Origin of the sequence: Agathobaculum desmolans ATCC 43058, from assembly GCF_000701665.1 — a bacterium.
GTDB lineage: Bacteria > Bacillota > Clostridia > Oscillospirales > Butyricicoccaceae > Agathobaculum > Agathobaculum desmolans.
In genome coordinates this window covers 1-46573 of sequence record NZ_JNJN01000021.1, presented here as the reverse complement: position 1 = coordinate 46573, position 46573 = coordinate 1, and the positions used below count along the sequence as shown (strand labels likewise).

Below are 46573 nucleotides of genomic sequence, written 5' to 3'. Positions count from 1 at the left end.
CAGGAGCGCTTTGAAACCCGCACTCCGATGGAAGTCCGCACGGAGGCATTAAACTCCGATACTCCTGCACTGTATCCCATTCCTGAAAATAAGCGTATTCAAAAATACAAAGAAAAGTTCGCTGCATAAACAAGCTCACCGTTCCCGAAAAAGGAAACGGCGAGCATAACCGCACTATATTTTATTTATTTCTCCGGTCTACCTTGACAGGGGCGGATCAAGGTGCCTGACTTTTTATTTTTTGTTCGGATTTTGCTGGAACGGAACAGGCATACAGCCCTGAAACAGGATATTTCAGCGTTGTGTATAGGAGAAGAAAAAGGAATTGGGTGTTTTTGATGGTAATGATGGGACAGTTCGTCTGGCATATGGAATGAGGGACATGGTAGATATGGTAAAGACACTGTTGCCCTTTGAATGCTGCATATATCATAGCAGCTTTCCGACGAATTATCTTTTTTCTTTATGCGTTTTTTAAAGATGACAAGGAGTTGTAATTGACAGTCCGGAAACCGGTGAATATCCGGTAAAACAGCGCAAGAAAACGAAAAAAAGGGTGCCGGTGGAGAAAACCGATTCCTGTAAAAGTGGAGTTAGAATTTTTGCTGATATAGAGCAATTATACCAGCTTTGTGATGGAAAAAGATGCATATGGGAGCGATGATGGGGACGCTGCAGCGCGAAAAAACGAGATATTCAAAAAAGACTGCCGGCAGCACGGCTTTTGCGGAAGGACGCGCACAGCACAAACAGATGAAGTCCTCAATGAAAAGTTCAGAGAAAAGAAAAAAAGACCGGATTTTTCGGTGCATGACCTTGAAAACAACGATAATATGAACAGACCAAGATGTTAGAAGAAATAGCGGATGGTGGATGTTAAACTAAAACCATCAAAAACAAGAGCCGCGGGCAGCGGCCGGAAGACAAGTTTTGAGGAGGAAGAAACATGGGTAAAACCAAAATGACAGTAGGCCAAGCGATCGTCAAGTTCCTGAACCAGCAGTATATTGAGATGGACGGCAAGGTAGAGCCGTTTGTGGATGGCGTGTTTACCATCTTCGGCCATGGCATGGTGGTAGGCCTTGGTCAGGCGCTTGAGGAAGATCCCGGCCATTTGCGCGTTTATCAGGGCCGCAACGAGCAGGGCATGGCACATGCCGCGATCAGCTATGCCAAGCAGCATAACCGCCGTAAGATCATCGCGTGCTCGTCCTCGATCGGTGTGGGTGCGGCAAATATGGTCACCGCAGCGCTGACCGCAACGATCAATAACGTCCCGCTGCTGCTGTTCCCGTCGGACTCGTTTGCAACCCGCCAGCCCGACCCGGTGCTCCAGCAGCTTGAGGTGCCGAACGATCTGTCCATGACGGCATCGGACTGCTTTAAGCCGGTGGCGAAGTACTGGGATCGCATTTCGCGTCCCGAGCAGGTGATGAGCGCGATGGTCAACGCGATGCGCGTGCTGACCGATACCGCAAACTGCGGCACTGCGGTTATTTCTCTGCCGCAGGATGTGCAGGGCGAGAGCTTCGAATATCCGGATTATTTCTTTCAGAAGCGCATCCATCATATCGCCCGCCGCGTAGCGGATGATTATGAGCTGGAGCAGGCTGTGGAGATGATCAAGGCATCCAAGAAGCCGATGTTCATTTCGGGCGGCGGCGTGCGCTACTCCGAGGCGGGCGAAACCGTGATGGAGTTCTGCAAGGCATTCAATATCCCGGTATCCCAGACGCAGGCAGGCCACTCCGCGCTGCCGGATTCGTTCGAGCTGTCGGTTGGCGGCATCGGCGTTACCGGCGGTTTGGCGGCCAATGCACTGTGCAAGGACTGTGATCTCGTGATCGGCGTCGGCACCCGGTTTAACGACTTTGTTACCGGCTCCAAGTGGGTTCTGTTCCGCAATCCGGATATCAAGGTGCTGACCATCAATACCTCTGAATTCCATGCAGAGAAGCTGGATGCGACCCGCTGTGTCGGTGATGCAAAGGTCACACTTGAAGCGATCATGGCAAAGCTCAAGGAGGACGGCTATAAGACGGCTTATACCGATGAGATCGAGAACATCCGCAAGGTATGGGAAGAGGAGCGCTTGCATGTGCTGGGCGTGCAGTATCATGGCGAAGGCTTTGGTGAAGGAAAGTTTGTGCCCTGCGTACCCAGCTGGACCGAAAAGATCATGAATGATTACATTAAGGATATCGGCGGCACGATTACTGAGTCCAATGCGGTCGGCATTCTGCGTGAGGAGATCGATGACGATGCGATCGTCGTAGCGGCGGCAGGTTCGCTGCCGGCCGACCTCGAGCGCTTGTGGGTAACGGATGCAAAGGATTCTTACAATATGGAATACGGCGCTTCCTGCATGGGTTATGAAATTGCAGGCGCGCTCGGCTCCAAGCTGGCAGCGCCGGATAAGGAGGTTTATGCGCTGGTCGGCGACGGTTCCTTTATGATGCTTAACTCTGAGATCCCGACGGCAATTCAGGAGAACGCAAAGATCACGGTTGTGGTGTTTGACAATGCGGCCTTCGGCTGCATCAACAACCTGCAGATGGGCAATGGCGTTGGCTCGCTGGCAACGGAGATGCGCCACCGCAATGAGCAGACCGGCAAGCTGGACGGCACCTACTGCTATACTGATTTCGGCAAGGTAGGCGAAGGCTACGGCATGAAGGCGTTCTATGCCAAAACGCCGGAAGAATTCCGCAAGGCCGTGCAGGATGCCAAGAAGGAAACCTGCTCCTGCATCATCGATGCGAAGGTATTGCCCAAGACCATGGCAGAAGGCTATGAGAGCTGGTGGCATATCGGCGTAGCGTCCACTTCCCGGTCTGAGGAGGTCAAGGAAGCCCGCAAACGCATCGACGATCATCTGGCAGAAGCGAGAATGTACTGAGAAAATTTGTTATTCCCTTTTCTTCTTCTTCCGCATCTCTTATTACGCTCATTGCATTCTCTGATATTTTCTCTCACACCGTACCGGACGCAGCGCGGCACAGGGGGCTGCGCTGCCGATGGGCGGGCAGCGGAGGAATGGGAAAGACGAAATCGTATCCGTACTGAACAAATAGATGGATCAGGCACAGCCGCCCGTACAGAGCGGGCGGCTTTTTGCTGCAAAAAACGGAAAAAAGGAGCGAAAAACGATGAAATATACAAGCAATGGCCCGTTTGCACCGGGCTATAATAAAATGGTCTCTGCTGTTGAGCATCCGGAAATGATGGGCATGGAGTTCGGTGTTGTTAAAATGGCGGCAGGCGATGTGATGCACTTTGATTATGCACAGGAGGTCGTTTATGACCTGCTGTCCGGCAAGGTGACTTTTGCATGGAATGGCAGCAGTGAAACAGTAGAGCGCCGTGACTGCTTTCATGAGGGCGCGATCCTGCTGCACGTGCCGCAGAACACCAAGGTGACCATTACAGCAGAAACCGAGACTGAGGTTGCAGTGGCGCGCACGGAGAACAAGAGACCCTTTGCAGCAAAGCTCATGCGCCCCGAGGACTGCCTGTGCGCGAATGAGGAACGCGGCGCAGGTCAGATGAACGAGTGTTCCACCCGCATGGTACGCACCTTCTTTGACCGCTCCAACTGCCCCGAGACCAACTTTTTCATTGGCGAAGTGGTGCATTTCCCGGGCAAGTGGTCCTCCTATCCGCCGCATCAGCATGTGGAGCCGGAGCTGTATTATTATAAGTTCCTGCCGGAAAATGGTTATGGTCTGGCCGAGTATGGTGATGATGCCTATAAGGTCAGGCACAACGATTTGACCGGCATGCCCTGCAATGTGACACACTCGCAGGCGGCGGCGCCGGGCTATGCGGAGTATTATCTGTGGTGCATCCGGCTGCAGGACGACAAGAATATCGTTACCACGGTCGTACCGGAGTACGAGTGGGTGACTCATGCGGATGCAAAATTTTTTCCGGAAATTTAAGGAGGCAAAACCATGAAAGCTTTTCAGCTGATTCCGTCCATTGCAGAATATGCGGATTTCGGAACGCTGGCGAAGGCGCTGAAGTTCGGCCCGGCCGATCTGATCCTGACCAATGAATATATTTACAATCCCACGATCGCGTCGCTGAAGCTGGGCTGCCATACTTGCTTTCAGGAGAAGTACGGCGCGGGAGAGCCTACCGATGTGATGGTGGACGCGATTCTGAACGATCTGCGGGATAAGGATTATGACCGTATTGTTGCGGTGGGCGGCGGTACGGTGATCGATATCGCCAAGGTTTTGTCGGTGGCGCAGCCGTCCGATAAGGTGGATGACCTGTATGACCGAATGGCATCGCTGGAAAAGGAGCATCCGCTGATTATTGTGCCCACAACCTGTGGCACGGGCAGCGAGGTAACGAACATCTCGATTATCAACCGTACAACCAAGGGCATCAAGGTCGGTTTGGTGTCCCCTGCGATGTTTGCGGATGAAGCGGCGCTTGTGCCTGCTATGCTGGACAGCCTGCCGTATCCGGTATTTGCGACCAGCTCGATCGATGCAATGGTGCATGCGGTGGAAAGCTATCTCAGCCCGAACGCCTGTGCGCTGAGCGAGATGTTTTCGGAAAAGGCGCTGCAGCTCATCCTGCGCGGCTGGAAGGATGCGGTTGCGTCCGGCAGCAAGGACGGCTGGAAGCAGCATGCGCCGGAATTCCTGCGCGCATCCAATTTTGCGGGCATCGCGTTTGGCCATGCAGGGTGCGCGGCGGTGCACGCGATGGCGTATCCGCTCGGCGGCGTGCATCATATCCCGCACGGGCAGGCCAATCAGCTCATGTTTGCGGATGTGATGCGTAAGTATCAGGAAAAAAAGCCGATCGGCAAAATCAACCGTCTGGAAGAACTGCTGGCGAAGGAACTGGATGTAGAGCCGGTATTCGCACTGGAACAGCTGTATACTCTGATGGATGCGGTACTGGAAAGGGGGCCGCTGCACGCGCATGGCGTGACCGCGGAGGAACTGCCGGACTTTGCGCACAGCGTGATGCAGACCCAACAGCGTCTGCTGGGCAATAATTACGCGGTGCTGACCGAAGAGGATCTGCTTGCGATCTACCGCGCAGCCTATTGAGCGGGGGGAGAGCAAATGGATTGGAGAAGCTACTATAAAGAGCATACGATGACGCCGGAGCAGGCCGTCAGCCTGATCCACGACGGCGACCGCGTGGTGTTTGGCCACGCGGTGGGTGAGCCGATCATCGCGTTGCATTCTACTACAAAAGATGAATCCATATCTAAAATTGTTCCTCTACTAACTACAGGCGCACCGGTTACAACCAGCCGTTGTGATGTGAATTATATCGTGACCGAGTACGGTGTAGCGCAGCTGCGTGGACAGACCCTGCGTGAGCGTGCCAAGCGCCTGATCGCAATCGCGCATCCGAAGTTCCGTGTTGAGCTTACGGAGGAATATGAACGCCGCTTTGGGGAAAAGCCCAGCGTTTGACGGCTGCGATCAGCAGAAGGAACTGCTATGGCTCCGGAGAAAAAACATTTACACGCGCGCAGATCGCTTTGATCTATGCAGCGCTGTTGGCACTGATCCTTTTTTTCAGCTGCTGTGTGTATATCACGCACAGCCTGATGGGGTGACTGTGCATTTTATGTAAGGTTTTTCCGTGCATCCGGATTGTGGGAAAGGATTTGCTGAAGTGTGGGACATTCCGCCATGTTTTCGCAGATACCGCAAGAGGAAACGCCTTTTTGCAGTGCACACTGCCGGATATGGCAAAGATGTTCGCAAAATACGGTTTTCACTCCGTTTGTACGGCATCCCTCACAGTTAATATGTTCCGGCAGAATGGGCGCCTGATTGAGTGCAGCCCATGCTTTTGCTGTTCTTTCACGCAGCGCCTGATCATTATGGATTGTTGCCAGATAGGCATCGCACGTTTCGCAGTTTAATCCGCAGTATCCGATCATCTTGTTCATGGGTCGGTCTCTCCCTTTGTATGGTGTGATATGCAGAGAATGGTTATCAATATTATAACATAGAAGCATGCCTGCGGTGAAACATTTCGCGGGGTTTGAAGGGCTATTGCTTCCGGAGGGGGCTGTGGCTGCGGTGGAGGAGAGGGGGCGGTGCAGGGGTGAATAAAGGGATCTGAAAAATATTTTGTAAAAAATCGGACTTTTTTCGGAAAAGGACTTGGAGAAAGATAAAAAGCGTGCTATGATGAAGGAACAATTTGACTTGCGGAGAGGAAGGGATGCCCTATGGAGATCAAGCCGTTCCAAAAAATCATGGTAGCCAATCGCGGAGAAATCGCGCTGCGTATTTTCCGCGCATGTTATGATTTGAACCTGCGGACGGTCGCTGTGTATTCGGCGGAGGATACATACAGCCTGTACCGCACCCGCGCGGATGAGGCATATCTGATCGGAGAGAACAAAAGCCCGCTGGCAGCATATTTGGATATACCGGGGATTATTGATCTGGCCAAGCGGCGCAACGTGGATGCGATCCATCCCGGCTACGGCTTTTTATCGGAAAACGCGGAGTTTGCCCGCGCCTGCCGGGATGCCGGGATCACCTTTATCGGTCCGTCTCCCGAGATACTGGATCAGATGGGGGATAAGCTGGCGGCAAAGACCATTGCACAGGCCTGCGGTGTGCCGACGATCCCCGGATCGACGCGGCCGCTGCGGGATGCAGAGGACGCGGTCGCGCTGGCGGAACAGTACGGTTATCCGGTGCTGCTTAAGGCTGCGGGCGGCGGCGGCGGACGCGGTATGCGCCGCTGCGATACAGCGGAAGAGCTGCGTGTTCATTTCCCGCAGGTGCAGAGCGAAGCGCGCAAGGCCTTCGGCAATGAGGATATTTTCATCGAAAAGTTTCTTGTGGAGCCGAAGCATATTGAGGTGCAGATTCTGGGCGACCGCTACGGCAATATTGTGCATCTGTATGAGCGCGATTGCTCACTGCAGCGGCGCTACCAGAAGGTGGTCGAATTTGCACCGGCGTGGAGCGTACCGGAAGAACTGCGCAACCGCCTGTATGCCGACGCGGTCAAGATCGCGCGGCACGTCGGATATGTGTCTGCGGGTACGATCGAGTTTCTGGTGGACCAGTCGGGCAGCTATTATTTTATCGAGATGAATCCGCGTATTCAGGTGGAGCATACCGTTACCGAAGAGCTGACCGGCATTGATCTTGTGCGTTCGCAGATTTTGATTGCAGAAGGGTATCCGCTGTTTGACGATGCGATCGGCATCCGCCGGCAGGTGGATGTACAGGCGAGGGGCTATGCGCTTCAGTGCCGCATCACGACTGAGGATCCCAAGAACAACTTCCTGCCGGATATCGGCAAAATCACCTCGTACCGGTCTTCAGGCGGCAACGGCGTGCGTCTGGACGGCAGCAACAGCTATGTCGGCGCGGAGGTGTCGCCGTATTACGATTCCCTGCTTGTTAAGATCACCTGCCATGACCAGACCTTTGACGGGCTGTGCCGCAAGGCGCTGCGTGCCATCAGTGAGGAGCAGATTCGCGGCGTAAAGACCAATATCCCGTTTATTACAAACATTTTGCAGCATCCGGATTTTCAGGCAGGCCGGTGCCACACTAAGTTTATTGATGAAACGCCCGAGCTGTTCGATTTTGAAGAGGGGAAGGATCGCGCGACCAAGGTGCTGCGCTATATTGCGGAGATTCAGGTTGCCAACCCCTCGGCGGAGCGGGCACAGTATGATGTACCGCGTTTCCCGCGTCCGGAGCACACGGCGCAGCCGGAAGGGCTCAAGCAGTTACTCGACCGGGAAGGCCCGGAAGCAGTGAAAAACTACGTGCTGCATGAAAAACGGCTGCTGATCACCGATACCACCATGCGGGATGCACATCAGTCCCTGCTTGCGACCCGGATGCGCACCCGTGATATGCTGGGCGCGGCAGAGGGCACCGCGGAGATCCTGAACAACTGCTTTTCACTGGAGTGCTGGGGTGGCGCGACCTTTGACACGGCTTACCGCTTCCTGCATGAATCCCCGTGGGAGCGGCTTGAACTGCTGCGTGAGAAGATACCGAACATCCCGCTGCAGATGCTGCTGCGCGGCTCAAGTCTGGTCGGCTACGCGAATTACCCGGATAATCTGGTGCGTGCGTTCGTAAAGGAGGCAGCCAAAACCGGTATCGACGTGTTCCGCGTGTTCGACTCGCTCAACTGGCTGCCCGGTATGGAGGTCGCGATGGACGAGGTGCTGTGTCAGGGCAAGCTGTGCGAGGCAGCGATCTGCTACACGGGCGACATCCTTGATCCCAAGCGGGATAAGTACACGCTGAACTATTATGTAAATCTCGCCAAGGAAATCGAAAAACGCGGGGCGCACCTGCTGTGCATCAAGGATATGTCCGGCCTGCTCAAGCCCTATGCGGCGAAAAAGTTGGTAACAGCGCTGAAAAACGAGGTCGGTCTGCCGATCCATCTGCACACACACGATACCTCGGGCAATCAGGTGGCGGCGCTGCTGCTCGCGGCCGAGGCGGGTGTGGATATCGTGGACACCGCGATCGATTCGCTGTCTTCGATGACCAGCCAGCCGTCCATGAACGCGGTGGTGGCGGCGCTGCACGGGCAGGAGCGCGATACCGGACTCGATCCGGACGGTTTGCAGAAGCTGAGCAATTATTGGGCGGATGTCCGGCTGCGCTACCGTTCGTTTGACGGCGGCCTGAAAGCGCCTTCAACCGACATTTACCGCTATGAGATGCCCGGCGGGCAGTACACCAATTTACAGTCGCAGGTGGAAGCGCTCGGCCTCGGCAGTCAGTTTGAGGATGTGCGCGAGATGTACCAGCGGGTCAATCTGATGCTGGGCGATATCGTTAAGGTGACGCCGTCCTCGAAAATGGTGGGCGATTTGGCGATTTTTATGGTACAGAACCGTTTGACACCGGAAAATATTTTGGAAAAGGGCGAAGCGCTGACCTTCCCGGATTCGGTGGTATCCTATTTCAAGGGCATGATGGGGCAGCCGGAGGGCGGCTTCCCGCCTGCGCTGCAAAAGCTGGTGCTCAAGGGGGAGGAACCGATCACCTGCCGCCCGGGGTCGCTGCTGGAGCCGGTGGACTTTACCGCTGCACGGCAGGCGGTGGAGCAGTTCTGGCCCGGCGCGAAGGAACGCACCGTGCTTTCATGGTGCCTGTACCCCAAGGTGGTGGAGGAATACTGCCGCCACCGCAAGGAATATGGCTATATCACCCGAATGGGCAGCCATGTGTTTTTTAACGGTATGGCGCTCGGTGAGACCAACCAGATCAACATTGAGGACGGAAAAACGCTGGTGGTCAAATACCTCGGTTTGGGCGACCGGCATGAGGACGGCACGCGCACAGTGCTGTTTGAGCTGAACGGCATGCGCCGCGAAATCACGGTTCGTGATCCGCAGGCCGGTTCGGTTGTGGAGCAGGTGCAGTTGGCAGATCCGCAGGATAAGGGACAGGTTGGTGCGGCGATGCCGGGGCTGGTGTCTCGTGTTCTGGTGCGCGAAGGCGATACGGTCGAGCGCAATCAGGTGCTGCTTGTTCTGGAGGCCATGAAGATGGAGACCTCGGTCGTGGCGCGCATATCCGGCAAGGTGGATCGCCTGCTGGTCAAGGAGGGAGCGGTCGTCAAGGCCGGCGAGCTGCTTGCGGTGATCAAATAATCGAAAATAAAACAGTGCTGCATCGCTCCGTGATGGAACGGTGCAGCATTGTTTTACGGCTCAGTGCTCAATTTCATCGAGCAGTGCACGCATTTTCTGGGCGGAGTCCTGCAGTTTTGTCAGCTCGGCGGGGGAGAGCGGAATATCCAGCACATGCTGCACGCCGCCGCGCCCGACAATGGAGGGCATACCCAAACAGACGTTATCCACGCCATATTGTCCGGTGATCAGGGAGGAGACCGGAAGAACTGAGCGCTCATCGCGTACAATGGCTTCGGCGATCCGGCGCACCGCCATACCGATGCCGTAATAGGTTGCGCCCTTGCTTTGGATGATCGCATAAGCCGCGTCACGCACATGTTCGTAGATCTGCTGCAGTTCGCGTGCGGGATCGGGCATACCGGAAAGGCGGCAGTAATCATCCAGATCAACACCGGAGATATTGGCGCTGGACCAAACCGCCAGCTCGCTGTCGCCGTGTTCGCCGATGATAAAGGCGTGCACGTTGCGGCTGTCCACCCCGAGCCGCTGTCCCAGCAGGTATTTGAGCCGTGCGGTGTCCAGCACCGTGCCCGAGCCGATCACCTGTCCGGCGGGCAGACCGGATAGCTGCTGCGCCATACAGGTCAGCACATCCACTGGGTTGGAAACGATAAGCAGGACGCCTGCAAAGCCTGCTTCCCGCAGCTGCCCGATAATGGAGGACAGGATCGCGCGGTTGCGCCCTAAAAGCTGAATACGGGTTTCGCCGGGCTTCTGGTTGGCGCCTGCCGCGATGATGACCAGACCGCAGCGGGCAAGATCGGCATATGTCCCGGCACGCACGCGGCAGGGCTTGGCAAAGGCCACGCCGTGGTTGATGTCTGCGGCTTCCCCTTCGGCTTTGGCATGGTTCATATCGACCAGCACAACCTCGGAAAATAGGCCGGAAACCGCAAGTGTATAGGCGCAGGTGGAACCGACAAAGCCGACACCGATGACACCGCAATGCTGGATATTTTCCATATATCCACTTCCTTTCTCGGATAGTATGTCCGCAGAGGACGTTTTTCCATGCACGAAAAAACGGTATCTTATGGTTTGCCGAGTTGCAGCGGCTGTGTTATAATAACATGTAACAGAAAAAACAAGCCGGTTATGTCATTTGCTGCGGCGGTAGTCCGCCGGAGAGCAAGCTGCAATGCAGATGATTACACAGGATGAAGGATGGGAGCGTACCTATGAAAAAGTGGATGCGTATTGCCGGGATCGGCGTGCTGTTGACGGGAACGATGACGGTTTCTTGCTGGGCGGCGGAGTATACGGCCTGCGCGGATCAGATGCAGCGAATGGGGCTGTTTCGCGGTACGGAGCAGGGCGGAGAGTTGGATCGCGTGCCGACCCGTGCGGAAGCGGCGGTCATGCTGGTGCGTCTGCTGGGCGCGGAGGATGAGGCATCTGCATTGGACTATAAGGCGCCGTTTGTTGATTTGAAAGGCTGGGAGCAGCCTTATGTGCAGTATTTGTATGAAAACGGGCTGACAAGCGGAGCTGCTCCAGACCGATACGAACCGGAGCAGCCCTGTACCGCGCAGATGTATGCGGCGCTTATGCTGCGTGCACTTGGTTATACCGAGGAGGATGGGGATTTTTCCTATGCCGATGCGCTGACCCGTGCGGAGGAGATTGGCCTGTATGATCCGGCAGTGATCGATACGAAGAATTTTCTGCGTGATGATGCGGTGGCGGCGAGTTATACGGCGCTTTCCCTTATGCCGAAGGGAGAAACGGGTACGCTGCTGGATCGGCTGACTGCGGCAGGAGCGGTCGGACAAACGGAGGCGCAGCCCAGCCAACAGCTTTTTGCGGATTATGCCGCATACCGCGCAGATACCGCAGCATGGGCTGATCTTACAGATTTTGGTGTGCGCGGCGGCCTGCAGGCGGCGCTGCGCGGTACGGACGGTTATCAGATGACGGTACGCACAGAAGAATACACCACAGTTAGTTGTGCGGATGGCATGGCTGTATCCGAAGGGGTGCTGACGCTGCAGGCTCCTGCAGTCAAACCGTATCAGCAGGCTTACCGGCGGGAGACGGCTGACCGGCCGGATGCGGCACAGCGCGCCATGCTGTATGGATATGGGCCGGTGCCGCTCGCACTGATTCAGCAGATTGACCGAACCCGGAACGAATGGACTGTTACGCTCGAAGGTGTGCCGCAGCTTTATCGGGAACAGATGTGGGCGCTGCATCAGGCGGCCGGCGCGGTGTGGGAAATGCCGGCGCAAAGCACATTGGTGCAAACGGTGCGCAGCGGGCGCATTGTGACCCAGCAGATGACTGCTGCGCTGACGAACGGAGAAGTACGGGCACAGATTGTTGTGATTGGTGAAATTGAGCCGGCTTAAGTTGATTGGAGCCGCTTGTTCAGATAGCAGCGTAAGGCTTTTCGACAGACTGAAGCGCCCGCCTGACCGTATGCGGTCGGGCGGGCGCTTGTTGTATTCATCGGAAGCAATTTTATTTTTGATCCTTCCAGTACCACCATTTGCACTTTTCGGGATCTGGCTGCGGGGTTTCGGCATAATAGACCGCACAGCGGTATACATAAAGCTGGCAGCGGTCAATGCAAATACCGCGCCGCTGACAGTCGCGGCGGTACATTTCCTCCGGATCTGCGCCGCGCAGGGAAGCGATTGTGGGATAGCCCAGCGCGATCAGGTCTTTTTCGGTCTCCGGTCCCACACCGGGAATGCGCCGCAGCTCGCTCATGGTTCGTTCTCCCAATCTACTTTGTGCTGCAAAGGGCCGGAACCATGTCCAAGCGCCAGCCCACAGCGGATGCAGGCAGTGAGATATCGTTTGGCACGGGTGACACTCTCGGTCAACGGCAGACCTTGTGCCAGCCCGCAGGCGATGGCAGAGGATAAAGTGCATCCGGTGCCGTGGGTGTTGGGATTGTCGATCCGCGGAGCGGACAGCCAATGAAGCGTACCGTGGTCGAACAGCAGATCGTCTGCACAGTCAGCCAGGTGCCCGCCCTTGACCAGTGCCGCATGGCTGGAACAGGCAGCGATATCCTTGGCTGCCCGTTCCATTTGTGCGCGGTCGGTGACCGGATAGCCGCAGATCGCTGCCGCTTCTGCCAGATTGGGAGTGACCAGTGTGCACAAGGGGAAAAGCTCTTCCAACAGTGCGTGTTCAGCGGCGGGTTGCAGCAGCGCATGCCCACTCGAGGATCGTATAACGGGATCGAGCACAATGGGCGGCGCGCCGTATCGGCGCAGCCGTTCGGCAACCGTGCGAACGATGCCCTCGTCGTACAGCATACCAATTTTAACTGCATCCGGACGGATATCGCGGAACACACAGTCAAGCTGCTGACCGACGAGTGCAGCCGAAACCGGCTGCATGGCGGTAACGCCGGTTGTGTTTTGCGCAATCACCACGGTGATGGCAGCCATGCCATATACACCGTGCGCTTCAAAGGTTTTCAGGTCGGTTTGGATACCGGCGCCGCCTGTGGGGTCGGTTCCGGCAATGCTGAGAACGGTTTTCATGTTGGGATATCCTCCAATCCGGTGCCATCAAAGGCGGGGATAAAGCTTTCGCTGACCGCTTCTGACTGTTGAAAAAAACCGCCCAAACCCAGATCACGGAAGAGGGCGCAGGCCTCGTGATATTCCTCGGGGGTGATCGTGCGGTCGAGCTCAGGCCAGTCTTGCATGGCAAAGGGGGTATACTGCCGCATCAGGCTGACGAGTACCCGGTCACCGAAGCGGGCGGCAATGTCGCGCAGCACCTGCGCGGTATCGCCGGCCAGCCCGGGCAGCATCAGGTGGCGGATGACCGTGCCGCGCAGCAGCAGCCCGTGTTCATCATAGACCGGTGCACCGGTCTGGCGCACCATTTCTGTGATGGCAGCAACAGCAGTTTCACGGTAATCCGGCGCGTGGGAGTAGCGTTCTGCGTAGTAGCTGCTGTAATATTTGTAGTCCGGCAGATAAATGTCGATCCAGCCGTCGAGCAGCGCCAGTGTGTCCGGGGATTCGTAACCGCTGGAATTATAAACGGCAGGAATATGCAATCCCTGCGCACGGGCCAAACGCAGTGCTGCAATAATATGCGGCGCATAATGTGCGCCGGTAACCAGATTGATGTTGTGCGCACCCTGCTGCTCCAGTGAGAGGAAGGTGCGGGCAAGGCTTTCGACGGAAAGAGGCCGTCCTGCGGCTTCTCTGCGGCTGATTTGACGATTTTGACAAAATACACAGCCGAGGGAACAGTGCGAAAAAAATACGGTTCCGGAGCCGTTTTTTCCCGAAATCGGGGGTTCTTCCCAAAAATGCAGCGAAGCACGCGCGGCTTCCAATGTGGCATCCGCACCGCACAGACCGCGGGTACGGGTGCGGTCTGCTCCGCAGGCACGTGGGCACAGGCGGCAGTGTTTGAGCAATTCCGTCACATCTATCCCTCCAACAGCTCCTATTATAGCGTATTTTTACATAGAAATAAAGTCGGGATTTTGCTATACTAATAAAGCAAAAAATCTTCGGAACAGGAGCAAACCCATATGAAAATTTCCGACCTTCTCCGGCAGGATCAGGTGACCCTTTCTTTTGAGGTATTCCCGCCAAAAACCAGCAGCAGCTATGAATCGGTGGCACAGGCAACACGGGAAATTGCAGCGCTGCGGCCGGATTTTATGAGCGTGACCTATGGAGCCGGCGGCGGTACGAGCGAGCATACCATGCATATCGCATCTGATCTGCATGCCCAATATGGTGTAAACGTGTTGGCTCACCTAACCTGTGTGTCCTCTTCCCGGGCGCATGTGGCCAAAATGCTGGCTTCGTTTCAGCAGCAGGGGATTGAAAATATACTGGCGCTGCGCGGGGATATCCCGGCAGATGGTACAACAGCCAGTGACTATCATTACGCGGCGGAGCTGGTGCGGGATATCAAGGCGCAGGGGGATTTCTGCGTAGGCGGCGCCTGCTATCCGGAGGGGCACGTGGAAGCGGTCAGCAAATCTGAGGATATTCAGCACCTCAAGGAAAAAGTAGAGGCGGGCTGCGAATTTTTGACCACGCAAATGTTTTTTGATAACAATATTCTGTACAATTTTCTGTATCGCATCCGCGAAAAGGGCATTACGGTGCCTGTGGTAGCCGGGATCATGCCGGTGACCAACGTCAAGCAGATCAAGCGCATTACATCGATGTCCGGTACATACCTGCCCGAGCGCTTTAAGGCGATCGTAGACCGGTTTGGAGACAATCCGGCGGCAATGAAGCAGGCCGGTGTGATCTATGCAGCCGAGCAGATTATTGACCTGATTGCAAACGGCGTAAACCACATCCATATTTATACGATGAACAAGCCGGAAATCGCAGCGGGCATTCAGGCCAGCCTGTCGGAGATTTTAGGATGATCGCGTTTGACCGTGGGGAAGCGCTGCGCTATCTGGGATACAAGGCCGGACAGCAGCCGGATGAAGCGGTGGAAGAACGGCTGTTGCGCTGTGTGTCAGAGATGCAGAACGCAGTACAGCCGAAGTCGGTTTTTCGCGCATTTCCGCTGGCGCAGCCGGCGGAGGGAACTTTGGAGTTGGCTGGTGTAACGGTATGCAGCAAGAACCTGTCGCGCAATCTGAAAGGCTGCGGCAGCATCTACTTGATGGCAGCAACTCTGGGCATTGGTGTTGACCGGCTGATCGCACGGGCCTCTGCTGTGCGTATGAGCGATGCGGTATTGTATCAGGCGATTGCTGCGGCGATGATTGAAACATATTGCGATACGGTCAATGATGCGCTGCGGCAGGAAGCGGCGCGTGCGGGCTTGTACTGTCGGCCGCGGTTCAGTCCGGGCTATGGCGATTTCCGGCTGGAACACCAGCGGGATCTGTGCCGTCTGCTGGATACACCGCGGAAGATCGGCTTGACCGTGACTGAAAGCTGTCTGCTTGCACCGGTCAAGTCAGTCACGGCGGTAATCGGCCTGTCGTCTGAGCCGCAGCCCTGTCACCGCAAGGGATGTGAGGAATGCGGAAAAACAGATTGTGCATACAGAAGGTAGGGATATCAGCATGAAATTGATCGAGCGATTGGGCAAAGAGTGGTTGTTTTTCGATGGCGGCACGGGTACGATCCTGCAGGAACGGGGATTGGCTGCGGGAGAATTGCCCGAAACGTGGAATCTGACGCATCCGGAAGAAATCGTTGCCCTGCACGGCGGCTATTTGCAGGCGGGCTGCGATATCATTAACACCAATACCTTTGGTGCAAATGCACTCAAATATCCGGATCAGTTGCAGGCGGTTGTCGAAGCGGCTGTGGCGCATGCGAAGGCGGCACGGCGGCAGTCCGGACGGGAGGATGCGTATATCGCCCTCGATATTGGGCCAACCGGACGGCTGCTGCAGCCACTCGGCGATCTGCCGTTTGAACAGGCGGTGGAGCTGTTTGGCGAGGTGGTGCGGATCGGTGCGGCAGCAGGCGCGGATCTGGTGTTGATCGAAACCATGAGCGACAGCTATGAGCTGAAGGCAGCGGTGCTGGCTGCAAAGGAAAATTGCGATCTGCCGGTGCTTGCGACCGTGATTTTTGATGAAAAGGGAAAACTGCTGACAGGCGGTACCGTGGATTCCACCGTTGCCCTGTTGGAAGGCTTGCGGGTGGATGCACTGGGCGTCAACTGCGGTCTGGGGCCGGAGCAGATGCTGCCGATCATTCAGCGGCTGACCGAGGTCAGCTCACTGCCGGTGATCGTCAATCCGAATGCGGGGTTGCCGCGCAGCGAAAACGGCCGTACGGTATTCGATATTGATGCAGATAGCTTTGCGGACTGGATGGCACGCATTGCAGAGATGGGTGTGCAGGTGTTGGGCGGCTGCTGCGGCACGACCCCGGCGCACATCCGCCAGATGATTGCGCGGTGCCGGCAGAAACCGTTTTTGCCGCCTGTGCCGAAAGAGCGTTCGGTCGTTTCCTCGTTTTCACAGACGGTGGAGATCGGCGGCCGGCCAATCATCATCGGAGAGCGTATCAATCCGACGGGGAAAAGCAAGTTTAAGGCGGCGCTGCGCGAAAACAACATCGAATATATTCTGTCCGAGGGGATGATGCAGGAGGACAGCGGCGCAGATGTGCTGGATGTCAATGTCGGCCTGCCGGAAATCGATGAGCCGCAGATGATGGCGCAGGTCGTTACACGTTTGCAGAGTGTGATCGCACTGCCGCTGCAGATCGACACATCGAATACAGCCGCGATGGAGCGGGGGATGCGCTTATATAACGGCAAGCCGATGATCAATTCGGTCAGCGGCAAGCGGGAAAGCATGGAAGCGGTGTTTCCGCTGGTGCGCAAATACGGCGGCGTAGTCGTTGGTTTGACATTGGACGAAAACGGAATCCCGGATACGGCGGAAGAACGGGTGCGGATCGCAGAAAAGATCTATCGCACAGCGGCGGCATATGGCATCGACAAAAAGGATGTGGTCATCGATGCGCTGGCGATGACCATTTCCTCGGACAGCAGATCGGCGCAGGTCACGTTGGAAACGCTGCGCCGCATCCGTGATGAGCTGGGCGGACATACGATTTTGGGTGTATCCAACATTTCGTTTGGATTGCCGCAGCGTGAGATCATCAACGCGCATTTTTTCACGATGGCGATGCAAAATGGCTTGTCCTGCGCGATCATCAATCCGAACGCGGAGGGAATGATGCGTGCGTATCGGGCATTTCTGGCTCTGACAGGGCAGGATGCGCAGTGCAGCGGTTATATTGCAGCGTACGGTAGTCAGAACACACCGGCGGCACCGCTGCCGGCGGATGCGGTTATGCCGCTGGGCGAAAGTATTGAACGGGGACTGCGCGAGCGGGCGGAGCAGGCGGCGCGTGAACGACTGCACAGTACGCCGCCGTTGGAACTGGTCAATACCGAGCTGATTCCGGCGTTGGATCGTGTGGGTAAGGGCTTTGAGCAGGGTACGGTATTTCTGCCGCAACTGCTGATGAGCGCGGAGGCGGCCAAGGCTGCGTTCGAAGTGGTGAAGGACGCTATGCGCGGTGTGCCGCAGCAGCAGAAGGGGAAAATGATCTTAGCGACGGTGAAGGGCGATATCCATGATATCGGTAAGAACATTGTCAAGGTGCTGCTGGAAAACTACGGGTATCAGGTGCTCGATCTTGGCAAGGATGTACCGCCCGAGGTGATCGTTGAGACCGCTCTGCGCGAGGATGTGCCGTTGGTCGGTCTGAGTGCCTTAATGACAACAACGGTCGTCAGTATGGAGCAGACGATTCGGCTGCTGCGTGAAAAAAAGCCGGATACCAAGGTTGTGGTCGGCGGCGCGGTACTGACACAGGAATATGCGGATTCGATCGGCGCGGACTGCTATGCCCGCGATGCGATGGCGACCGTGCACTATGCGGACGAAATATTCGCATAAGGATATTGCGCATGATATGCCGGAGGGGTATGCAAATGTTAGTTTGTGTGCCCCTCCGGTTTGTATTAGGCCGGTATGGGGTAGCAACCACTGCCGGAACAGTAAATTATGAACAAAAGATAAAATTTAGATAAGGGGCTTGATTTTTCCGAGGGGAGGGCTTATCATAACAATGTTGGCACTCTAATGTTAAGAGTGCTAATACCAACAAAATCGACACAGAGGTGTATGAACCATGGCAAAAAAGCAGTTCAAGGCGGAGTCCAAGCGGCTGCTCGACCTGATGATCAATTCGATCTACACGCATAAGGAAATCTTCCTGCGTGAGCTGATTTCCAACGCATCGGATGCAACGGATAAGCTGTATTATAATGCGATGAAGGAAGGCAAAACCGGCATTACGCGCGATAGCCTGCCGATTGAGCTGACATTGGATAAGGAAAACCGAAAATTTGTGATTGAGGATCACGGCTGCGGTATGACGGCAGAGGAGCTGGAAAGCAACCTCGGTACGATCGCGCGTTCGGGTTCGCTGGCTTTCAAAAAGGAAAACGAGAGCATGGACGATGTGGATATCATCGGCCAGTTCGGCGTAGGCTTTTATGCGGCCTTTATGGTGGCAAGCCATGTTGAAGTAGTATCCCGCGCACTGGGCAGTGATGAGGCCAACCGGTGGGAGTCGGACGGTGCTGCCGGCTATACTGTGACCCCCTGCGAAAAGGCGGAAAACGGCACCCGGATCACGCTTACCATTAAGGAGAATACAGAAAACGAAAATTACGATGAGTTTCTGGAAAGCTATCGGGTACAGTCGTTGGTAAAGAAGTATTCGGACTATATCCGGTATCCAATCAAAATGGACATGGTCAGATCCCGTATGAAGGAAAAACCGGCAGACGCGGGGGATGATTACCAGCCGGAATGGGAAGAATATACGGAGAATGAGACGCTCAATTCGATGGTGCCGATTTGGAAGAAATCCAAAAAGGAACTGAAGGATGAGGATTATCAATCCTTCTATACTTCCAAATTTTATGATTATCAGCCGCCGCTCATGCATATTCATACCAGTGTAGAGGGTGCTGTAACTTATACTGCCATGCTGTTTATTCCTTCGCACGCACCGATGGATTATTATACTAAGGATTATGAAAAGGGATTGCAGCTGTATTCCAATGGTGTGCTGATCATGGATAAGTGCGCGGATCTGCTGCCGGATCATTTCAGCTTTGTGCGCGGCATGGTGGATACAGCGGATCTTTCGCTCAATATCTCGCGCGAGATGCTGCAGCATGACCGTCACCTGAAGGCCATCGCGCAGAGCTTGGAAAAGAAGATCAAGAACGAGCTGCTCAAGCTGCAGAAGGATAAGCGCGAAGAATACGATAAGTTCTGGGAAGCCTTTGGCCGGCAGATCAAATACGGCGCATATGTGCAGTACGGCGCGCATAAAGAGCTGCTGCAGGATTTGCTGATGTATCATTCTTCAACAGAGGATAAGCTGGTCACGCTGGAAGAGTATGTTTCCCGTATGAAGGAAGAACAGAAATATATCTACTATGCGTGCGGCGAAACCGTGGATAAAATCAAGCTGCTGCCGGCGATGGAGACCTTGAGGGACAAGGGCTACGAAGTGTTGTGCTTGGATGACAATATCGATGAATTCTGCATGAAAATGCTGGCTAGCTATCAGGAAAAAGAATTCAAGTCCATTGCAGATGCAGATCTCGGTCTGGATTCCGAGGATGATAAGGAAGAGATCAAAAAGCTGTCTGAGGAAAAGGCGGCTGTGCTGACGGCATTGGGCGAAGCCCTGACCGGTAAAGTGAAAAAGGTTGAGCTGACACGCCGCCTGAAAACCCATCCGTGCTGCCTGCGTGCAGAGGGGCCGGTAACGCTGGAGATGGAAAAGGTGCTCAATCAGCAGGCCTTGGATGACAGCCAGCGGGTACATGCTGACCGTGTGCTTGAGCTGAACGCAGCGCATCCGATTTTCCAAAAGCTGTGTGATTTGCAGGAGAAGAACGATGACCAGCTGAAAACCTACGCGGATATTCTGTACACACAGGCACTGCTGATCGAGGGTATGCCGGTGGAGGATCCGGTAGCCTATGCCAATGCGGTTTGCAGCCTGATCAGCTGACAGCCGGCGAAAGGGGGCGTGCTGATGAAAAAACTGTTGCTGATCATCAATCCGCATGCCGGACGCGGCGCAATGAGCGGAAAGATCATTCCCTGTGTCAGTACGATGCAGCAGGCGGGTTATGATGTGACTATATACATCACGCAGGGTGCACAGGATGCGACCCATGTGGTGCGCGAGCGCGCTGCGGAATTTGACCGCATTGTCTGTGCCGGTGGGGATGGCACGCTGAATGAGACGGTGACCGGCATGATGCAGTCGCCGGTGCGGCCGCCGCTGGGTTACCTGCCCGCAGGAACGACCAACGATTTTGCCTTCAGCTTGGGCATTCCGAGGACACCGGTCGATGCGGCAGCGGTTTCGGTGGGGGAAACGCTGCAGGCCTTGGATATCGGTCAGTTCAATGAACGGTATTTTAATTATATTGCGGCTTTCGGGGTGTTTACCGAGGTATCCTATGCCACACCGCAGCAGTCGAAAAACGTATTCGGTCGGGCGGCCTATATTATGGAAGGTGTGAAAGCGCTGACCAATATCAAGGAGCACCACATCCGAATATCCAGTGCAGAAATGACGCTGGAAGATGATTTTATTTTCGGTATGGTATCCAACTCGGTTTCTGTCGGCGGATTCAAAGCCCTGACACCGGATGGTGTTGCACTGGATGATGGTCTGTACGAAGTGTTGCTTGTTTATCCGGTGGAAAACCCGATGGAGCTGCAATGGCTGGTCAACGATCTGCTGACCCGCAATACGGAATCCAACCGGTTTGTATATTTTCGAACCGCACATATCTCGTTTTCAGCGCAAGAGGAGGTTCCGTGGACGTTGGATGGGGAGTTCGGCGGTGCAACGCGGCAGGCAGAGATCATTAACCACAGCCGTGCCGTGACCTTCGCAACAGGCACGGTGCAGTCACCGGAGGAAAACAGCCCAAACACAAGTGAATAGCAAATGACCCGCGGGAGGAACTTCAGAGAGTTCCTTTCCGCGGGTTTTGCAGTTGCGTCTGCTTAAGTTGCATTTTAAGATGGACTGGGAGCCAACAGAAGCGGCTGAAGCTGCTGGCCGGAAAGTGCCGCTTGGATCGTATCGGGCAGGAGCGCCATATCGGCAACGATCGAACGCGGCTTTAAGCGGGGGGCATCCTGACGCAAGGGGACAAAGTAGTAGTGCTTGCGGTTCAGCAGTGTGCCGAGGTTGGCGGCACTGCCGGACAGACCATCGTTGGTGGATACTGCAAGAATAACCGGCCGTTCGCCGCGCAGGTGGCTCTTTACCGCCATGGTAACCGGTGTGTCGGTGATGCCGTGTGCGAGTTTGGCCAGAGTGTTGCCGGTGCAGGGAGCAACCACCAGTACGTCGAATAATGCCTTGGGGCCGATCGGTTCCGCAGCAGGGATGGAGTCGATCAGCGTGCGGCCGGTGGCTTGCTGTAATGCGTGCCGCCAATGAGCGGCTGTGCCGAAGCGGGTATCCAGTGTGCCCGCGTGGAAGGACAGAATGGGGGTGATGGTATTGCCTCGTTCGGTCAATTCCTGTATTACCGGCAGAACGGAGGCAAATGTGCAGAATGAGCCGGTCATGGCAAAGCCGATGCGCACAGAGGAGTTCATTGCAGCACACCCTCTTCCCGTAAGATGGTGCAGATCGTGTTATAAATCGCCTGTGCAGCAGAGCGGGGGGCAACCTTGCCGGGCAGCGACAGCGCATGGATCACGTGACAACCCGGCGGAACAGGCGCGTCCGTTTCGATTCCGCCGGGCATGGATGCCAGATCAATGACCAGACAGGGTGCGGGAAGCTCGTTCAACGCGGCCGTATCCAGAACGGGCGCGGGAACCGTGTTGAATACAATAGAGAAGCGGGACAGGTGTCCGTGCAGATGCCGGGTATCGAGTGCGTGCAGACCGGCTGTTTCGATCCGGGCAAAATCACGGGAGGAGCGGGCGGATACTGTGACATATGCCCCTAATGCATCCAGTTTTTGTGCCAGCAGTGCACCGATGCGTCCATAACCAATGACCAGACAGTGGGTATCCTGCAGCGTGCGGTCGGTTTGTTCGATGGCAAGCTGCAGTGCTCCTTCGCAGGTGGGAACTGCGTTACGGATCGCCAGCTCTTCGCGGGATAAGTAGTCAATCAAGCGGATATCATTTTGTACGGCACGGGCATGCAGCCAGAAGGGGACGGCACCGGCCAGTGCGATGGTACCGGGCGGGACGGCATCTATCACATCGCGGAGCGGGTAGACTGCGTTGGCGAGCGGTGCGTTGAGCAGAGTGCTGCCGTGCTGTACGGGAAGCGGAAGAATAACGGCTTGCACACCGGAAAAACAGGTGCGCAGATCGTCTGCGGCGCAGCAGCCATCAATAGGGTGTCGGTCAAGTGCAAAGGTGCGCACGCAATATCCGCCCTCCTGCAGCAAAGCCGCCAGATAGGCCTGCCGCACATCGCCGCCGACGACAGCGAGGGTTGCCGATGGATTCATTGAAAAACCTCCTTTGCGCCAGTCTATGCCTGAGTGAGCAGATCGGTGCGTCAAAGGAACAGCAAAAGCGCGGGAGAACCCGCGCTTTTGCTGTTTGTGATAATTATTGTGGCTTGCGGTCGCCGCCGAAGAAAAAGGTGGTCAGCACGCCGGGGCCGGTGTGCGATCCGATGACGGTGCCGATATATCGGATGTCCGACCGGACGCCGCGCTGCAGCAGCAGATCGGCCAGTGTTTGGGCATCCTCCGGACAATCACCGTGACAGATGCGGACGGTTTGGTTTTTATCGCTGAGCTCCCGCAGGGTGCGGTCTGCCAGATATTGAATGGCTTTTTGACGGCCGCGTACCTTGCCGCCAACCCCCAGTTTACCCTGATCGTCTACCCAGATGATGGGCTTGATACCAAGCAGCCCACCGACTACGGCGGAGGTTTTGCTCAGCCGTCCGCCGCGGTGCAGATGCCCGAGATCGTCCACTGTAATCAGGTGGATGACATGCAGGCGCATCTGTTCGATTGCTGCTGCGGTTACTTCGGCCGAGCAGCCGCTGTCGCGCATTTCGCGCGCCTTATCGACCAGCAGGTATTCACCGCCGGTTGCGGAAAGGGAATCGATACAGAAAATGCGGCGATCCGGATATTGCGGCGCAAGTTCATCGCGAGCCATGCAGCCGGCTTGATAGGTGCCGGAAAGCCCGGAGGAAAAGCCGATATACAGGATATCTTGCCCGCCCTCCAGCGCAGTGCGGAAAATCTGCAAAAAGGTGTCCAGCTTGGCCTGTGAGGTGCTCGCCTGCTTGCCCTGCCGCAGCAAATCATAAAACTGGTGGAAGGATACAGTTTGCCCGCAGTCCTCTTCAATGGTGCGGTCATCAATGGTAAAGGCAAGCGGTGCACATTTGATATCGTTTTTTTCAAAATAGGCAGCAGTTTCGTCGATCGTGGAATCGGTTACAAGAACAAATGGAAGCATGTCGGTTCTCCTTTTCGGCGGCTCAGCCGTTGATTTCCAATGGGGTATTGCATGCGCCGCTGAGTGAACGGGCAGCGCCTTGCGGGACAATTTCATAGGTGTTTTCACAGCCGATCAGGCCGATTCCCTCAAGTGCGATTTTGGGTTCGACCGCAAGTGTCATGCCAGTTGCAAGGGGCGCATCGAATCCGCGGGCCAGCACCGGGGTTTCGTCCATCACAAGGCCGATTGAATGGCCGATAAACTTGCAGCCGTTCATAAAGCTGTCGCGGAAAATCGGATCGACATGGCTGAGAATGGTTTCGTAGATTTCGGCAGGCATCGCTCCGGGACGCAGCAGGGAGGCGGCCTCCTGTTCCAATGCGATGCACTGTTCATGTGCTGCGCGGATCAGGTCGCCTTGGGGATGCTGTGCCAGCGAGCCGTAATAGAACACAATACTTTTATCAGTGTGATAGCCACGAAAACCGCAGGGGATATCCAGCAGCACGGTATCACCGCGGTGCAGGCGGCGCTGCGAGGAGCCGATCGATTTCATGGCGATGCAGGTGCCGGCGGTACCCGAGGGACTGTCCATCGCGGGCAGCAGGCTGTTTTCGCTAAAGCTGGCAACACCGAGCACATCTTCTGCGACCGGCTGGTTGAAACGGGAAATACCCATGCCACCGGCGTCTATCATGGCGGTGCAGATCTCACTGCAATAGCGTGCCTCGCTGATCCCTTCGCGCAGCAGATTCGGGGCGAGCTGCTCGATCATGCGCTGGTGCAGCCGGCCTGCGGTACGCATGCAGTCCAGTTCGTAAGCACTTTTGACGGCGCGCAGTGCAGAGAGCACGCTGTCGGCCGGTTTGGGGGTAAACGGAAGGTGCTTTTGCAGTAAGGTCAGCTTTTGCAGGGTCATGGTGCGCGCGGCAACATAAACCGTTTCCGGAATGCAGGGAAATGCTTCTGCGATGGTGCGGAAGCTGCGCATGGCGCGGATATCCGGGAAACAGGACTCCTGTTGTGCCGGCTCGGCAGAGCGGCGCACAAACAGTACGGCATCGTCAGGCGTGATGACGAGCACGCCGTCCGGCATGGTGCCGGTAAAATAATAAAGGTCGATTTTGTGATCCAGGATCATCATCGCCCAAGAGGGGTCGAATTGATCCATCGACAGGCGCAGCCGTGCAAGACGGGAGGCCAGTTCAGCGGCGGGAACAGGGGTATGTGGCATTGCATTCTACCTCCGGTTAAAATCTTTCAGTTTTTTTATTTTAGCACAGAATACGGCCGGGGGCAATGTGTCAAGATTGACTTTTACGAATATTTACATTAAAATGATAAAAGTGAGAGTATTTGCAGGAGGTGTTTGCAGCGTGCGGCGTTTATTGGGGCGTTTGCTGGGGGATCGCCGTGTGGTTGGCGGATTGCTGCTGATTTTGCAGCTGGTTATTGTGCTGTACGGTTTGGAATGGCTTTCTACCCGCTGGGCATGGGTACCGTATCTGTTCACAGTGCTCAGTGTGATCATGGTGATTTGGCTGGTGCGGAAATATGACAATCCAACCTATAAAATATCATGGATCATCGTTATTCTGCTGCTCCCGCTGTTCGGCGGTGTTTTTTACCTGTTTTGGGGCAATACGCCGTTGAATCGTGCGCGCACTCAGCACCAATATGAGCCGAAGCCTCCGAAGTTTTCCGACTATATGCGCCTGCCGGCAACTGAGCAGCTGGCCAAAGAGCATCCGCATCACGCAGCCCGTGCGCACTATATTGCATCGCTGGATGGAATGCCGGCATGGACCAATACCGAAACCCGTTATTTCCGCGTGGGGGAGGAAATGTTCTCCTCTATGTGCGATGAGTTGCAGCGTGCGCATAAATTTATCTTTCTCGAATATTTTATCATCGAGGAAGGTGTAATGTGGAATACGATTCTGGATATTCTCAAATGTAAAGCGCAGCAGGGTGTAGATGTTCGGGTGATGTATGATGATGTTGGCTCGATTGCTACGCTGCCGCAGCATTATGATCGGTATCTGTCCTCGCTCGGTATCCGGGCTGTGCGCTTCAACAGGTTCATCCCTACCCTGAATACGTATTTGAATTACCGCAATCATCGGAAAATGATGATTATTGATGGGAATGTCAGTTACATGGGCGGTATCAACTTAGCGGATGAATATATCAATAAAAAAGTACGTTTCGGCCACTGGAAAGATACCGGCATTATGCTGTGCGGCGAGGGGACGGCTAACATGACGGCGCTTTTCCTGCAAATGTGGGAATATGTGACCGGTGAAACCGTGCCGGTGCTGGATGATTATCTGCCTACGGTCAAGCGTCCGGCGGACGGATATGTGCAGCCGTTTGCAGATTCACCGCTGGACGATATCAATATCGGAGAATCTACGTATTTGCAGATCATTCACAGTGCGCGGAAATATGTGTATATCACCACGCCGTATCTGGTGCTGGATAATGAGATGATCACCGCTCTGACAATCGCGGCGCAGTCCGGTGTGGATGTGCGTATTCTTACCCCGGGCATTCCGGATAAAAAGCTGGTGTATTTGATCACGCGTTCTTATTATCAGCAGCTGCACCGGGCAGGCGTGAAAATATATGAATACCGGCCGGGTTTTCTGCACGCGAAAAGCATTGTGGCTGATGATGATGCGGCGGTAGTCGGCACGATCAATATGGATTTCCGGTCATTTTTTCTGCATTTCGAGTGTGCGACCTGTTTTTACAATAGCTCGGTAGTTGCTGCGGTCAAACAGGATATTCTGGAAACCATCAATGTCAGCCGCCAGATTGATGACTTGTGGCTGCATAAGGTTCCGTGGCTGCGTTCTATTGCCGCCAGTGTGCTGCGGCTGTTTGCGCCGTTGTTGTAGGCAGAATGCATTCCGGCGGTGAAAAACGGATATGATAAAAGCGTTCTGTCCCGTCAGACAGAACGCTTTTTATACGAACAGGTGCAGCAGCAGATAAACCGAGCAGGCGGTGATCGCCGCCCAGATCAGCCCGGTCAGTGCAAGGCAGATCAGTGCCGGCAACGGAAAACGCGCACGGCGCAGTGATTTGCCCAATTCATCCGGGTCGCCAAGCATCTGAAGGGAGCGGATAACGGCCTGCTCCCATGAAAATCCTCGGCTGCTGTACAGGTATTCCGCGCGGCTGAAGATGTGATCAGTCAATTCACGGCGGACGCGTATTCGATAGGGAGGCCAAAATAAATGCCGGCACACCTGCCTGATATAACGGATGGTGCGTTCATCCGGTGACACAGGCTTCACCTCCGACGACCTTGCCGAATTTTTGGCAGAAGGTATTCCATTCGCGGCGGCAACGGTCGAGCGTTTTGATGCCTTGCCGGGTCAGACGGTAATACCGCCGACGGCGGCCGACATCGGACGTTTGTTCATAAGAGCATATTTCTCCATGTTCTTCCAGACTGTGCAGGATCGGATAAAGCGTACCTTCCTTCATGGTGAAGGTATGGTCGGAACGGCATTCCAGTTCACGAATCATTTGATAGCCGTATTTGTCCTCGTCTTCCAGCAGAGCCAGCACGAGCAGAGTAGAACTGCCGGGATAGAGGGTATCCTTTTTACAGCGCGGCATAATCGCCACCTCCGATATCCCTCGAAATTCAATGTATCCACAGTATACGCTCGGCGGAAGACGTTGTCAAATGTAAACTTTTTGATAGGACTTGCCTTTTATGCGCTTTTCCTGTATCATAAATGAGAAATTGAGTGATTTTAGGGAGGAAGAGGAGCTAATGTTTGAAAGTTTGTTCCAATGGCTGCTGGGGGCAGGTCGCGAGTTGGCAGTGGTGATCATTTCAATGGTGCCGCTGGTCGAACTGCGCGGTGCAGTGCCGCTCGGCGTGACGATTGGCATGCCGGAGGCTACACTGATTCCGCTGGCTGTTTTGGGCAACATGATCCCGATCCCTTTTTTACTGTTTTTCGGTGAAAAGATTCTGGATTGGGTCTGCACGCTTCGTCCGCTTACTAAGTTTGCCACGGCCTACAAAAACAAGCTGCTGGCTAAAACGGATCAGGTTACAAAATATGCACGGATCGGTCTGTTTTTGTTTGTGGCGATCCCGTTGCCGGGTACCGGGGCATGGTCGGGCGCGTTGATTGCAACCCTGTTGAAAATGCCGAAAACCAAGGCGCTTTTCTCTATCCTGTGCGGTGTTATAACAGCGGGCATCATTATGCTGATCGCCTCGCACAGTGTGCTTGGTGTTGTGCATTTATTTTGAAAACCGATATATTCGGTGTTGGGGACTCGCAGCCTGTCGGCAAAACGAAGCTTTTCAACAGAGTTCCCGTATGCTTATTTGCTGTTCAGGTGTTTGAAATATCGTGCATTGATCACGGCGGCGATGATTAGAAACACAGCAGCGATCAGCAAACTGGCAAAGCCCCAGCGGATCCCGATGCGGTCGGATACCAAGCCAACGACAGTGGGCGCAACGGCGGCACCGATGCCGGTAAGGGTGACGAACAGTCCCATCGCTGAGGGGTAGCGGATGAAAATATCGCCTGCGTTGGACACGGAAGTACCGTACATCCCCGACATACACAGCCCCAGTCCGATCGTACCGATCAGCAGCAGAGGAAGAACAGTGGTTCCTACCATCAGCGCGAGAAATACACCGATGCCGATACACATGACAAGGATCATCTGCCATGGCTTGTGGTGTGCGGCAATCACGGAACAGGCAAATCGGCCGATCAGTAGGGCGACCCAGAGCAGGGAAGTGACAACTTGTGCAGCATCTGCTTGCAGTGTGCCGGAATCCACGTAGAAGCTGGTCAGCCATCCCATCATAGAAGCCTCAACGGCCTGATAGAAAAAGCCGATTGCAGCGGTTTGCCAGAACAGCCGCTCACGGAAAAAACCGAAACTGCCGCCTGCCGGGGTTTGATATGCTTCGGTGGGCTTTTCGCTGTCCATATGCATGAAAAGACCGAAAATCAAGGCGGCAAGCAACAGGGCAACCGCAATTCCCATGGACAGCCTCCAGCCGTTATCTCCACAGCGCAGGCATAACAGTACAAGCAACGGGGAAAGGCAAGCGCCGATCGCAAAAAATGCGTGCAGCAGATTGAGCGGCGCGGCACGTCCGCCGGCATATTCACTCATCACACGGTTGTTGTAATCGGTCACGGCGCCTTTGGAAAAACCGGTCAGCAGCATAGCCGCCATCAGCCACAGCGGCGCGCCGTTGATAAGCAGCATGATAAATCCGAGCGGCATCAGCGCATATAACACAAGATAGGCGCGTTTGAGTCCGAGTTTGACCGAGCAGACACCGGTGAACAGGCCGACGGTCAGGTAGCCAACGGATTGGACGGACAGCAAGGCGCCGCCGGTTTGATAATCGAGTGCATAAGAGGCGCGAAGCTGCGGCAGTACAGAGCCAAGCATGATCAGGCCGATTCCCAATGCCAGATAAACAAAAAACAGTTCGGCTACAACATAGCTTTTGCGTTTGCCGAGCGAGGCAAAGAATGTTTTCAAAGTGATTTCCCCTTAGGTGTAGTATGAGCAAGGCGCAAAAGAACAGCGGACCGCAGAACGGTTCGCTGTTCTTTTGTATATAGTCGAATATTTATATACGGCAGGCTTCCAGTAAGCTGTTTTTGCAGTCCCACAGCTTTTTGGACAGATCTACGAAATAGGTCTGCGGGTTTTCAAATCGCTTGATTTCATCCCACAGCGTGTCCACTTCGGACAGGCAGTAATTGCGGATCTGGTCGATCGCGGGGCTTTGGTAAACACATTCCCCGCGCTTGAAAAGCTGCACACGAAGCGGGCGGACGTGATAATCCGTTACAGTGCGCTTTTTCCAGGTATGGATTGGATGGAACAATTCATACGGCTGGCTGGCATCGATTACTTCGTCATGCACGGTGAGCACATCACCGAGGGCTTTGCCGGTTTTGTTGTCAAACAGGCGGTATACCTGCTTGAAATGGGGTGTGGTAATCTTTTCGACATTTTCGGATACCTTGATCTTGGGTACGATCTCACCCTGTGCATTTTCAACAGCGGCTAATTTATAGACACCGCCGAAGACCGGTTCTGATTTAGAGGTGATCAGGCGTTCGCCAATACCGAAGGAGTCAATTCGGGCGCCCTGCACCAGAAGATCGCGCACCAGATACTCATCGAGTGAATTGGAGGCCATGATCTGCATATCCGGGAATCCTGCGTCATCCAGCATTTTACGTGCCTCGATGGATAAATAAGCGATATCGCCCGAATCCAGACGGATGCCGCGCGGACGGATCCCTTTTTCCTCCACCATTTCCCGGGCAACACGCAGTGCGTTCGGCACACCGGATTTGAGTACATTATAGGTGTCGACCAGAAATACGCAATTATCCGGATAGATATCCGCATAGGCTTTGAATGCCTCATATTCGCTGTCGAACATCTGCACCCACGAGTGCGCCATCGTGCCGCCGGCGGGGATTTGGTAATCACGGTCGGCCAATACACAAGCGGTGCCCTGACAACCGCCTACATAGGCTGCGCGTGCGCCGTAGATCGCGCCGTCATACCCCTGCGCACGGCGGGAACCAAATTCCAGAACAGTGCGGCCCTGTGCGGCGCGGGCGATCCGGTTGGCTTTGGTGGCAATCAGCGTTTGGTGGTTGATGGTCAGCAGAACCATGGTTTCCACGAACTGTGCCTGCACCATCGGCCCGGCAACGGTAATAAGCGGTTCACCGGGGAACACCGGAGTTCCTTCGGGAACAGCCCAGACATCACATTCAAATCGGAAGTCGCGCAGGTAATTCAGGAAGGCTTCAGAAAAGCAGCCGCGGCGGCGCAGATAGGCGATGTCCTCCTCGGTGAAATGCAGATTTTGAAAATAGTCGATCAGCTGTTCGACACCTGCCATGATGGCATAGCCGCCGCCGTCCGGTACGCGGCGGAAGAACATATCAAAATAGGCCCGACGGTCGGCGATGCCTTTTTCAAAATAGCCGTGTGCCATGGTGAACTCATAAAAGTCGGTCAGCATGGTCAGATTTTTTTCTGTCATTGCGGTAAACGCCCCTTCGCGCACAGAAAGGAGTGCGCTTTTATTCAGCAGTTGCATCTGTCTTGACACAGTGCATTTACCAATATAATAGTACGGTTTTGGGTAAAGTGCAAGCATTTCTTTGGGAAAAGTTGATGCACTAATTGAATAAATATGCAAGCAAAAAAATAATTATAAATTTTTCTTGCTAAATGAACAAACCGGTAGTATAATAAATCCATCGAAAAAACGATAGATACGGAGGCTGCTGATATGGAAAAGAAATATAACAAAGTGGTTTTGGCCTATTCGGGCGGATTGGATACTTCGGTGCTGATCCCGTGGCTTAAGGAGCATTACGGATGTGAAGTGATTGCGGTTTCCGGCAATGTCGGTCAGGGCACGGAACTGGACGGCTTGGAGGAAAAGGCGCTTAAAACCGGCGCATCCAAGCTGTATATTGAGGATTTAACCAAGGAATTTGTGGATGATTACATCATTCCGACGATGAAAGCCGGTGCAACATACGAACAGTATCTGCTTGGCACATCGTTTGCACGTCCGATCATCGCTAAGCGCATTGTGGAGATTGCGCTGAAGGAGGGCGCGGATGCGATTTGCCATGGCTGCACCGGTAAGGGCAACGATCAGGTGCGTTTTGAGCTGGCGATCCATGCCTTTGCACCGCAGATGGATATTATTGCGCCGTGGCGGTTTTGGGAGCTGAACAGCCGTGAAAAGGAGATCGCTTACGCGGAAGCACATAACATTCCGTTGAAGATCAACAAGGAAACCAACTATTCCAAGGATAAAAACCTGTGGCATTTGAGCCATGAAGGTCTTGATCTGGAGCTGCCGTCCAACGAGGCCCCGATCAATAAACCGGGCTTCCTTGAGTTGGGTGTTTCTCCGGAAATGGCGCCGGATAAGCCGGCTTATGTGACCATCCATTTTGAAAAGGGTGTGCCTACCGCGGTGAACGGCGAGGAAATGGATTCGGTTGCCCTGATCGAAACGCTCAATCAGCTCGGCGGCGAAAACGGTGTCGGCATTCTGGATATCGTGGAAAACCGGCTGGTCGGCATGAAGAGCCGCGGCGTATACGAAACGCCGGGCGGTGCAGTGCTGTATGCAGCGCACCAGAAGCTGGAGGAGATCACACTCGATAAGGAGACTGCGCATTACAAGGCGCAGGTTGCGATGAAATTCGGCGACTTGGTGTACAACGGCCAGTGGTATACGCCGCTGCGCAAAGCGCTTTCCGCTTTTGTTGATTCCACGCAGGAGACCGTGACCGGCGATGTCAAGCTTAAGCTTTATAAGGGCAATATCATTCCGGCTTCTGTCACGTCGCCGTACAGTCTGTATTCGGAAGACATGGCGACCTTTAATGAGGACGACTGCTATGATCAGGCGGATTCCGCGGGCTTTATCAATCTGTTCGGTCTGCCGCTTAAGGTGCGTGCGCTGAACGACCAGATGCTGTTTAACAAAACCGGCAAGCATTTCCCGTCGGTTGAAAAATAAGAATTGATTTCGTGGGGCGGCATGTCCGAACGTGCCGCCCTGCAGGTGTTTTGAGAGGTAATGCATTATGGCAAAATTATGGGCAGGCCGGTTCCAGAAAGAGACCGACCTTGTAGTAAATGATTTTAACTCGTCCATCCTGTTTGACTGCCGCTTGTATAGGGAGGATATCACCGGCTCGATCGCGCACGCGACGATGCTGGGCAAGCAGGGGATTATTGAACCGCATGAGGCGGAAAAAATCGTCGAAGGGCTGCAAGGCATCCTGCAGGATATTGAAGATGGCAAGGTGGAGTTTTCGCTGGACTATGAAGATATTCATATGAATATCGAGCAGCTGCTGACCGAGCGGATCGGAGATACCGGCAAGCGGCTGCATACCGGCCGCTCAAGAAACGATCAGGTCGCGCTGGATATGCGTATTTATGTGAAAAGCGAGATCTGCGAGATCATTTCCATGATCCTGACCTTTATGAAGACGCTTGCAAAGAAGAGCCGCGAAAATCTGGATGCGGTAATGCCGGGCTATACTCACCTGCAGCGGGCGCAGCCGACAACCTTTGCACACTATATGATGGCTTATGCCAATATGCTGCGGCGTGATGTGACCCGCTTGCAGGATTGCTATGAGCGTATGGACGAAATGCCGCTCGGTTCAGGTGCGTTGGCATCCACAACCTATCCGATCGACCGCGATTTCGTACGGGAGCAGCTGGGCTTTGCACGGCTGACGGACAACTCGCTCGATGGTGTGTCCGACCGCGATTACTGTGTCGAGCTGCTGTCCGCGCTGTCGATCCTGATGATGCATCTGTCACGGCTGAGTGAGGAGATCATTTCCTGGTGCTCGTGGGAGTTCAAGTTTGTAGAGTTGGATGATGCTTACTCCACTGGATCGTCCATTATGCCGCAGAAGAAAAATCCGGACGTATGCGAGCTGATCCGCGGCAAGACCGGCCGTGTGTACGGTAGTTTGACAACGATGCTGACCGTGCTCAAGGGATTGCCGCTGGCATATAATAAGGATATGCAGGAGGATAAGGAAGCTGTATTCGGCGCGATCGACACGGTAAAGCAGTGTCTGGAGGTGTTTACACCGATGTTCTCCACCATGACCCTGCGGAAGGATAACATGCGCAGGGCAGCATCGGGCGGCTTTATCAATGCGACCGACTGTGCGGATTATCTGACCAAGAAGGGCGTGCCGTTCCGGGATGCCTACAAGACAGTGGGGCGCTTGGTGAATCAGTGTATCAAATCGGATGAGACGCTTGAAACGATAACGATGCGTGATTTTGCCGCGATTTCGAATAAATTCGGGGACGATATTTATGACGCACTGGATCTGCGCACCTGTGTAGGTGAGAGAAAGGTCGTTGGCGGTCCGGCGCCGCAGGAGGTCACCCGCCAGATCGATAAGATTGAGAAGTTTATTGCGGCTGTGGAAGATGAAGTGTGACGGTTAAGAGGACAAAGCAGATGAAACCAAAGGTTTATATAGACGGGAAGGAAGGCACAACCGGGCTGCAGATCTATGAGCGGCTGGGCGGCCGCGATGATGTGGAGCTGCTGCTGATCGATGAAGACAAGCGTAAGGATACAGAGGAACGCCGCAAATTTCTGAATGCGGCGGATATCGTGTTCCTCTGCCTGCCGGATGCGGCGGCAAGGGAAGCCGTTTCGCTGATCGAAAACGACCATACCCGTGTGATCGACGCATCCACTGCGCATCGTACCGAACCGGATTGGGATTACGGCTTTGCAGAGCTTTCCGGGGCGCACCGCGCAGCGATTGCTGCTTCCGGACGGGTGGCAAACCCGGGGTGTCATGCGAGCGGTTTCATTTCCTCCGTGTATCCGCTGGTGGCACAGGATGTGATTCCGGCAGACAGTGCGCTGACCTGTTTCTCCCAGACAGGGTATTCGGGCGGCGGTAAAAAAATGATCGCGGAATATCAGGATGCGGATCGGGATGCGCGATATGCGTCCGGTCGAATCTACGGGCTGAATCTCAAACATAAGCATCTGCCGGAGATGGAATATGTCTGTGGCTTGGTGCAGCCGCCGGTTTTTGTGCCTGTGGTGGGGGATTTCTATAAGGGCATGGCCACAACGGTTATGCTGCCCGGAGTTGACGCGCATCTGGTGCACGAAACGCTTGCTGCGCATTACGAAGGGCAGAAGCTGGTATGCGTTGCGCCATTTGGCGGGGATGAGCCGGTTATTTACGCCAATACCATGGCCGGACACGACAGCCTGCAGCTGATCGTCTGCGGTCACGCGGAACAGACCATAGTTACCGCTTTATTTGATAATCTCGGCAAGGGAGCGTCGGGCGCGGCGGTGCAGAATATGAATATTATGCTTGGACTGGACGAAGACACCGGTTTGACGGTATAATACTGATAGCATAGTTGCAGAGCAGAGGAAACAGATCCAATGCAGGCGGCAAGGAGAAAAGTCATATGAAAATTATCGAAGGCGGCGTGTGCGCCGCAAAGGGTTTTACAGCGGGCAGTGTCCGGTGCGGAATTAAGGAGAGCCGAACAGCGGATGACACGGCAATCATCTTCAGTGCGTGCGAATGTACGGCTGCGGCTACTTACACAATGAACCGCGTTAAAGCGGCGCCGCTGTATGTGACGATGGAGCATTTGGAGAACGGGGTGGCGCGTGCAATCGTTGCCAATGCGGGCAATGCCAATGCCTGCGCACCCGACGGCATGGAGAATGCCCGCCGCATGGCAAAAGCTGCGGCCGCTGTGCTCGGTGTGGAGGAACAGGATATCATTGTTGCCTCAACCGGCGTGATCGGTCAGCGGCTGCCGGTGGAATGCATCGAAGCACATCTGCCGGAAATCGTGCTGTCGGACGATGCTTCCGAGCGGGCCAACCACGCGATCATGACAACCGATACCCGACCCAAAACGGCGGCGGTCGAATTTGTGGCAGGCGGTAAAACCTGTCACATTGGCGGCATCTGCAAAGGTAGCGGCATGATCCATCCCAACATGGGGACAATGCTGTCCTTTCTGACAACAGACTGCGCGATCACGCATGAAATGCTGACCGATGCGCTGCAGGAAAGCGTGAAGAAAACCTATAATCGCGTTACGGTGGATGGTGATACCTCGACCAACGATATGTGTGTAGTGCTTGCCAACGGTATGGCGGGAAACGAACTGATCGACTGGCAGGATGAGGATTATCAGGCGTTCTGCAAGGCGTTGGGCGAAGTCAATACCCGGTTGGCTCGTCAAATCGCGGCAGATGGCGAGGGCGCGACCAAGCTGGTTACCTGCACGGTAAAAAATTCACGTTCAGAGGAAGCGGCAGAGCGTCTGGCCAAGGCGGTGGTCGGCTCCAATCTGGTTAAGGCGGCTATGTTCGGCGCAGACGCAAACTGGGGACGGGTGCTGTGCGCAATGGGATATTCCAAGGCGCCGTTCCGGCCGGAATATGTGTCGGTGGCGTTTGCCTCTGCGGCAGGCAGTGTAACCGTATGTGAAAAGGGTGAAGCGGTGGATTTTGATGAGGCCGCAGCAAAACAGATCCTGTCGGAAAACGAAATCACGATTCAGATCGATGTGAACGAGGGTGAGAACAGCGCGACGGCATGGGGCTGTGATCTGACATATGACTATGTGAAGATCAATGGGGATTATCGAACCTGATGCCGATGCTGCCGGATGAATCAGATGCAGCGGTGCATGATTCAGAATCCGGTAGAGTGATCGAAATACCGAAATAAAGGAAAGGGCAAACATGGATACACAATATGATGCGGCTTTCAAAGCCAGAATTCTGGTGGAAGCCCTGCCGTATATTCAGCAATACTACGGGCAGACGGTGGTAGTAAAGTATGGCGGCAACGCAATGATCAATGATGAATTGAAGGATGCTGTCATTCATGATTTGGTGCTGCTTAATCTGGTTGGTGTCAAGGTCGTTGTGGTGCACGGCGGCGGTCCGGAGATCTCGGATATGCTGAAAAAGATCGGCAAGGAATCCAAATTCGTCAACGGTCTGCGCTATACCGACCGGGAAACGATGGATATTGTGCAGATGGTACTGTGCGGCAAGGTCAATAAGGATCTGGTCACCCTGCTGGAAAAGGCGGGCGGTCGAGGAATCGGTCTGGGCGGCATGGACGGCGGCATGTTTCAGGCGAAACGCCTGACCGACCGCACAGGTACGGATTACGGGTATGTCGGGGATATCGTTGATGTCGACCCGTCACCGGTGATCGATGTGTTGAACGAGGGTTATATCCCGGTAGTATCTACGGTGGCGCAGGGTATTGATGATGAAACAAATTATAACATCAATGCAGATACCGCAGCCTGTAAGCTTGCGGTAGCGCTCGGCGCCAAAAAGCTGATTTTGCTGACCGATGTGCGTGGGTTGATGCTGGATCCGGATGATGAGACAACGCTGATCCCCAACCTTAAGGTATCCGAGGTGCCGCGGCTGATTCGTGACGGCATCATCCGCGGCGGTATGATCCCCAAGGTGGACTGCTGCGTGGAGGCGGTGCGCAAGGGCGTGGAAGCCGCCAATATTCAGGATGGCCGCGTGAAGCATTCCATCCTGATCGAGCTGTTATCCAAGGTCGGTGTGGGAACGATGTTCCAGTAAATAGAACGGAAAAGAGCGAAAAGGCAATGAATTATCAAGAGCTGAAAAGCGAAGAACAAAAATATGTGATGAATACCTACGGCAGATTCCCGATCGCGCTGGATCATGGGGCGGGCGCAACTGTGTGGGATGTCGAAGGGAAAAAATATATTGATCTGGCTTCCGGCATTGGCGTGAACTGTCTGGGATATGATCATCCGCAGCTGATCGAAGCGATTGGGCAGCAGGCACACAAGCTGATGCATGTGTCCAACTTGTTTACGACTGAGCCGATGGTACAGGCAGCGAAAAAACTGGTGGAGAAGACGCACTTGAATGGTAAGGTGTTTTTTGCCAATTCCGGTGCGGAGGCCAATGAGGGCGCGATCAAGCTGGCGCGCAAATACTCCTTTGATAAATACGGAGAAGGCCGGTACAAAATTATCACGCTCGTTAATTCCTTTCACGGACGAACAGTGACCACACTGAAAGCAACCGGTCAGGATCGTTTCCACAATTATTTCTTCCCGTTTACGGAAGGCTTTGATTATGCACAGGCCAATGATATTGAGTCCGTTCGCCGCAAAGCGGACGATATGACCTGTGCGGTGATGATGGAACTGGTACAGGGGGAGGGCGGCGTGCTGCCGCTGGATCCTGCTTTTGTCAAACAGGTCGAAGCACTGTGCCGGGAAAAAGACTTACTGCTCATCATCGATGAGGTACAGACCGGCATTGGACGAACCGGCAGCCTGTTCTGTTTCCAGCAGTATGACATCCGGCCGGATGTGGTTACGATGGCTAAAGGATTGGGCGGCGGCGTACCGGTCGGCGCGGTGCTGGCAGCGGAATCCTGTGCAAAGGTTTTGACGCCGGGAACGCATGCGACTACATTTGGCGGTACGCCGATGATCTGTGCTGCGGTGAATGTGGTGCTCGATACCGTGGGGGACAGCCGCTTTTTGCAGGAGGTTCGCAGGAAAGGCGAATATCTGAAAAACGGCATTCTGGCGCTTGGCTCGCCGCATATTCATGGTGTACGCGGTATGGGGTTGATGCTCGGCATTATTGTGGACGAGGGGAAGCATACTGCGTTTGCCAATCGGCTGATCGAAAAAGGCGTTTTGGCGATCACGGCAGGAAAGAATGCCGTCCGCCTGCTTCCGCCGCTTGTTATCTCCGATCAAGAGATGGACGAAGCGATTACCATTATGAAAGAGGTTTTTTGAATGAAGCATTTACTGAAGCTGCTCGATTGTTCTACCGATGAGATTATCGGTCTGCTTGATTTGGCCGATCAGCTCAAATACGAAAAAAAGCATAATATTTCGCACCGCCATCTGGAGGGGAAAAGTCTGGGTATGATTTTTCAAAAATCCTCTACGCGGACACGTGTCTCGTTTGAGACCGGTATGTATCAGCTTGGCGGCCAGGCGCTGTTTCTGTCCAACCGCGATTTGCAGATTGGACGCGGTGAGCCGGTGCAGGATACGGCACGGGTGCTGTCCCGTTATCTGGACGGTATCATGATCCGTACCTATGAGCAGAAGGAGGTTGAAGATCTGGCGGGTTACGGCACGATCCCGATTATTAACGGACTGACCGACTTCTGTCATCCCTGTCAGGTGCTGGCGGATCTGATGACCATTCGTGAAAAATTTGCCGTATTGGAAGGGCTGAAGCTTTGCTACATCGGTGATGGCAACAACATGGCTAATTCGCTGATCGTAGGCGGCTTGAAAACCGGCATGAAGGTATCGGTTGCCACACCGGAGGGGTATCGCCCCCATGCAGAGGTGCTCGCATTTGCGGAATCCAATCCGGATTTCTTCCTGACCGACGACCCGATGAAGGCGGCAGAGAACGCGGACGTTGTGATTACGGATACATGGGCCTCCATGGGGCAGGAAGCGGAAAAGGAAGTCCGCATACAGGCATTCCGGGGGTATCAGGTCAATGATGACCTGCTGGCTGCTGCCAAACCCGGCTGCATGGTGCAGCATTGCCTGCCGGCTTATCGTGAGCAGGAAATTACGACAAAGGTGTTTGAAGCGCATGCGGATGAGATTTTTGAAGAGGCGGAGAACCGTCTGCACGCGCAAAAAGCTGTTATGGTAACGCTGATGGGAAAACAGGACGCTTGACCAAACAGAAAGAAACGCACGCCGCTGTGATGAAAGCATCACAGCGGCGTGCGTTTTTATGATCTGTTGTGCGGCATTTCCCAAGCAAAATGGTCGCAATGCAATAGGTGCTCAGCTTGTTCGGAGCAGGGTGTGCCGAGGGATTCGCGGTACAGCGCCTGCACAGCGGGATTTTCGTGTGAGAACCGAATATCAGCGCATGCGTCCAGCTGGTACAGCACATCGCCGCGGTCAACAGCTTTTTCGCGGTCGCTGCCGTCGATCGGCTGCCCGCCGCCGCCTGCGCAGCCGCCCGGACAAGCCATGACCTCGACAAACTCGTAATGCACATCACCGCGCAGCAGGGCTTCGATCAGATGGCGCGCGTTGGCAAGTCCGTTGGCAACAGCACAGCGTACCGGCGTTCCGTTCAGATCAAAGCATGCTTCACGCCAGCCGCGATATGCAAAGGTGCCGCGCACCTCATGGAAGGCGTCAGCAGCGGGATTGCGTCCGGCGGCGAGAAAATAGGCGGAGCGGAGAGCCGCTTCCATTACACCGCCGGTTGCGCCGAAAATGACGCCGGCACCGGAGCCGGGGCCGAGCGGAGAATCCGGCTCGGATTCCGGCAGTGTGCTGATATCGATATGCTCAGCGCGAACCAGACGGGCAAATTCGCGGGTGGTGAGCACAAGATCCACGTCCGGCCCGGCGTCGGTAGACTGCATACCCGGCAATTCGCATTCCGCTTTTTTGGCAACGCAGGGCATAATGGAGATGCTGAAAATCTGCTCAGGCGCAAGGCTGAGCCGTTCTGCCAGCCAGGTTTTGCACACGGCGCCGAACATCTGCTGCGGTGATTTGGAAGTGCTCAGCCGTCCTGTCAGCTCCGGGTACTGAGATTTGAGGAAGCGTACCCAGCCCGGACAGCAGGAAGTGAACATCGGCAGTTCGGTCAAATCGCCCGCCTGCAGCCGGTGCAGCAGCTCCGTGCCTTCTTCCATAATGGTCAGATCGGCAGAGAAGGTGGTGTCAAACACATATTCTGCGCCCATTTTGCGCAGAGCTGTGATCAACTGGCCGATAGTCGCGCTGCCGGTTTGCTGTCCGAAGGCTTCTCCCCATGCGGCGCGTACTGCCGGGGCGATTTGGACGACGGTAACCTTATGGGGATCTGCCAGTGCTGCAAAGGCGCGTGCGGTGTCATCCCGTTCGCGCAGTGCGCCGGTCGGGCAGTGGGTGATACACTGGCCGCAGAGCGAACAGTCGGCTTCCTTGATAAAGCGATGGCCGGAAACATCGATGGTGGTACGCGAACCGGAACCGCTGACATCCCATACAGAGAGCGATTGCACTTTGTCGCAAACCTGTACGCAGCGCATACACTTGATGCATTTGTTGACATCGCGGTACAGCGGGAATGTAGTCGTCCAGTTGGTTTTTTTGCCTTGTGCCAAATCCGCAGGATAAGGGATCGTGAGCACACCGAGATCGGTTGCGACCTTTTGCAGCTGACAGGTGCCGGAACGGACACAGGTAGCACATTTATTGTCATGCTGAGAAAGGATCAGCTCCACATTGGTGCGGCGCGCTTCGCGTACCCGCGGGGAATTGGTATGGATAACCATGCCTTCACGCACAACGTTATTGCAGGAGGGAACGAGCTTGCCTTCGCCTTCCACCTCGACGCAGCATACACGGCAGGCAGAGATCTCGTTGATATCCTTCAGGTAGCACAGGCTGGGGATCTCGATGCCGGCGGAGGCGGCGGCATCGAGAATGGTCGTGCCTTCTGGCACAGCGACCGGCGTATTGTTGATCGTCAGATTTACCATTTGGATGTCCGCCCTCCTTTGAAAATACCATAGCCGAAGTGGTCGCACCGCAGGCAGCGGGAAGTTTCCTGCTGGGCTTCTTCTTCGCTCATACCGCATTTGACCAGATCAAAATTGTCGATACACTCGGCAAGCGGACGGTTGCGCAGTTCTACGCGTCCGCAGGCAGGGGAGTTGGTCAGGTGCGCCGGTGGGATCTCCACATCAGCAGTAATCACATGATGAAAACCGAGGTGCTGATCGATGTTGGCGGCTGCGACCTTACCGGCTGCTACTGCACGGATGACCGTAGCCGGACCGGTTACAGCATCGCCGCCGGCAAAAACATGTGGTGTGTTGGGGACAAATGCATCGGACTCTGCTTGGATCTTACCGCGCACGACCGGCGTGACCTGCTCAAATGGTTTGGCATCGATCGCCTGCCCGATCGCTACAATGACGATATCACAGGGAATGCGGAACCGGGGCTGCTGCGCATCCTTGGGACGGGGACGGCCGTCCGCTCCGTATTCGCTGATGATCTGCGGACGGGTCCAAAGTGCGGTTACGCGGCCGTTTTCATCGGTTTCAATATGGTCGGGCGCCTGCAGGGGCAGGATTTGGCAGCCTTCGCTTTGGGCATCTTCGATTTCTTCGGCCAGTGCGGTCATATCGGTCACGCGGCGGCGGTAAACACAGGTGACATGCTGTGCGCCCAGACGGATGGCGGTACGGGTTGCATCCATTGATACATTGCCGCCGCCGATGACACAGACACGTTTGTTCTGAAAGTCCGGTATCCGTCCTTCACCGATATCGCGGAGCAGCTGCACGGCGGAATATACCCCGGGACTGCTCTCTCCGTCGATTCCCAGCTTTTTGTCGTTATGTGCACCGATGGCAATATAAACGGCATCGTACTGGTTTTCAATTTCTGTAAAGGGGATATCACGCCCGATTGCGGTATTTGTATGTACTGTAATGCCGGTGGACAGGATAAAATTGATATCGGCATCCAGCCGGTCAACGGGGAGACGATAATCCGGAATGCCGTAACGCAGCATACCGCCGAGCTGAGGGCGCTGGTCGTACACATCAACGCTGTGTCCCATCAGTGCCAGAAAATAGGCAGCGGAAAGACCACATGGGCCGCCGCCGATAATTGCAATACGTTTTCCGGTAGCAGGCGCACAGGGCGGAGGCGTGGTGTTGGTGGCATGGTCGCACGCAAAGCGTTTGATGCCGCAGATGTTGACGGCATCATCCACCATGCGGCGGCGGCACCGGGCTTCACATGGATGCTCGCATACATAGCCGCATACGGTGGGGAAGGGGTTATCCTTGCGGATCAAACGCACAGCGTCATCGTACCGGCCTGCGCGTACCAACGCAATATAGCCGGGGATATCCACGCCGGCGGGACAAAGCGCAACACAGGGCACGGGTTGGTTCAGACCGAACAGGCAGCGGCCGCTTTCTACATGAGAAAGATAATCATCCCGAAAACCCTGTACGCCTTGCAGCACCATACGGGCGGCTTCGTAGCCGATCGCACAGTCCGCCGTATCAAGGATCACCCGGGCAGTTTTTTCGATGAGGTCGATGGTTTCGGGTTCGGCAGTGGAATCGAGAACCTGCTCGAGCAGGCTGGTCAGCTGTCCCAGTCCGATGCGGCAGGGCACGCACTTGCCGCACGTTTGTGCGTGACAAAGACGCAAAAAGGATAGTGCCATATCCACAGGGCAAAGCCCGGGGGGACTGGCACTGATGCGGCGTTCCACATCACGGTACAGGCCTTCTACAACGGTTTGCGCATGTCCCGGTGTTTCAATGGATAAACGGCTCAAAGCAGCTCCTCCTCCTTGTCAAAAAGTCTTTGAACAGACTTCATCAGTATAGCGTTGTTTACGGAAAAAGTCAATTCGAGAGCTGGGTGGAATGGGCGGGGGACGGGACTTTAACAGGCCGGAATGTTGTTGCCTTGCTGCGGTGGGGCGTTTTGACTGGTGGTAAAGCACGGGTCTCTTGCGGTTTGATTCATCATCCGTTATAATACGTTTAACGCAAGGTAAACTCATATCATATTCAGTCTGATAACAGCGCGAAAGCATAGGAAGGAAGCGGTTTGATGCGGATACTAATGCTGGGAAACAGCCTGACTGCGGCCAATGACATGCCTGCAATGCTGGCAGATTGCATCGGCGCGAAGGTGTATCACCATACACGGGGCGGGGCGCGGTTATCCGAGCAGCTAAATCCTAATACTCGCCTGGGTGCGCGGACGCAGGAGGCATTGGTGCAGGAGAATTGGGATTATGTTGTGCTGCAGGAGATGAGTCACGGCCCGGTCACCGCACCCGAAAAATTCTTTTCCAGCGTTCGGGAGCTTTGCGGACAAATACGCACAAGAGGGGCAGTGCCGATCCTTTATGCGACTTGGGCATATCAAAGAGGGAGCGCAAAACTGGCAGCCAAGGGATGGGATTATGATGTGATGGCGGATGCATTGTCCGCTGCTTATCACAAAGCGGCGGTGGAGAACCATGCGTTAGTCGCGGATGTAGGGCAGCGGTTTTACCGCCTGTCAGGGATACAGGATTTGTATGCGGATGATGGTGTGCATCCAACTCCAAGCGGTTCCCGCCTTGCGGCAGAAACCATCGCAGAGGTGATACGGAGACAGGTGGAGGGACAAAATGATAAGGCCAATTTGTAAAGACGAAGCATTTTTGGCGCAAAAAGCAGAGATAGCAGTGCCGAATGATCTACCGGTGGCGCAGGATCTGCTGGATACCTTGCAGCACCACAGGGCGGGCTGTGTGGGCATGGCGGCTAATATGATCGGTGTGAACAAGCGTATTATCGCATTTGAGCAGGATGGCAGCTATATGGTGATGTTCAATCCGGAGATCGTCAGAAAAGCTGGGCCATATGATGCGGAAGAAGGATGCCTTTCTTTGGTGGGTACGCGTCCGGCCAAACGGTGGCATTCAATCAAGGTGCGTTGGCAAAATGAACAGTTTCAAGTGCGTGTAAAGAATTTTACCGGTTGGACAGCACAAATCATACAGCATGAGCTCGATCATTGCGAGGGAATCCTGATTTGATGAAAAACACTATGCGACGTGCGATGTGGCTGTCCGCGTGGATTACAGCGGCAGGGCTGCTTTTATGGAAGCTGCTTGCGCTGCGTATGATGCTGAGCCTTTTTATCACCGCCGGCACGGTCTGCTATCATATGAGCATCCGGCTGATAATTGGTTTTTGCTTTGACAGGTATATGAACAATCGGGCGAATCTGCAGTGCAGGTGGTATCAGACAGCTCCTTGGGAAATGTGGCTGTATCAAAAATTGCGGGTCAGACAATGGAAGGGCCGGATGCCTGTTTATGATAGTGCACTGTTTGATTTGCAGCAGCACACATGGACAGAAATTGCTGGCGCCATGTGCCAAGCAGAATTGGTGCATGAAGTCAATGCAGCCGTTAGTTTTGTTCCATTGTTGTTTTCGGTGTGGGTTGGTGCGTTTCCGATATTTCTAATCACTTCAATTATTGCAGCAGGGTTTGATTTGCTGTTTGCTGTGATACAGCGTTATAACCGTCCGCGTGTGATGCGCTTGGCGGTTCGGACGGCGGAGTACACCGGTATCTGAGAAAGGAAGAGTCGATGTTTCAGGGAAAAGTTGCTGTAGTAACTGGTGGCGCAAAAGGAATCGGCAAAGCAATCGTGCAGGCGTTTGAGCGGGCCGGTGCGAAGGTATGTGTGATCGATCTGTTGGATAACGGCTATTATGTGGGCGATATAGCGGAGCAAGAGGTAATGGAAGCCTTTGTACGCAAGGTCATCGCGGAGTACGGACACATTGATTATTTGATCCATAATGCAATGCCGCTGATGAAGGGGCTGGACGACTGCACTTACGAGGAATTCAATTATGCGCTTCGGGTCGGAGTAACCGCTCCGTTTTATCTGACGAAACTATTTGCCCCTTATTTTACAGCCGGTGCAGCGATTGTGAACATTTCCTCTTCACGGGATCGGATGAGTCAGCCCCAAACCGAAAGCTACACAGCGGCTAAGGGAGGTATTTCTGCCCTGACCCATGCGCTGGCGGTCAGCCTGGCGGGAAAAGCGCGGGTCAATGCGATATCGCCCGGATGGATCGATACCGAACAGCAAACCTACACTGGGGCAGATGCACTGCAGCAGCTCGTCGGCCGTGTGGGGAAGCCTTCGGACATTGCGCAGCTAGTGCTATATTTATGTTCGGATCAGGCCGGGTTCATTACAGGTGAAAACATTTGCGTCGATGGTGGAATGACCCGCCAGATGATCTATCACAATGATTTTGGCTGGACGCTGCAGTGCTGAAGCAGAGCAGAAGAAGGGGGAATGTGATGTTAGGACCGAATCCGGATGCGATCCATCCGAATCCTCAGGTTCCCAGTGTTTGCTATATTAAAAATGTGATCACCCGCCCGAATATTGAGGTGGGCGCGTATACATATTATGATGACGCGGACACAGGCGGGGAGGATTTTGAGACACACGTGACACATCATTATGAATTCATCGGAGACCGGTTGGTGATCGGAAAATTCTGTGCAATCGGGAAAGGCGTGGAATTTGTGATGAACGGCGCCAACCACCGGATGGCATCGGTGACTACGTATCCCTTTAACATTTTCGCACATGGCTGGGAGAGATGTACGCCGAGCCTGAGTGATTTACCATACAAGGGTGATACGGTAGTGGGAAATGATGTATGGATCGGGCAGCATGTAACAGTTTTGCCCGGCGTAACAATCGGTGATGGTGCGGTGATCGGGGCGGGTGCTGTTGTAGCCGGAGATATTCTGCCCTATACGATTGCCGCAGGCAATCCTTGCCGGGTGATCCGCCAGCGGTTTGATCCGGATCTGACGGCGTATTTGCTGCAGCTCCGTTGGTGGGATTGGGATGCAGAGAAGATATTCTCTCATCTGGAGATTTTATGCAGCGGAGATTTAGATCAAATCCGTGGTATTGCGCATGAAACAGTAGCTGCATCACAAATGCACAACAGCTGAGGACATGAACCTTGGCTGTCGTTTTTTTGAGAGAGAAAAATGTTTTGGTAGCAGGATCCCTTTGCGCCTATTTTTGGCAAAGTTCAAACGCCGGCTGCGGCAGTATGCCGAGCCGGCGTTTGCTATGTAGGGATCAGACGGCATTCAGTTCTTCCATGGCTTCCTGTTTGGTGTCAGCGGAGAACAGAAATGTACCCGACTGATCATATACTTCGATGTGCCCGTTGATATATTCGATCGAGTAGCTCATAGGTAGGACTCCTTTTCTTTGTTGTACATAGTGTACCAGAAAAAGAGTACGATAAACGGGACTTGTTACGGGGCGGAAAACGGGGTTAATTGAAAAACTAAACGCAAGTTTTTCTTGTACTCTTGCTCAAAATACTTGCATTTAGATTTACAGAGATGTTTTGTATAATAGTTCTGGACTGCCCGCCGGCGGAAAGGACGGCAATTATGGCAAAACATTTATCTCTGTCTGAGCGTGCCTTTATTGAGCGCGCTCTGGTTCATGAAAAGTCCTTCGCTGAAATCGCCAAACAACTCAACCGTTCCGCTACCACAATCTCACGTGAGGTCAAAAGTCACCGGGTTTTCGTGCAGCGCTTTCGGGATGACAAGAATGACTGTATCTTGTATCGCTCTTGCCTACGGCGGAATCTCTGTCCTACAGAGACCCGATATT

General features: G+C 54.5%; 41 protein-coding genes and 1 pseudogene. 27 read left to right on the top strand and 15 right to left on the bottom strand.

Translation table 11 applies throughout. The annotated features are described in order from the left end of the window. The first annotated feature begins 651 nt into the window (after positions 1-651). The 5 genes and pseudogenes from T363_RS0107025 to T363_RS0107005 all read left to right on the top strand — a co-directional run. Entirely contained in the window at positions 652-837 is a 186-nt protein-coding gene (locus tag T363_RS0107025) for a hypothetical protein (RefSeq protein WP_031474567.1), read from the top strand. 109 nt (positions 838-946) lie between these two features. Beyond that, complete coding sequence (gene iolD / locus T363_RS0107020; RefSeq protein WP_031474565.1) at positions 947-2899, top strand: 3D-(3,5/4)-trihydroxycyclohexane-1,2-dione acylhydrolase (decyclizing); 1953 nt, start codon at positions 947-949, stop codon at positions 2897-2899. Positions 2900-3149: 250 nt separating this feature from the next. Then, the gene (locus T363_RS0107015; protein ID WP_031474563.1) at positions 3150-3941 is read left to right on the top strand and encodes a 5-deoxy-glucuronate isomerase; all 792 of its coding nucleotides are present in this window, start codon (positions 3150-3152) and stop codon (positions 3939-3941) included. Positions 3942-3953: 12 nt separating this feature from the next. Beyond that, on the top strand, positions 3954-5075 hold the full coding sequence (locus T363_RS0107010; protein WP_031474561.1) for a 4-hydroxybutyrate dehydrogenase: 1122 nt from the start codon (positions 3954-3956) through the stop codon (positions 5073-5075). A gap of 114 nt (positions 5076-5189) precedes the next feature. Continuing rightward, positions 5190-5450: pseudogene (locus tag T363_RS0107005) on the top strand (acetyl-CoA hydrolase/transferase C-terminal domain-containing protein); the annotation flags it as partial. A gap of 155 nt (positions 5451-5605) precedes the next feature. On the opposite strand, the gene T363_RS0106995 reads toward T363_RS0107005, so the two are convergent. Next, positions 5606-5935 carry a DUF3795 domain-containing protein gene (locus T363_RS0106995; RefSeq protein ID WP_031474557.1) on the bottom strand — a complete coding sequence of 110 codons (330 nt, stop codon included), beginning with the start codon at positions 5933-5935 and terminating at the stop codon, positions 5606-5608. Positions 5936-6220: 285 nt separating this feature from the next. On the opposite strand from T363_RS0106995, the gene T363_RS0106990 reads away from it, so the two are divergent. Beyond that, positions 6221-9646, top strand: coding sequence for a pyruvate carboxylase (locus T363_RS0106990; RefSeq protein ID WP_031474555.1), 3426 nt, complete (start codon positions 6221-6223; stop codon positions 9644-9646). A 60-nt stretch (positions 9647-9706) separates the two neighbouring features. On the opposite strand, the gene T363_RS0106985 is transcribed toward T363_RS0106990, so the two are convergent. Continuing rightward, a complete protein-coding gene (locus T363_RS0106985) occupies positions 9707-10651 on the bottom strand; it encodes an L-lactate dehydrogenase (protein WP_031474553.1) in 945 nt (314 codons plus the stop codon). A 215-nt stretch (positions 10652-10866) separates the two neighbouring features. Here T363_RS0106985 and T363_RS15090 point away from each other — a divergent pair, with 215 nt between their 5' ends. Further along, positions 10867-12036 carry an S-layer homology domain-containing protein gene (locus tag T363_RS15090; protein ID WP_051643149.1) on the top strand — a complete coding sequence of 390 codons (1170 nt, stop codon included), beginning with the start codon at positions 10867-10869 and terminating at the stop codon, positions 12034-12036. Positions 12037-12148: 112 nt separating this feature from the next. Here the strand turns inward: T363_RS15090 and T363_RS0106975 are convergent, their stop codons facing one another. The 3 genes from T363_RS0106975 to T363_RS0106965 are packed head-to-tail and all read right to left on the bottom strand — an operon-like array spanning position 12149 to position 14093. Further along, complete coding sequence (locus tag T363_RS0106975; protein WP_031474549.1) at positions 12149-12400, bottom strand: helix-hairpin-helix domain-containing protein; 252 nt, start codon at positions 12398-12400, stop codon at positions 12149-12151. Beyond that, positions 12397-13188 carry a bifunctional hydroxymethylpyrimidine kinase/phosphomethylpyrimidine kinase gene (gene thiD / locus T363_RS0106970; protein WP_031474547.1) on the bottom strand — a complete coding sequence of 264 codons (792 nt, stop codon included), beginning with the start codon at positions 13186-13188 and terminating at the stop codon, positions 12397-12399. The genes T363_RS0106975 and thiD overlap by 4 nt, the downstream gene beginning before the upstream one ends. Then, positions 13185-14093 (bottom strand): radical SAM protein, encoded by a 909-nt coding sequence (locus T363_RS0106965; RefSeq protein ID WP_034971920.1) that lies wholly within the window; start codon positions 14091-14093, stop codon positions 13185-13187. The genes thiD and T363_RS0106965 overlap by 4 nt, the downstream gene beginning before the upstream one ends. Before the next feature lie 108 nt (positions 14094-14201). On the opposite strand from T363_RS0106965, the gene metF reads away from it, so the two are divergent. From metF to T363_RS0106940, 5 genes are all read left to right on the top strand, one after another. Continuing rightward, positions 14202-15062 (top strand): methylenetetrahydrofolate reductase [NAD(P)H], encoded by an 861-nt coding sequence (gene metF, locus T363_RS0106960; protein WP_031474543.1) that lies wholly within the window; start codon positions 14202-14204, stop codon positions 15060-15062. After that, entirely contained in the window at positions 15059-15706 is a 648-nt protein-coding gene (locus tag T363_RS0106955) for a vitamin B12 dependent-methionine synthase activation domain-containing protein (RefSeq protein ID WP_031474541.1), read from the top strand. Before metF ends, T363_RS0106955 begins: the two co-directional genes overlap by 4 nt. A 10-nt stretch (positions 15707-15716) precedes the next feature. Beyond that, the gene (locus T363_RS0106950; RefSeq protein WP_031474539.1) at positions 15717-18083 is read left to right on the top strand and encodes a homocysteine S-methyltransferase family protein; all 2367 of its coding nucleotides are present in this window, start codon (positions 15717-15719) and stop codon (positions 18081-18083) included. Positions 18084-18318: 235 nt separating this feature from the next. Then, complete coding sequence (gene htpG, locus T363_RS0106945; protein ID WP_031474537.1) at positions 18319-20226, top strand: molecular chaperone HtpG; 1908 nt, start codon at positions 18319-18321, stop codon at positions 20224-20226. Positions 20227-20250: 24 nt separating this feature from the next. Continuing rightward, positions 20251-21177: a diacylglycerol/lipid kinase family protein gene (locus T363_RS0106940; protein WP_031474534.1), complete on the top strand. Its 927-nt coding sequence runs from the start codon at positions 20251-20253 to the stop codon at positions 21175-21177. A 74-nt stretch (positions 21178-21251) separates the two neighbouring features. Here the strand turns inward: T363_RS0106940 and T363_RS0106935 are convergent, their stop codons facing one another. From T363_RS0106935 to T363_RS0106920, 4 genes are all read right to left on the bottom strand, one after another. Beyond that, on the bottom strand, positions 21252-21842 hold the full coding sequence (locus tag T363_RS0106935; RefSeq protein WP_031474532.1) for a dipicolinate synthase subunit B: 591 nt from the start codon (positions 21840-21842) through the stop codon (positions 21252-21254). Continuing rightward, positions 21839-22717: a dipicolinate synthase subunit DpsA gene (locus T363_RS0106930; protein WP_031474530.1), complete on the bottom strand. Its 879-nt coding sequence runs from the start codon at positions 22715-22717 to the stop codon at positions 21839-21841. Before T363_RS0106930 ends, T363_RS0106935 begins: the two co-directional genes overlap by 4 nt. 103 nt (positions 22718-22820) lie before the next feature. Continuing rightward, entirely contained in the window at positions 22821-23690 is an 870-nt protein-coding gene (locus T363_RS0106925) for a DegV family protein (RefSeq protein WP_034971917.1), read from the bottom strand. A 22-nt stretch (positions 23691-23712) separates the two neighbouring features. Continuing rightward, complete coding sequence (locus T363_RS0106920; RefSeq protein ID WP_034971915.1) at positions 23713-24906, bottom strand: M24 family metallopeptidase; 1194 nt, start codon at positions 24904-24906, stop codon at positions 23713-23715. Between the two features lie 142 nt (positions 24907-25048). On the opposite strand from T363_RS0106920, the gene cls reads away from it, so the two are divergent. Continuing rightward, positions 25049-26575, top strand: a complete 1527-nt coding sequence (gene cls / locus T363_RS0106915) for a cardiolipin synthase (protein WP_031474524.1) — start codon at positions 25049-25051, stop codon at positions 26573-26575. A 69-nt stretch (positions 26576-26644) separates the two neighbouring features. Here cls and T363_RS0106910 read toward each other — a convergent pair whose 3' ends face one another. Both T363_RS0106910 and T363_RS0106905 read right to left on the bottom strand, forming a co-directional pair. Then, positions 26645-26968, bottom strand: a complete 324-nt coding sequence (locus tag T363_RS0106910) for a permease prefix domain 1-containing protein (protein WP_031474523.1) — start codon at positions 26966-26968, stop codon at positions 26645-26647. Next, entirely contained in the window at positions 26955-27305 is a 351-nt protein-coding gene (locus tag T363_RS0106905) for a PadR family transcriptional regulator (protein WP_031474521.1), read from the bottom strand. The genes T363_RS0106910 and T363_RS0106905 overlap by 14 nt, the downstream gene beginning before the upstream one ends. Before the next feature lie 160 nt (positions 27306-27465). On the opposite strand from T363_RS0106905, the gene T363_RS0106900 reads away from it, so the two are divergent. Then, positions 27466-27957, top strand: a complete 492-nt coding sequence (locus T363_RS0106900) for a COG2426 family protein (RefSeq protein ID WP_031474519.1) — start codon at positions 27466-27468, stop codon at positions 27955-27957. 74 nt (positions 27958-28031) lie between these two features. On the opposite strand, the gene T363_RS0106895 is transcribed toward T363_RS0106900, so the two are convergent. Both T363_RS0106895 and T363_RS0106890 read right to left on the bottom strand, forming a co-directional pair. Then, positions 28032-29222: an MFS transporter gene (locus T363_RS0106895; RefSeq protein WP_031474517.1), complete on the bottom strand. Its 1191-nt coding sequence runs from the start codon at positions 29220-29222 to the stop codon at positions 28032-28034. 91 nt (positions 29223-29313) lie between these two features. Next, positions 29314-30756, bottom strand: a complete 1443-nt coding sequence (locus T363_RS0106890) for a nicotinate phosphoribosyltransferase (RefSeq protein ID WP_031474515.1) — start codon at positions 30754-30756, stop codon at positions 29314-29316. Between the two features lie 252 nt (positions 30757-31008). Here T363_RS0106890 and T363_RS0106885 point away from each other — a divergent pair, with 252 nt between their 5' ends. The 7 genes from T363_RS0106885 to argF all read left to right on the top strand — a co-directional run bounded on the left by T363_RS0106885 (position 31009) and on the right by argF (position 39023). Then, positions 31009-32262: an argininosuccinate synthase gene (locus T363_RS0106885; protein ID WP_031474513.1), complete on the top strand. Its 1254-nt coding sequence runs from the start codon at positions 31009-31011 to the stop codon at positions 32260-32262. A 67-nt stretch (positions 32263-32329) separates the two neighbouring features. Beyond that, the gene (gene argH / locus T363_RS0106880) at positions 32330-33721 is read left to right on the top strand and encodes an argininosuccinate lyase (protein ID WP_031474511.1); all 1392 of its coding nucleotides are present in this window, start codon (positions 32330-32332) and stop codon (positions 33719-33721) included. 20 nt (positions 33722-33741) lie between these two features. Continuing rightward, positions 33742-34662, top strand: coding sequence for an N-acetyl-gamma-glutamyl-phosphate reductase (gene argC, locus T363_RS0106875; RefSeq protein ID WP_031474509.1), 921 nt, complete (start codon positions 33742-33744; stop codon positions 34660-34662). Positions 34663-34727: 65 nt separating this feature from the next. Further along, positions 34728-35936: a bifunctional glutamate N-acetyltransferase/amino-acid acetyltransferase ArgJ gene (gene argJ / locus T363_RS0106870; RefSeq protein WP_031474507.1), complete on the top strand. Its 1209-nt coding sequence runs from the start codon at positions 34728-34730 to the stop codon at positions 35934-35936. Between the two features lie 91 nt (positions 35937-36027). Further along, on the top strand, positions 36028-36900 hold the full coding sequence (gene argB, locus T363_RS0106865; RefSeq protein ID WP_031474505.1) for an acetylglutamate kinase: 873 nt from the start codon (positions 36028-36030) through the stop codon (positions 36898-36900). 26 nt (positions 36901-36926) lie between these two features. After that, positions 36927-38108 carry an aspartate aminotransferase family protein gene (locus T363_RS0106860; protein WP_031474503.1) on the top strand — a complete coding sequence of 394 codons (1182 nt, stop codon included), beginning with the start codon at positions 36927-36929 and terminating at the stop codon, positions 38106-38108. Beyond that, positions 38109-39023 (top strand): ornithine carbamoyltransferase, encoded by a 915-nt coding sequence (gene argF / locus T363_RS0106855; protein WP_031474501.1) that lies wholly within the window; start codon positions 38109-38111, stop codon positions 39021-39023. 56 nt (positions 39024-39079) lie between these two features. Here the strand turns inward: argF and T363_RS0106850 are convergent, their stop codons facing one another. Both T363_RS0106850 and T363_RS0106845 read right to left on the bottom strand, forming a co-directional pair. After that, positions 39080-40837 carry a [FeFe] hydrogenase, group A gene (locus T363_RS0106850; protein ID WP_031474499.1) on the bottom strand — a complete coding sequence of 586 codons (1758 nt, stop codon included), beginning with the start codon at positions 40835-40837 and terminating at the stop codon, positions 39080-39082. After that, positions 40831-42663, bottom strand: a complete 1833-nt coding sequence (locus tag T363_RS0106845; RefSeq protein ID WP_031474497.1) for an NAD(P)-binding protein — start codon at positions 42661-42663, stop codon at positions 40831-40833. Before T363_RS0106845 ends, T363_RS0106850 begins: the two co-directional genes overlap by 7 nt. Positions 42664-42944: 281 nt before the next feature. Here T363_RS0106845 and T363_RS0106840 point away from each other — a divergent pair, with 281 nt between their 5' ends. The 6 genes from T363_RS0106840 to T363_RS15545 form a co-directional block, all read left to right on the top strand. After that, positions 42945-43532, top strand: a complete 588-nt coding sequence (locus T363_RS0106840; RefSeq protein ID WP_031474495.1) for an SGNH/GDSL hydrolase family protein — start codon at positions 42945-42947, stop codon at positions 43530-43532. Next, positions 43513-43923, top strand: coding sequence for a peptide deformylase (locus T363_RS0106835; RefSeq protein WP_031474493.1), 411 nt, complete (start codon positions 43513-43515; stop codon positions 43921-43923). Before T363_RS0106840 ends, T363_RS0106835 begins: the two co-directional genes overlap by 20 nt. Beyond that, positions 43923-44471 carry a glycosyl-4,4'-diaponeurosporenoate acyltransferase CrtO family protein gene (locus tag T363_RS16245; protein ID WP_051643148.1) on the top strand — a complete coding sequence of 183 codons (549 nt, stop codon included), beginning with the start codon at positions 43923-43925 and terminating at the stop codon, positions 44469-44471. Before T363_RS0106835 ends, T363_RS16245 begins: the two co-directional genes overlap by 1 nt. Positions 44472-44485: 14 nt before the next feature. After that, positions 44486-45190 carry an SDR family oxidoreductase gene (locus T363_RS0106825; protein ID WP_031474489.1) on the top strand — a complete coding sequence of 235 codons (705 nt, stop codon included), beginning with the start codon at positions 44486-44488 and terminating at the stop codon, positions 45188-45190. Positions 45191-45216: 26 nt separating this feature from the next. Continuing rightward, a complete protein-coding gene (locus T363_RS0106820; RefSeq protein WP_051643147.1) occupies positions 45217-45888 on the top strand; it encodes a Vat family streptogramin A O-acetyltransferase in 672 nt (223 codons plus the stop codon). A 456-nt stretch (positions 45889-46344) separates the two neighbouring features. Next, on the top strand, positions 46345-46573 hold a 229-nt coding region (locus T363_RS15545; protein WP_161645949.1), incomplete at its 3' end, for a helix-turn-helix domain-containing protein.

Excerpts from the sequence above, each read along its gene's own strand:
- iolD (WP_031474565.1), top strand. The coding sequence starts at position 947 with ATGGGTAAAACCAAAATGACAGTAGGCCAAGCGATCGTCAAGTTCCTG.
- metF (WP_031474543.1), top strand. The coding sequence starts at position 14,202 with ATGAAAATTTCCGACCTTCTCCGGCAGGATCAGGTGACCCTTTCTTTT.
- T363_RS0106940 (WP_031474534.1), top strand. The coding sequence starts at position 20,251 with ATGAAAAAACTGTTGCTGATCATCAATCCGCATGCCGGACGCGGCGCA.
- T363_RS0106950 (WP_031474539.1), top strand. The coding sequence starts at position 15,717 with ATGAAATTGATCGAGCGATTGGGCAAAGAGTGGTTGTTTTTCGATGGC.
- T363_RS0106925 (WP_034971917.1), bottom strand. The coding sequence starts at position 23,690 with ATGCTTCCATTTGTTCTTGTAACCGATTCCACGATCGACGAAACTGCT.
- T363_RS0106860 (WP_031474503.1), top strand. The coding sequence starts at position 36,927 with ATGAATTATCAAGAGCTGAAAAGCGAAGAACAAAAATATGTGATGAAT.
- T363_RS0106920 (WP_034971915.1), bottom strand. The coding sequence starts at position 24,906 with ATGCCACATACCCCTGTTCCCGCCGCTGAACTGGCCTCCCGTCTTGCA.
- T363_RS0106840 (WP_031474495.1), top strand. The coding sequence starts at position 42,945 with ATGCGGATACTAATGCTGGGAAACAGCCTGACTGCGGCCAATGACATG.
- T363_RS0107025 (WP_031474567.1), top strand. The coding sequence starts at position 652 with ATGGGAGCGATGATGGGGACGCTGCAGCGCGAAAAAACGAGATATTCA.
- T363_RS0106930 (WP_031474530.1), bottom strand. The coding sequence starts at position 22,717 with ATGAATCCATCGGCAACCCTCGCTGTCGTCGGCGGCGATGTGCGGCAG.
- T363_RS0106985 (WP_031474553.1), bottom strand. The coding sequence starts at position 10,651 with ATGGAAAATATCCAGCATTGCGGTGTCATCGGTGTCGGCTTTGTCGGT.
- T363_RS0107015 (WP_031474563.1), top strand. The coding sequence starts at position 3,150 with ATGAAATATACAAGCAATGGCCCGTTTGCACCGGGCTATAATAAAATG.
- T363_RS0106850 (WP_031474499.1), bottom strand. The coding sequence starts at position 40,837 with ATGGTAAATCTGACGATCAACAATACGCCGGTCGCTGTGCCAGAAGGC.
- T363_RS0106900 (WP_031474519.1), top strand. The coding sequence starts at position 27,466 with ATGTTTGAAAGTTTGTTCCAATGGCTGCTGGGGGCAGGTCGCGAGTTG.
- thiD (WP_031474547.1), bottom strand. The coding sequence starts at position 13,188 with ATGAAAACCGTTCTCAGCATTGCCGGAACCGACCCCACAGGCGGCGCC.
- argC (WP_031474509.1), top strand. The coding sequence starts at position 33,742 with ATGAAACCAAAGGTTTATATAGACGGGAAGGAAGGCACAACCGGGCTG.
- T363_RS0106835 (WP_031474493.1), top strand. The coding sequence starts at position 43,513 with ATGATAAGGCCAATTTGTAAAGACGAAGCATTTTTGGCGCAAAAAGCA.
- T363_RS0106885 (WP_031474513.1), top strand. The coding sequence starts at position 31,009 with ATGGAAAAGAAATATAACAAAGTGGTTTTGGCCTATTCGGGCGGATTG.
- T363_RS0106955 (WP_031474541.1), top strand. The coding sequence starts at position 15,059 with ATGATCGCGTTTGACCGTGGGGAAGCGCTGCGCTATCTGGGATACAAG.
- T363_RS0106995 (WP_031474557.1), bottom strand. The coding sequence starts at position 5,935 with ATGAACAAGATGATCGGATACTGCGGATTAAACTGCGAAACGTGCGAT.
- T363_RS0107010 (WP_031474561.1), top strand. The coding sequence starts at position 3,954 with ATGAAAGCTTTTCAGCTGATTCCGTCCATTGCAGAATATGCGGATTTC.
- T363_RS0106825 (WP_031474489.1), top strand. The coding sequence starts at position 44,486 with ATGTTTCAGGGAAAAGTTGCTGTAGTAACTGGTGGCGCAAAAGGAATC.
- T363_RS16245 (WP_051643148.1), top strand. The coding sequence starts at position 43,923 with ATGAAAAACACTATGCGACGTGCGATGTGGCTGTCCGCGTGGATTACA.
- argF (WP_031474501.1), top strand. The coding sequence starts at position 38,109 with ATGAAGCATTTACTGAAGCTGCTCGATTGTTCTACCGATGAGATTATC.
- T363_RS0106905 (WP_031474521.1), bottom strand. The coding sequence starts at position 27,305 with ATGCCGCGCTGTAAAAAGGATACCCTCTATCCCGGCAGTTCTACTCTG.
- T363_RS0106890 (WP_031474515.1), bottom strand. The coding sequence starts at position 30,756 with ATGACAGAAAAAAATCTGACCATGCTGACCGACTTTTATGAGTTCACC.
- T363_RS0106935 (WP_031474532.1), bottom strand. The coding sequence starts at position 21,842 with ATGAACTCCTCTGTGCGCATCGGCTTTGCCATGACCGGCTCATTCTGC.
- T363_RS0106820 (WP_051643147.1), top strand. The coding sequence starts at position 45,217 with ATGTTAGGACCGAATCCGGATGCGATCCATCCGAATCCTCAGGTTCCC.
- T363_RS0106975 (WP_031474549.1), bottom strand. The coding sequence starts at position 12,400 with ATGAGCGAGCTGCGGCGCATTCCCGGTGTGGGACCGGAGACCGAAAAA.
- T363_RS15090 (WP_051643149.1), top strand. The coding sequence starts at position 10,867 with ATGAAAAAGTGGATGCGTATTGCCGGGATCGGCGTGCTGTTGACGGGA.
- T363_RS0106990 (WP_031474555.1), top strand. The coding sequence starts at position 6,221 with ATGGAGATCAAGCCGTTCCAAAAAATCATGGTAGCCAATCGCGGAGAA.
- argH (WP_031474511.1), top strand. The coding sequence starts at position 32,330 with ATGGCAAAATTATGGGCAGGCCGGTTCCAGAAAGAGACCGACCTTGTA.
- argB (WP_031474505.1), top strand. The coding sequence starts at position 36,028 with ATGGATACACAATATGATGCGGCTTTCAAAGCCAGAATTCTGGTGGAA.
- htpG (WP_031474537.1), top strand. The coding sequence starts at position 18,319 with ATGGCAAAAAAGCAGTTCAAGGCGGAGTCCAAGCGGCTGCTCGACCTG.
- argJ (WP_031474507.1), top strand. The coding sequence starts at position 34,728 with ATGAAAATTATCGAAGGCGGCGTGTGCGCCGCAAAGGGTTTTACAGCG.